Source organism: Streptomyces rhizosphaerihabitans (genome assembly GCF_025399795.1).
Classification (GTDB): Bacteria; Actinomycetota; Actinomycetes; order Streptomycetales; family Streptomycetaceae; genus Streptomyces; species Streptomyces rhizosphaerihabitans.
On the sequence record NZ_JAODTZ010000031.1, the window covers coordinates 57,672 to 114,951 of the forward strand.

Genomic DNA, 57,280 nt, shown 5'->3' on the forward strand with positions numbered 1-57,280 from the left:
CGAAGCCCAGCGCGGCGGCCTGCTTGACCGCGTCGTCGGCGGCGGCGGTGCCCTGCGGCACCGGACTGGTGATCGCCGAGCAGCCGCCCCCGCAGCTGCCTCCGTCGGAGGACGGCTGCCGGCCGACGTACAGCGGGAAGAACCGCCAGCCGTCCGTGTACTGCCTCCGCACCCAGTCGGCGGTGAGGTGCTGCTGGGCGCAGGCGCGGTTGAGGCCGCCGATGTAGACGCCGATGGCGCCGTACGGGGAGTCGTCGCGCCAGGCGTCCATCGCCGACTGGCTCGGGGCGGTGCAGGCGTCGAAGCCCTCGCCGCGGTAGGAGGTGGCGTCGGTCGGCAGCGGGGCTGCCGCGGGCCGTTCGGCGGGCCCCTCGGGCCGGGCGGCGGCGACGGGCAGTCCGGCGCTGCGCAGGACGTCCTGGATACGGGCGCGGTCGTATCCGTAGGCGGCGGTGACGACGATTCGGTCCGCGGTGGCCCGGTAGGTGCGGGCCGTGGCGTTCTCGGTGACGGCCCGGTCGGCGGCGGAAGCGGGCTGGACGAGAAGCGCCTCGGTGCGTCCGCTGGCTCTGGCCGGGCAGTTCTGGTCGCTGCCGGGCGTGCCGAGGTAGACGGCGTGCCGGTCGAAGCGGACGCAGGTGTCGGGATGTTTCTTCAGGTCCACGATCTGCCAGGAAGCGGGGACGGTGAAGATGTGGCCGCGGTAGGCGACCTGGGTCAGGTCCTCGGAGTCGGCCGGGCGCGGGGTCGAGCTCGCGGGGCCGAGCGGCCCGGCGGCGAGGGCGGCGGCCGCGAGGAGCACGGTCAGGGCGCGGACACCGGTCCGGCGGGTCTGGGGCGAACGGGCAGCGTGCATGGTTCTCGTTTCACAGTGGGTTCAAACTGTCTGGCCATCCATGGCCGGTGACCGGGCGGTCGGAACGCCCTGCGGCAACGGTTCACGCTGTTGCCCGCGCCTCCGCTTCGGGTAATGTGCGGCGCATGTTCGCGCATTCGAACCAGAACTGGTGGTGGACCGCACATCCGGCGGCCCACTGACTGCGCGTAGACACGACTTCGCGAAGGCCGCCCGAGGGGCGGCCTTCGGTGTTTGCGGACCCGGGTCGTTCCTCTCCGAGATGCACGATTCGAGAGAAGGACCGCACCGATGAATCTGCTCGACCTGCTGGACGATCCCCGTCCCTTCGCCCTGCTGCGCCGCCGCACCCCGGGCCGCGACCACGAGGTGGTGGAGCTGCTGCTGGGGCCGGTGCGCGAGGTGGAGCGCCTCGCCGACATCCCCGACGAGGGCCTCGCGCTGATCCCGTTCCGGCAGATCCGGGAGCGCGGCTTCGACGTCCGCGACGACGGCACCCCGCTCTCGGTGCTCGTCCCCGAGGAGCGCCACGAACTGCCGCTCGCACAGGCGCTGGCCGAGCTGCCGGCCCACGACGTCCGGGTCGAAGGCGGCGGCTTCGACGTCGGCGACGAGGAGTACTCCGGGATCGTCGAACGGGTGCTGCGCGAGGAGATCGGGCGCGGCGAGGGCGCCAACTTCGTGATCCGGCGGACGTACGAGGGCCGGATCCCGGGGTTCGGACGGGCCGACGCCCTGGCGCTGTTCCGCCGGTTGCTGGTCGGCGAGCGGGGCGCGTACTGGACGTTCGTCGTGCACACCGGGGCGCGGACGCTGGTCGGGGCGAGTCCGGAGGTGCATGTCCGGATGTCCGCCGGGACGGTCGTGATGAACCCGATCAGCGGGACGTACCGCTATCCGGCCGGGGGTCCGACGCCCGAGGACCTGCTCGCCTTCCTCGCCGACGGCAAGGAGATCGAGGAGCTCTCGATGGTCGTCGACGAGGAGCTCAAGATGATGTGCACGGTCGGTGACATGGGCGGGGTGGTGATCGGGCCGCGGCTCAAGGAGATGGCCCATCTCGCGCACACCGAGTACGAGTTGCGGGGCCGCTCCTCGCTGGACGTGCGGGAGGTGCTGCGGGAGACGATGTTCGCGGCCACCGTCACCGGCTCGCCGGTGCAGAACGCCTGCCGTGTCATCGAGCGCCACGAGGTCGGCGGGCGCGGCTACTACGCGGGAGCGCTGGCGCTGGTCGGGCGGCAGCCGGGGGACGGGCCGGACGGCGGGGCCGGGGCGCAGACCCTCGACTCCCCGATCCTCATCCGGACCGCCGACATCGACGCGGACGGCCGGCTGCGGGTGCCGGTCGGCGCCACCCTCGTACGGGGATCGGATCCGGCGGGCGAGGTCGCCGAGACCCATGCCAAGGCGGCGGGTGTGTTGGCGGCACTGGGGGTGCGGCCCGGCAGGCCGCACCCGGACGGCGCCCGGCCGAGGCTGGGCGACGATCCGCGGGTGCGGGCGTCGCTGGACGGGCGGCGGGCCTCGCTGGCGCCCTTCTGGCTGCGGATGCAGGAGCGGTCCCGGGAACTCACTGGGCACGCCCTGGTCGTGGACGCCGAGGACACCTTCACCGCGATGCTGGCGCATCTGCTGCGGTCGTCCGGGCTCGATGTGACGGTGCGCCGCTACGACGAACCGGGGCTGCGCGAGGCGGTCCTCGCGCACGAGGGGCCGGTGGTCCTCGGCCCCGGTCCCGGGGACCCCTCCGATCCGGCGGACCCCAAGATGCGCTTCCTGCGGGCGCTCACCGCCGAGGTGCTCCGGGGGCACCGGCACGGCGTCCTCGGTGTCTGCCTCGGCCACGAGCTGATCGCGGCCGAGCTGGGGCTGGACATCGTCCGCAAGGACGTGTCGTACCAGGGCGCGCAGACCCGCATCGACCTCTTCGGGCGGGCCGAGACCGTCGGTTTCTACAACAGTTTCGCGGCCCGCTGCGACGACGACGCGCTGGTGGAGCTGTCGGCGCACGGCGTCGAGGTCAGCCGCGCCGCGAACGGCGAGGTGCACGCGCTGCGCGGTCCCGGATTCGCGGGTGTGCAGTTCCACCCGGAGTCGGTGCTGACGCTGAACGGCGCGGCCGTCGTACGGGAGTTGGCGGGTCAGCTGCGGGGCACCAGCACGTTCTCCGAGCGGCGGCCCTCGGTGTAGTCGAGGACGTTCCCGACAGTGGTGTCGACGATCTGGCCGACGGCGTCGGCGGTGTAGTACGCCTGGTGCGAGGTGACCAGGACGTTCGGGAAGGTGACCAGACGGGCCAGGGTGTCGTCCTCGACGGTTTCGAGGGACTTGTCGAGGAAGAACAGCCCGGCCTCCGCCTCGTACACGTCGAGACCGACGCCCGTGAAACGGCCTGCGCGCAACTGGGTGACGAGAGCCTGGCTGTCGATCAGGCCGCCGCGGCTGGAGTTCACCAGGATCGCGTCGTCCTTCATCGCGCGCAGGGCGTCGGCGTCGATGAGGTGCTGGGTCTGGGGCATCAGCGGAACGTGCAGGGTGACCAGGTCGGACTCGGCGAGGAGGCGCTCCTTGGAGACGTACTCCATGCCGAGTTCGACGCAGGCCGGGTTCTCGGCGATGTCCCAGCCGAGCAGCTTCATGCCGAAACCGTGGGCGATCCGGGTGAAGGCCTCGCCGATCTTCCCGGTGCCGAGGACGCCCGCGGTGCGGCCGTGCATGTCACGGCCCATCAGTCCGTCGAGGCGGAAGTCGAAGTCGCGGGTGCGGTTGGCGGCGCGCACGATACGGCGGTTGACGGCCATGCCGAGGGTCCAGGCGAACTCGGCGACCGAGTGGGGCGAGTAGTACGAGACCCGGGCGACCGTCATGCCGAGGCGCTCGGCGACCTCGAGGTCGATGTTGTTGAACCCGGTGGAGCGCTGGGCGACGAGCTGGGTGCCGCCGGCCGCCAGGGTCTGCAGAACACGGTGTCCCAGGCCGCAGTTGACGCTGGTGGAGATGACCTCGTAGCCGGCCGCGATGGGCGCGGTGTCCTCGGTGAGGAAGACGCCGAGGCAGCGGACCTCGTGGCGTCCCTCGAAAGCCTTCTCGATCAGGGGCTTCTCGTCGGACTGGACGCCGAACGCCAGGATCTCCACCGGTTCCTCCCGTTCTGGGGGTATGGGCCGAATATACGACCCATACCCCCAGAGTCGCAGAGGCTCCGCCGTCAGCCGAAGAAGACGCCGACCTCCTCGTAGAGCTTCGGGTCGACCGTCTTCAGCTTGGCGGTCGCCTCGGCGATCGGAACGCGGACGATGTCGGTGCCGCGCAGGGCCACCATCTTGCCGAAGTCGCCGTCGCGGACGGCCTCGATGGCGTGCAGGCCGAAGCGGGTGGCGAGCCAGCGGTCGAAGGCGCTGGGCGTCCCGCCGCGCTGGACGTGCCCGAGGACCGTGGTGCGGGCCTCCTTGCCGGTGCGCCGCTCGATCTCCTTCGCCAGCCACTCGCCGACACCGGAGAGCCGGACATGCCCGAAGGAGTCGAGGGTCCCGTCCTTGAGGACCATGTCGCCGTCCTTGGGCATGGCACCCTCGGCGACGACCACGATCGGCGCGTACGACGCCTTGAAGCGCGAGGTCACCCAGGCGCAGACCTGGTCCACGTCGAAGCGCTGCTCGGGGATGAGGATGACGTTCGCGCCGCCGGCCAGGCCCGAGTGGAGGGCGATCCAGCCCGCGTGGCGGCCCATCACCTCGCAGACGAGGACGCGCATGTGCGATTCGGCGGTGGTGTGCAGGCGGTCGATGGCCTCGGTCGCGATGTTGACCGCCGTGTCGAAGCCGAAGGTGTAGTCGGTGGCGGAGAGGTCGTTGTCGATGGTCTTCGGTACGCCGACGATGTTGATGCCGTACTCGTCGCCGAGCCGCGCGGCGACGCCCAGGGTGTCCTCGCCGCCGATCGCGACGAGGGCCTCGACCTCCTGCTTGGCCAGGTTCTCCTTGATCCGGCGGATGCCGTTCTCGTGCTTGAGGGGGTTGGTGCGCGAGGATCCGAGGATGGTGCCGCCGCGGGGCAGGATCCCGCGCACGGCGGAGATGTCGAGCCGGACGGTGTCGCCTTCGAGCGGCCCCCGCCAGCCGTCGCGGTAACCGACGAAGTCATAGCCGTACTCCTGCACGCCCTTGCGGACGATGCCCCGGATGACGGCGTTGAGCCCGGGGCAGTCGCCGCCTCCGGTCAGTACTCCGACCCGCATGGAAAGTCCCTTCGCCATGGTTGGCTGATGGACTCACGCTAATAGTGATCCAGGTCACTTCGGCATGGTGCGGATGGTCTATTCCGGTGAATTGTCGGCCAGTTGATCAACGCAGATCACCCGAAGGGGGGCCGCTGTCCGGGTCAGGCCTCGTCCAGTCCGCGCTCTATGGCGTAGCGGACCAGCTCGACGCGGTTGTGCAACTGGAGCTTGCCCAGGGTGTTCTGCACATGGTTCTGGACGGTGCGGTGGGAGATGACCAGGCGCTCGGCGATCTGCTTGTAGCTCAGTCCCTTGGCGACCAGGCGGAGGACCTCGGTCTCACGGTCGGTCAGCTGCGGGACCCTCGGCTCGCCGGCGCCCGTGGCGCTGGCGGGCTCCGAGGCCAGCCGGCGGTACTCGCCGAGGACCAGGCCCGCGAGGCCCGGGGTGAACACCGGGTCGCCGACGGCCGTCCGGCGCACCGCGTCGGTCAGCTCCTCCGCGGACGCCGACTTCAGGAGGTAGCCGGTCGCGCCGGACTTCACCGCCTCCAGCACATCGGCGTGCTCTCCGCTGGCCGACAGGACCAGAACCCGCAGAGCCTGATTGGCGCCGACCAGCTCCTTGCAGACCTGCACACCTGGCTTGGCGGGCAGGTTCAGATCGAGGACGAGGACGTCGGGCGCCACCGCCAGGGCCCGGCGCACGGCCTGTTCGCCGTCGCCCGCCGTGGCGACCACGTCGAACCCCGCGGCCGCCAGGTCACGGGCCACCGCGTCGCGCCACATGGGGTGGTCGTCCACCACCATGACCCTGATGGGATCCTCGCCCGCCCGCGGCTCCGCCGCCGTCCCGCCCGTCATCGCCGTACCGTCGCCTTCGTCATCGCGTCTTCGCCTTCCCCCGCGCGTCCTTCGGTACCTTCAGCTCGACCTCGGTGCCCTGCCCCGGGACCGAGATCAGCTCGGCCGTGCCGCCCAGCTCGCGCAGCCTGCCGCGGATCGACAGCGCCACCCCGAGCCGCCCCTCGCCCTCGGCCTGGGCGAGCCGCCCCTCCGGGATGCCGGGACCGTCGTCGCGCACCGTCACGATCACCGCGTCCGGTTCGTCCTCGACCAGGATCCAGGCACGGGCGTCCGCGCCCACGTGCTTGCGGACATTGTCCAGGGCGGCACCGACGGCCGCGGCCACTTCCCGCGCGGCGGGCGGACCGAGGGGTACCGGCGCGCCGGGCTCGGAGAGGGTCACGCGCGCGGTGGTGTACGGGGCGAGCAGGGCGCGCAGGTCGACGGGGCCCGCGGGATCCTCGTCGTCGGGTTCGTCGACGGCTCGTACGACCGCGCCGAGTGCGGCGTCCTCCGACACCCGTGAGACGGGCACCAGACCACCCGACACCAGCGTGCGCAGCGCGGCCTCCTGCTCACCGGCCATCCTGCCGAGCTCCGCGGCCTCGCCGCCGAGCGCGCTGCCACGCCGCTGCACCATGGCGAGGACCTGGAGCACGCCGTCGTGGATGTCCCGGGCGAGGCGCTCGCGTTCGCGGGTGGTGGCCTCGATCTCCAGGGCACGGGCGAGGGTGCGCTCGGAGGCGCGGGCGACCTCGACGACGTAGCCGATGGCGATGGAGGCGACCCAGACGAGAATCACGTTGTGCACGGTGTCCCGGGTCGGGGCGCCGCGCTCGATGATGTTGGCCGCGGCGACGAGCGTGGAGGCGAAGGCCGCCCACCGCCAGCCGCCCTTGATCGCGAAGGCCAGGACGGCGCCCGCCGTCCATATCGACGGCAGCGTCGGGCCGCCCGAGTCGATGCGCGAGGCGGAGTCGGCGACGCGGGTGAGCATGATGCCGGCCAGCGCGACCGTGAGGTCGGCGGCGAGGAACCGCCTGGTGCAGTTGGCCGCGCCGGAGACTCTCGGGAGCGTGGCCAGCGTCCAGACGAGCAGGAACGCGAAGAACGCGACGGCCACCCACGGGCGGGCGAACTTGTCGTACGCGGTGGCGAAGAGCCCGATCGCGTACAGCACGGTCAGCACCCGGTACCCGGTCAGCGCACGCCACAGCGGCTGCTCGACCGACATCCTCATGACTCTCTCGCGTTTGGCCATGCCCCCCACCCCACACTGCCGACGTCCTGACGGACGCTTCTAGGAGCCGGACCGTTGCCTGTCGGTCGGTTCGGCTTCCCCGACGGTCCCCTCACCGGTCGACGGATCGGCCTGTTCCCCGGCCTGCGCTTCGGCAGCCTGCCCCCCGGCCTGCTCCCCGTTCCGCGCCTCGGCCTGCTCCCCGGCCGCCTGCTCCTCGGCCACAAGCTCCCCGGCCGCCTGCTTCTCGGCCTGCTCCTCGGCCGCAAGCTTCTCGGCCTGTTCCTCGGCCGCAAGCTTCTCGGCCTGTTCCTTGGCCGCCTGCTTCTCGGCCTGGGCGAGCGCCGCCCTGGCCGCCTTCTCCGCGTCCTTCTCGGCCTTCGCCGCATCCGCGATCTGCCGCTTGGCGGCCGTCGCGTACATGTCGACGTACTCCTGGCCGGAGAGCTTCATGATCTCGTACATGACCTCGTCGGTCACCGCGCGGAGCACGAACCGGTCGTGCTCCATACCGCTGTAGCGGCTGAAGTCCAGCGGCTTGCCGATGCGGATGCCCGGACGCATCAGCTTGGGCATCACCTTGCCCGGCGGCTGGATCTTCTCGGTGTCGATCATCGCGACGGGGATGACGGGCGCGCCGGTGGCGAGGGCCACGCGCGCGAGGCCACCGGGCTTGCCCCGGTAGAGGCGGCCGTCGGGCGAGCGCGTGCCCTCCGGGTAGATGCCGAACAGCTCACCGCGCTCGATCACGTCGATGCCGCTCTTGATGGCCGCCTCGCCCGCGCCACGCGCGCCGGAACGGTCCACCGGGAGCTGGCCGACGCCCTTGAAGAAGGCGGCGGTCATCCGGCCCTTGATACCCGGGGTCGTGAAGTATTCGGCCTTCGCGATGAAGGTCACCTTGCGGTCGAGGACCGCCGGCAGGAAGAAGGAGTCCGAGAACGACAGGTGATTGCTCGCCAGAATGGCCGGGCCCTCGGCGGGGATGTTCTCGAGGCCTTCCACCCAGGGCCTGAAGGCGAGCTTCAGCGGCCCTCCGATGGAAAACTTCATTGCGCCGTAGATCACCCGAGTGCCTCCTGTGTCGTAGATCAGACCTTAACCCGGAGCACCGTCAAAGGACCCGACGACCCTGGTCGGTGTCAGTACGGTCGCGTACGGTGAAGCACATCTGGAGTCGTTTCCCGCCCAACTCATGAACAGGAGACCGAGGTGCCGGTCCTTCCTGGAGCCGAGCCGTTCCGCCACGAGGGCGGAGAGATCGGCGTCCTTCTCTGCCACGGTTTCACCGGCTCCCCGCAGTCGCTGCGCCCCTGGGCGGAGTATCTCGCCGGGCGCGGTCTCACTGTCGCGCTGCCCCTGCTGCCGGGGCACGGCACCCGCTGGGAGGACATGCAGCTCACCGGCTGGCAGGACTGGTACGCGGAGGTCGACCGCGAGCTGCGCGCCCTGCGCCAGAGCTGCTCGCAGGTCTTCGTCTTCGGGCTCTCGATGGGCGGCGCGCTGGCCCTGCGGCTCGCGGCCAGGCACGGCGACGAGATCAGCGGCGTCGTGGTCGTCAACCCGCTGAACAAGGTGCAGGGCCTCGCCGCGCACGCCCTGCCCGTGCTCCGTCACCTCGTTCCGTCCACCAAGGGCATCGCGAGCGACATCGCGAAGGAGGGCTCCGAAGAGGTCGGTTACGACCGGGTGCCGCTGCACGCCGCGCACTCGATGCGCCGGCTGTGCGGAGTCGTGGACGCGGAGCTGCCCCAGGTCACCCAGCCGCTCCTGCTGCTGCACAGCCTCCAGGACCATGTGGTCTCCCCCGCCGACTCGGCGCGCATCCTCGGCCGGGTGTCGTCCACGGACGTGACGGAGATCGTGCTGGAACAGAGCTACCACGTCGCGACGTTGGACCACGACGCGGACCGGATCTTCGAGGAGAGCTACTCCTTCGTCACCCGGCTCGCGCCCGGTGCCGGCAAGGAGGCCGACGCGGGTCAGGTGGGTCAGCAGGAAGGGACGGCAGCCGGTGGCTGAGCACGACGCGGACCGCGGCGATTCCGAGGAGACGGGCGTACCCGTCGGCGAGCCGCTCGACGGGGCTCTCGGCGAGGGGCTCGGCGACGCGCTCGCAGAGTCCGTGGGGGACCCGCTCGGAGAGTCGCTCGGTGATGCCCGCGGGGAGTCTCCCGGCGATGAGCAGAGCGTGCCCTTCGACGAGGACGCCGCCTGGCAGTCGATCGTCGAGGGATACGGCGAGCAGCCGCCGGACCCGCCCGGCTCACGGCCGTACCGGTCGGTGGAGGACCTCGCGCTCCCCGAGCCCGGTGCGGACGCGGGACCCGACACTGGCGGCAAGAGCGCCGAGGACGGCACGGGCGAGGGCGACGACGCCCCGGCTCCGGGGGCCAAGCCCGAGCCGGAGGCCTCCCCCGGCGACCGGCCCTCCGCCGCCAGGCCCCTCGGCAGCTCGATCGCCTTCGCTCCCGGTGTCGGCGGCCCGCGGGACTACCGTGCGCCCGAGCCGACCGAGGACGACTTCGACGAGGACGACGAGGGCCACTTCGTACCGCCCGAGCCACCTCCGCTGCCGACCGCCGACACGACCGCCAAGTTCGCCTGGCTCGGCGTGCTCGGCGGCCCCACCCTGCTTCTGCTGGCCGTCCTGCTCAGCTGGGACATGACCTGGTGGCTCACCACCCTCGGCATCGGCGGCTTCCTCGGCGGCTTCGCCACCCTGGTGGCGCGCATGAACGACGACGACGACCTCGACGACCCGGGGCGCGGCGCGGTGGTCTGACCCGGCCCCCAGGACGCGTATTCAGGACGCGAGGACTCAGGACGCGGGGATTCTGAGGGCGGCCAGCACGGGCAGGTGGTCCGTGGCCGCCCTCAGGTCTGTCCCCGTGACGCCGGGTAGTCCGAGCGGCACCCCGCAGCCGAGGACCTCGACGCCGGGCGTGGCGAAGATCGCGTCGATGCGCCGGTCGGGTCCCGCGAACGTCCAGGTGTGCTCCCCGCCCCAGGGACGGGTCGCCCAGCCGTCCTGGAGCGTGCCCGCGAGGCGTCGGAACGCCGGTCCTGTCGGGCGTTCATTGAGGTCGCCGCCCGCGACGGCGTGCGGGGTGCCGAGTCCGGCGAGACGGTCCAGGAGCATGCCGCTCTGCTGGTGGCGCTCGTCCTTCTGGAGCGACAGATGGCAGCTCAGTACGCCGAGCCGGGCGCCCCCGAACCGTACGACCGCCGTGGCGAAGCCGCGCCGGTGCAGGCCCGGGGTGAGCGGGAGCAGCACGTCCTCGGTGCGCTCCACGGTGGCCCGCAGGGTGCACAGCAGGGCGGGGCCGGCGGCGGTGGCGCCGCCGGACAGAACGACCAGGCCGGAGGCGGCGGCGAGACGCGCCAGTTTCTTGCGCCAGCGGAAGAACAGCGGCGCCTCCTGGACCAGGACGAGGTCCGGTGCGCAGGCGCTGATCACACGGGCGAGCGCGGCGGTGTCGTCGCGCATCGAGCGGATGTTGTAGCTGAGCACGCGGATGACGGCCGAACCGTCGGATTCGGTACGGGACGCGGGCAGCGGACTGGCGGAAGGGCTGGTCGGCATGGCGATCAACATACGCGCTGAGAGCCCGCCGGAAAGGGCGAAGGACCACACGACTCCGCGGTCTTCGGGTGGCGCACGGCCCCGGGCTCATGGACACGGTCCGCATGGACATGGCCCGCATGGACACAGCCACACAGGGCGCACGGACACGGCCGGACAGCCCCGGGCGCACGGACATGGGTTCACGGCACCGGACTCACGGACACGGCGCACCCGGGGCGCCCCTGGTCGTACGCCCTGGGCTCCGGGGAGGCGGCACCGCACGCCACGTAGGCAAACGGGCGGGTGGAGCGCCGCTCTCGTGGCACCGGATCCCCTCGATCGGGTGAGGGCGGGATACGGCGGCGCCCGCCGTCCCGTGGGGGTGCGGCGGGCGCTGCCGTGCGACAGGATGTGCGGGCGCTACATGATCGGGTCGGGCTCCCGGGCCAGGTCCGCCGCTCCGACGAGACCCGCCTTGTTGCCCAGCTGGGCGGCGATCACCTCGGCGACCGGGCGCCAGTTGCCGCCGACCAGCCAGCGCTTGTACGAGTTGCGGATCGGGTCGAGGACCAGCTCGCCCTCGTCCGAGAGGCCGCCGCCGACGATGAAGGCGGACGGGTCGAAGAGGGAGGCGAGGTCGGCCAGACCCGCACCGGCCCAGCGGGCCAGCTCGCGGTAGGAGTCCACCGCGACGTGGTCGCCCTGGCGGGCGGCCATGGAGATGTGCTTGCCCTCGATGCCGTCGGGGGTGCCGTCACCGAGGCCCAGCAGGACCTCCGCGGCTTCCGGGGTCGCGTTCGCCCGCTGCTTGGCGTAGCGGACGAGGGCGCGCCCGGAGGCGTACTGCTCCCAGCAGCCCTGCGAGCCGCAGCCGCACAGCAGACCGTCCGGCACCATCCGGATGTGGCCGAACTCGGCGGCCACGCCGAAGTGCCCGCGGCGCAGCTTGTTGCCGATGATGATGCCGCCGCCGAGGCCCGTGCCCAGGGTGATGCAGATGACGTTGCGGTGGCCCTTGCCCGCGCCGAACTTGTATTCGCCCCAGGCGGCCGCGTTCGCGTCGTTCTCCACGACGACCGGCAGACCGACACGCTGCTCGACCTCAGCCTTGAGCGGCTCGTTGCGCCAGTCGATGTTCGGCGCGAAATACACCGTCGAGCGCTGGCGGTTCACGTATCCGGCGGCACCGATACCGACACCCACGATGTCGTGACCGGCGCGCGCGCCCTCCACGGCCGAGGCGATGGCGTCAATAATGGCCTGCGGCGTGGTCGGGGTCGGCACCTTGTGCGTCGAGAGAATGTTGCCTTCCTCGTCGACCACACCGGCCGCGATCTTCGTGCCGCCGATATCGACGCCGATGGTGAGTCCCATGAATCCCTCAGTTTCGGTCGAGCCCCGCTACGGCCAACCGTACCCGAGGGGCGATTAGTCCAAGTCGATGTGTTCGCCCGGACCGGACTCGTTTTCGCGGGATCCGGTGCCCTGAGCGGTCCAGCGGCGCTCCTGGTTCTCGACGGCCGAACGGTAGGCGGCGAGCAGCTCGGAGCCCGCGGCCGCGAGGTGGTCGAAGACCTCGGGGTTGCGCTCCAGCACCGGTTCCACGGCGGCCTTGGCCTGCTGCACGACCTGGTTGACCATCTGCTGGGCGGTCCCGGAGGCGACCGCGCCGAACAGCGGCGGCTGGAGCCCGGAGAGCTTGTCGGCGACGGCGTCGACGAGTTTGCGCAGTTCCTCGGCGGCCGAGCCGGGCGGCGGCCCGTGCTGGGCGCGACGACGGGCCTTCTCCGCGGCGAGGTCCTCCGCGCAGGCCGTCGCCCAGGCGTCGGCGTCGGTGGCGGGCGTTTCTTCGACGCGCACCTCGTCGGCCGTCTCCTCCTGAGCGGCGTCGGATGTGGGGCGCTCTTCGCTCATGGCGGGACTCCTGCCTACTTTTTTCTTGCCTTCGACGTTACCCGAACGGGGGTACCACGTTCACCGTGTCCGGCGCCCCGGATCACGGCACGGTCACTTCTCGCGCGGCCACAGCCCGGGATCGGGCGTGAAGCGGACGCGCAGCTCGCCCTCGCGCAGGGCCGCGCCCGCCACCGTGCAGCGGCGCAGCGCGGAGGGGAGCGGGACGATCCGGTGGAACTGGCCGACGGTGACGACGAGTTCGTCGCCGCGCCGGATGAGGTCGAGTTCGTCGCGTATCGCGCCGGGCAGCGGGATGTGCCAGACGAGCACGCCGTCGTCGGCGAGGTGGTCGGTGACGGGCCACTCGACGGGGGTGGGCGCGGTGTTGACGCCGGGCACGGGGAGCGCGGCGAGGTCGTCGGTGCCGCGCGGGTCGTGGCCACGGTGCGGGACCTCGTGGACCTCGTACGTCCCCTGCCACTCGTCCAGGGCCTTGCGCTGCTGGGCCGCGAGGGCCCCCAGCCAGGCGTCGGTGGTGGCGCCGGGCAGCACCCGGTTGGCGACCAGGCCGTCGACGGGCAGGCCGCGCAGGGCGAGGGCGGTGGCTGCGGTGCGGACCGCGTCGGCGCCGGCCGGTCCGGGCTCGGCGACCAGTCGTACGGTCGTGGCGCGGTCCTCGACGACGGCCTGCACGGCGGCCAGCTCGACGTCCCAGCGCCCTGCCGTCTCGTACAGCCACTCGGCGGGCATGGGCACGCCCGCGAGCCGCCCGAGGACGGGGCGCAGGGCGCGGGCCGCCTGGCGCTCCGGCGGGAGCAGGCGGCGCAGATACCGGCGGAGTTCCTCGGGCAGGGCGAGGAGGGCCAGGGCCTGGGGGGCCGGGGGAAGGTCCACGACGAGCAGGCCGTACGCCTCCGACAGCGCCGCGTCGCGCAGGGCGCGCAGCAGGGCGAGTTCCTCGGCGCCGGGGAGCGGGGTGACTTCCTCGGCGTCCAGGCGGGAGGCGCCGAGCAGGTCGAGGGCAGTGGTGGCGCGTCGCTGGAAGGCGGTGAGGTCCTCGCGGAAGCGGGCGGCGGCGTCGGGGCGCCAGACCGTGAGGCCAGGGGCGGCTTCCACGGGGTCCGGGCCGGTGGGGACGCCCAGGACGGCACCGAGGGTGTCGGTCCGGTCGGCGGTGAGCACCAGGGTGCGGGTGCCTTCCCTGGCCGCCTGCAGCGCGGTGGCCGCGGCGACGGTGGTACGGCCGGTGCCGCCTTGGCCGGTGATCAGGATGGTGCGCATGGGGGTGAACGCTACCGGTGCGGCGGCCTCGGCGGTTTCCGGGTTCCGGTCCGGTGGGTGGGTCGGGGTCGTGCCGGTACATCCGCCCGCATCCGAACGGATCCCACCGGCGATTCGAAGCGGGCGTGGCTGATGATCCGTCCGGCCTGCGGGCATTTGATGTACCGGCACGTCCCCTCCCGCGCGCTCCCGACTGCGGGTGGGTGGTGGCCAGGGTGCGTGGGTTTCAGCCCCTCCGGCGTTTGAGGAGCGGGGTCCGGGGCGGAGCCCCGGGTACGGGAAGGGCCGGGACGAAGGGGCGAGGAAGTGCTGTGGGCCCTGGCGGGTGCGGGGTGCGCTCCGGGGACTCGGCAAGCTGACGCCCGGGGTGTGGGTGCGCTCCGGGCACTGGGCGCGACGGCGCCCCGGGGTGTGGGGCGGGCGCCCGTGGGTGACTAGACCGTTTCCTCGACGCGCTTCTTCAGGCCTGCCAGCGCGCGGTCGATGATGACCTTCTCGGCCTTGCGCTTGATCATGCCGAGCATGGGGATCTTGACGTCGACGGTCAGCCGGTAGGTGACCTCGGTGGCGCCGTCGCCCGAGGGCTTGAGGAGGTAGGTGCCGTCCAGGGAACGGAGCATCTGGGACTTGACCAGGGTCCAGGAGACCTCGTGGTCGCCGGTCCAGGTGTAGCCGAGAGTCTGGTCGTCCTTGATGGCGCCGGCGTCCATGACGAGGCGGACCTGTTCGGCGCGGCCCTTCTCGTCCGTCCCGAGGACCTCCGCCTCCTTCACCTCACCCGTCCAGTCCGGATAGCGGGCGAAGTCGGCGATCACCGCCATGACGTCAGCCGGTACCGCCTCGATCGTGATGCTCGAACTGGTGTGTTCCGCCATCGCGGTGGCTCCTCCAGATGCGGTCCGGTGAGGGAGGTCGGTGCGCACGTGTGTGCAGCGTGAAGGCTACCGCGCACGGCCACGGGCACCGTCACCACACCTGGCGTTCACCACGGCCTCCGGCTCACCACTCCAGCGCCCAGGGCCGGCCCGACCCGGCGAAGTGCCCCACATTCACGCATTCCGTCGCCCCGATGCGCATCCGGCGGACGAGGGGCTGATGGACGTGGCCGAAGAGCGCGTAACGGGGGCGTGTACGCCGGATCGCGTCCAGCAGGGCACGGGAGCCGCGCTCGAAGCGGCGCGCCACGGTGTCGTAGACCAGCTCCGGCACCTCCGGCGGAATGTGGGTGCACAGGACGTCGACCTCACCCACCGCCTCGATCTTGGCCGCGTACTCCTCGTCGCTGACCTCGTACGGCGTCCGCATCGGTGTCCGCAGTCCCCCGCCGACGAAACCGAAGACACGGCCGCCGATCTCGACCCGCTCGCCGTCGAGGACGGTGGTGCCGGGTCCGGCGTACTCCGGCCACAGGGTCGGCATGTCGACATTGCCGTAGGTCGCGTACGTCGGTGTCGGGAACGCCGCGAACATCTCGGCGTACTGCTTGCGTACCGCCTTCTCGATCGCGGCGGCCCGGTCGGTGCCGATGCCCGCCCACAGCCGCGCGCCGAACGCGCGCGCCTCCTCGAAGCGGCGGGCCGTGCGCAGCTCGACGATGCGGTCGGCGTTCTCCACGCCGAACAGGTCCGGGAAGATGCCGCGCGCGTGGTCGGCGTAGTCGAGGAAGAGGACCAGGTCACCGAGGCAGATCAGGGCGTCGGCGCCGTCGCCCGCCCGGGCCAGGTCCCGGGCGTTGCCGTGCACATCGCTGACCACATGAATGCGCGTCCTCGGACGGCCGACCGGTGTGAATGCCATGACGATCAAGCGTAGGCCTGTGCGGCAAACGTGAACAGAGGCGGCCGGACCTGCGGTTACTGGCCAGTCAAGAAGGGCGTGGACTACTGTGCGCGAAGGAACGCCAACACGTGTGACGCATAGAACATCTCGCCGGGACCCCCTGTCGAAGAAGCCATACCGGCGGGTAACGTCCGGGCAGTCCAGTCGTACTCAGGATTTCAACAAGCGATCTCCTGAGTACCTGCCCGAGCCTTGGACCGCACCGTCGCATCACACAGAGTCGTGGCGTCGGCGCCCTATGAGGAGCAGCAGTCTTGCGCGAGTTCAGCCTTCCGGCTTTGTACGAGGTCCCTGCGGACGGAAACCTCACCGACATCGTTCGCAGAAACGCCGCGCAGCATCCCGACGTAGCCGTGATCGCCCGCAAGGTGGGCGGCACTTGGACGGACGTCAGCGCCACCACCTTCCTCGCCGAGGTGCGGGCCGCGGCCAAGGGCCTGATCGCCTCGGGCGTGCGGCCCGGCGACCGGGTCGCTCTGATGTCCCGCACCCGCTACGAGTGGACGCTGCTCGACTTCGCGATCTGGAGCGCCGGCGCCATCACCGTGCCGGTGTACGAGACCAGCTCCGCCGAGCAGGTGCAGTGGATCCTCGGTGACTCGGGCGCGACCGCCTGCATCGTGGAGCTGGCCACGCACGCGGCCTCCGTGGAGTCGGTGCGCGACCGGCTGCCCGCCCTCGAGCACGTCTGGCAGATCGAGGCCGGCGGCGTCGAGGAGCTGGAGCGCCTCGGCAAGGACGTCAGCGACGCCACCGTCGAGGAGCGCGGCTCGCTCGCCAAGGCGGACGACCCGGCGACCATCGTCTACACCTCCGGAACCACCGGCCGGCCCAAGGGCTGTGTCCTCACGCACCGCGCCTTCTTCGCGGAGTGCGGCAACATCGTGGAGCGGCTGCGCCCGCTGTTCCGCACGGGCGAGTGTTCCGTCCTGCTCTTCCTCCCGCTCGCGCACGTCTTCGGGCGGCTCGTGCAGGTCGCGCCGATGATGGCGCCGATCAAGCTGGGCTGCGTCCCGGACATCAAGAACCTCACCGACGAGCTGGCCGCGTTCCGGCCGACACTGATCCTCGGTGTGCCGCGCGTCTTCGAGAAGGTCTACAACTCGGCGCGCGCCAAGGCCCAGGCGGACGGCAAGGGCAAGATCTTCGACAAGGCGGCGGACACGGCGATCGCGTACAGCCGCGCGCTGGACACCCCTTCCGGCCCGTCGCTCGGTCTGAAGATCAAGTACAAGACGTTCGACAAGCTCGTCTACAGCAAGCTGCGCGCGGTCCTCGGCGGGCGCGGCGAGTACGCGATCTCGGGCGGTGCCCCGCTGGGTGAGCGGCTCGGCCACTTCTTCCGCGGCATCGGGTTCACGGTCCTGGAGGGCTACGGCCTCACCGAGTCCTGCGCGGCCACGGCCTTCAACCCATGGGACCGTACGAAGATCGGCACGGTCGGCCAGCCGCTGCCCGGCTCCGTGATCCGCATCGCCGACGACGGCGAGGTGCTGCTGCACGGCGAGCACCTGTTCCAGGGGTACTGGAACAACGAGGCCGCCACCGCCGAGGCCCTCGCCGACGGCTGGTTCCACACCGGTGACATCGGCACCCTCGACGAGGACGGCTACCTCCGCATCACCGGCCGCAAGAAGGAGATCATCGTCACCGCGGGCGGCAAGAACGTCGCCCCGGCCGTGATCGAGGACCGCATCCGCGCCCACGCGCTGGTCGCGGAGTGCATGGTGGTCGGCGACGGGCGCCCGTTCGTCGGCGCGCTGGTCACGGTCGACGAGGAGTTCCTGGCCCGCTGGGCCGAGGAGCACGGGAAGCCGGCCGGCTCGACCGCGGCGTCGCTGAGCGAGGACGCGGACCTGATCGCCGCCATCCAGGACGCGATCGACGACGGCAACGCGGCGGTGTCCAAGGCGGAGTCGGTGCGCAAGTTCCGCATCCTCGCCCACCAGTTCACCGAGGAGTCGGGGCACCTCACGCCGTCTCTGAAGCTGAAGCGCAACGTGGTCGCCAAGGACTACGCGAACGAGATCGAGGCAATTTATCGGGGCTGACGCCCGAGCGACCGGGTTCCGCCCCGGCCGGGAACAACACGGCTCGGCCCCCTTCGTTGGAGGGGGCCGAGCCGTTTTTCCGTACCGGCCGAGGTGTTTTCGGGGACCGCCGGGAACCGCCGTAGGCGGTGCGGGTCCTTCCCGGGCGGAAGGTGCATCGTGCTTGCTCGCGCAGTTCCCCGCGCCCCTGACGGGGCGCCCGTCAGGGGCGCGGGGAACTGCGCGGCCAGGCGAAGGCGGCCCGCAGGCGCCTGCGGACGGCAAGTGACACCCCGTAGGCGCACCCGGTCGGCTAGAGCAGCTCCCGCAGCCGCTCCGCCAAGAGGTCCCAGCGCCATTTCTCCTCGACCCAGGCGCGTCCCCGCTCGCCCATCCGGCGGCGTAGTTCGGGGTCGCCGAGGAGGGTGACGATGCGGTCGGCGGCCTCCTCGGAGGAGCCGCCGCGTACGACCCAGCCCGTCTCCCCGTCGAGCACGGCGTCCGGCGCGCCGCCCGAGTCGCCGGCGACCACCGGAAGGCCCGTCGCGGACGCCTCCAGGTACACGATGCCGAGCCCCTCGACGTCGAGCCCGCCCCTGCGGGTCCGGCACGGCATCGCGAAGACGTCCCCGGCTCCGTAGTGCGCGGGCAGCTCCGACCAGGGCACCGCCCCGGTGAACCGGACCGAGCCGGCGACACCGGTGTCGTGCGCGAGCTTGCGCAGCTCCTTCTCGTACGGCCCGCCGCCGACGATCAGCAGCACCGCGTCCGGCTCCTTGGCCAGGATCCGCGGCATCGCGAGCACGAGGGTGTCCTGGCCCTTCCGCGCGACCAGGCGGGAGACGCAGACGACGACCGGCCGGTCGGTGAGGCCGAGCCGGGCCCGGACCTCCGCGCCGCCCGAGCCGGGGTGGAAGGTCCGCTCGTCGACGCCGGGCGGCAGCTGGACCATGCGCGCGGCCGCCTCGGGGGTCAGCGCCGAGGCGATCCGCGAGCGCGTGTACTCCCCGAGGTAGGTGATCGTGTCGGTGGACTCACCGATCCGGCGCAGCAGCGTGCGGGCCGCGGGCAGCTGGGCCCAGCCGGCCTCGTGGCCGTGCGTGGTCGCCACGATCCGTCGCGCGCCCGCTCTGCGCAGCGCCGGAGCCATCAGGCCGAGCGGGGCCGCCGCCCCGAACCACACCGACGTACAGCCGTGTTCGCGCAGCAGGCCGACCGCCCGCCGGGTGGTGCCCGGCGTCGGCAGCAGCATGGTCGTGCGGTCCCGTACGACGGTGAAGGGCTGCTCGGCGTCGAACGCGGCGGTCGCCTCGGCGCCCTCGCGGCCGCGCTTCCACGTCGAGGCGTAGACGACGAGTTGCCCGGGGTCCAGGCGCAGCGCCATGTTGTGCAGAAAGGCCTGGATGCCGCCGGGGCGGGGCGGGAAATCGTTCGTCACGATCAGGGTCTTGTGCATCGTGTTCGACACTATCGAACCTATACTCACAGCTCCGCACGGCCGCGCTCGACGGCTCGCACACAGACCGGCGCGTCACCCTGGGTCCGCGAAGAGCACGGCGGCGACACACACCGTTTCCGGACGAAGAGGTCAGGTGGGCATGACGGGGGCACGGAGCACGAGGTTCCCGTTCGGCGTGGCCGCACTGCTGGGAACCTGGGGCCTGACCAGGCTGATCCTGCTCCTCTTCGTGGCCAAGGTGTACGTCTTCCCCGGTCCGGACGTCACCAGCGACGTCGCCGTGATCTACCACGGCTGGTACGACGTCCTGCGGCACGGCACCTTCCCGCAGAACGACGTGACCTGGCAGTATCCGCCGGCCGCCGCCCTCGCGATCCTCTCCCCCGGCCTACTGCCGTTCCTCGACTACCCGCACGCCTTCTTCGTGCTGGCCTTCGTCGCCGACCTGGTGGTGTTCGGGCTGCTCCTGTACGCGGGCTCACGCTCCGGCAGGACGCTGCGCGGCGCCTGGGTGTGGATGATCGGGGTTCCGCTGCTCGGGCCGACCGTGTACGCCCGCTACGACGTGATGGTGACGGCCGTCGCGGTCGCCGCGCTGCTCGCCGGAGCCCGCCATCCCCGGGTGATGGGGGTGCTCACGGGCTTCGGCGCGATGGTGAAGGTGTGGCCGGTGCTGCTGCTGCTCGGCGCCGTGCGCCGCCGGGCCTGGGTCTCGGCCGCGGCGACGGTGGCCGGGACCGCGGCGCTGTTCTGGGCGACGATGCCGGGTGCGTTCGCCTTCCTGACCGCCCAGCGCGACCGCGGCACCGAGGTGGAGTCGCTCGGCTCCCTCGTCTTCCACGTGGCCCGGCACCACGGCTGGAACGGGCGGGTGCTGCTCAACTACGGCTCGGTGGAGTTCGTCGGCCCCTACGTCGACCTGGTGAGCACGGCGGCCCTGTTCCTGACCGGGCTCGCCTTCGGCTGGCTGCTGCTGTGGCGGCTGTGCGCCAAGCGGTTCCTGCCGCACACCCTCGCCGACGCCGCGTTCGTCGCCGTCCTGATGTTCACCGCCACCAGCCGGGTCATCAGCCCGCAATACCTGGTGTGGCTGGTCGGTATCGCGGCGGTCTGTCTGTGCTTTCGCGCGAGCCGGATGACGGTGCCCGCCTGTCTGGTGCTGGTCGCGTGCCTCGTGACGGTGCTGGAGTTCCCCACCTGGTTCGCGGATGTCGTGGGCAGCACCCCGCTCGGCGTCACTCTGCTCGTCATCCGCAACGGCCTGCTGGTGATCGCCGCGCTGCTCGCCGCCCGGCAACTGTGGCGGAGCTCGGTCTCCGAGCCGGCTCCGGCACTCCCCGCTCAGGCGGCCCGCACCAAGGAGACCCTGGCGTCCTCCTGACGCCGGGTCCGACGGGTCCAGAGCCACAGGACGGCGCACTGCACCGTCATGGACAGCGCGAGCGCCAGGCAGACGCCCGGCAGCCCCAGTCCGGACAGGGCGTACGCGAGCGGGAGCTGGACCGCCGTACCGGCCAGCGTCACCCGGAGCAGCACCGGCGCTCCCCCACTGCCTTCGAACACCCCGCCGAGGGCGATGAAGCAGGCCATCAGCAGCAGGTAGGGGCCGACGCAGCGCAGGAACAGCACGCCGTCGTGGGCGACCGCGGGGCCGGCGCCGAAGGCCCGCATGATCCAGGGCGCCAGGGCGCACAGGAGCCCCGCGGCGAGCAGGCCGACGGTCCCCGAGACGAGGACGGCCTGCCGTCCGATGGCGCCCCGCTCGTCGCGGCCCGCGCCCCGGGTGTGCGCGGTGTGGATCGAGGCGGCCTGCCGGACCGCGTAGAACGCCATGGTGGCGACGTACATGACCTTGTACGCGATCGCGTACGCCGCCACCGCCGTCGTCCCGAGGCGGGCCACGATCGCGACCAGCACCAGGGCGCCGCCCTGCCGCACCGTGAAGTCGGCGGACATGGGCAGACCGGTGGTGAGGGTGCGGCGCAGCGCGGCGCCGGTGGTCTCGGCGGGCGTCGCGGTCGCGGCCTCGGACAGCAGCGCGTTCCGGCGCAGGGCGCGCAGGCCCGTGACAAGGGCCACCGAGCGGCACAGCACGGTCGAGACGGCGGCCCCCCGGACGCCGTACGCGTGGATGAGGAGCGGGTCGAGGCCGAGGATCAGGCCGTTGGCCAGCAGGGCTAGGCGCATCGGGGTGCGGGTGTCGCCGGTGCCCTTCAGGATGCCGTCGACGAGGTTCTGCGCGAAGAAGACGGCGATGCCGGGCAGCGAGACGGCGAAGTACTGGACCGCCAGGGTCAGCGCGCGTCCGTCGCCGCCGAGCACCAGCCGGGCCGGCGGCTCGCGCAGCAGATAGCCGCCGAGGGCGATCACCGGCGTGAGCGCGGCGCACAGCGCCCAGCCTCCGCGTACGGCCGCCCGGAGCGCGCCCGGGTCACGGGCGCCCCGGGCGTGCGCGACCAGGACGGTGGTGCCGGAGGCGAAGACCAGGGCCACGCCGAGCAGCACGTTCTCGGTGTTCGTGGCGACGGCGACGGCGGCCACCGCGTCACCCCCGAGCCGGGAGACCCAGACGGTGTTGATGATTCCGGCGGCGACGGAGGCCAGCAGCGAGAGGTAGACGGGGTGGGCGAGCGCTATGAGCTGCTTGCGATGGGCGTTCACAAGGCCTCCCTCGATACGAGCTACCTCGTTTCGAGGTAGCTCGGTAAGAGGTACCATGGCCGCTCGAAACCCCGCAAGCACCGGGAGCACGGGACACGAGTGAGGAGCCGACCGGATGCTGGAGCTGTCGATCCTGGGCTTTCTGTACGGGGAGCCCCTGCACGGCTACGAGCTGAAGGAGCGCATCAAGGCCCTCAGCGGCCATGTCCGCCCGGTCAGCGACGGTGCCCTCTACCCGGCGATCACCCGCCTGGTCGCCGCGGGCATGCTCGACCAGCACACCGAGCCCGGCAGCAGCGCGGCCCCGCGGCGCATCCTGTCGCTCACCGGCAAGGGCCGCGAGGACCTCCTGGAGCGGCTGCGCCACCCCAAGCAGGCCGAGATCACCGACCACGTCCGCTTCAACACCCTGCTGGCGTTCCTGCGCCACCTGGACGACCCGCGCGAGCAGGCCGCCGTGCTCCGCCGCCGCCAGGAGTTCCTCCAGACCCCGGCGAGCTTCTTCTACCGGGACGGCCGGCCCGTGCGCGCGGAGGAGGCCGACGACCTGTTCCGGCAGGGCATGCTCCGGGTGGCTCGGGCGACCGGCGAGGCCGAGCGGGCCTGGCTCGCGGAGGCCATCCAGCGGCTCGAGGACTGAGAGGACCGAACAGTCCTGCGTCAGCCGAGTTGGTCCTTGAGGTACTGCCGCCACAGCCGGGTGAACCGCTCCGCCGTCGTGTGCAGCACGTCCCGCAGCGCGCCCTCGACCGCCCCCGCCCGCTCCCGGTGGTCGCCCACCGCCCGGTAGAAGTCGTTCAGCCGGACCTCACCCCAGTGGTCGGCGATCAGCCGGCAGGCCATCCAGCCGCCCTCGTAGGCCCGCGCCAGCCGGCCCGCGTCCGAGGCGAACCCGAAGTCCCCGTCCTCGGGCAGCGCGCCCGGAACCTGCCCCTCGGCCACGGCGCGCTCCAGTTCCGGCGCCACCTGCCCCGGCGCCCGCCCGCTGCCGCGGTAGCCGACCCAGTCCGCGTACCCCTCGGAGAGCCACAGCGGGGTGGCGGCGGTGGTGTGGGCGCGAGTGGCGACATGCGTGGTCTCGTGGGTGAGCACGACCTGCTTGCCGAAATCGCCGAGAACGCCGTACGCGTCCGGGTTGACGATGATCCGGTCCGCGGGCGCCTTCGCCGAACCTCCCCCGGCCTCCGGCCGGGGGGACCCCCCTTTCGCCTCACTCACCTCCCCGGTGGTGACCGCCGCGATCCCCCGGTACCCGGACGCCGGAGCCCCGAGCAGTCCCGCCATCCCCTCCAGCGACTTCGGTACGAGGACGACGACGTGCCGCGTCCAGTCCGTGCCCCAGGCCTCCGACACCGCGGGCACGGCATGGTCCGCGAGATCCGCGAAGGAACGCAGCCGCTCGCCGGACTGCCCGACCCCGAGGACGAGGCTGCGCTCACCCCGTACGGCCGTCACGGCTCCCTGGTCCCACAGCTGGTCGCCGCCGCTGCCCGCGGGCTCGTCGGAGGTGACGCGCCAGGCTCCGGCGGCGTGGGTCAGCCGCAGGGTGCGGTCCACCGTGACCGGTGCGGCGTCGTAGCCCTCTATGCGGTAGCGGAGCTGGGCGTCGGCGGTGGCACGGTCACCGGTGCGGCGCAGATCGTTCAGACGGTAGGACCAGCCCGCGAGCGGCACGTCGCGCAGGTTCGCGAAGCCGGTGCCGGCGCCGGCCGCCGCCCCGGTGGCCCGGAACGCCGCCTCGTCCCGGTCCAGGACCGCGGTCGCCCGCCGGTCGAGGACCCGCTGCACCTCGGCCGCCGCCCCGTCCGAGGGCGCCCGGCCGCCGCAGCCGACGAGCACGGCGAGCAGCAGCACCAGGGAGAGTCCCGCTCGCGACGTACACCTTCGACCAGCCATCCTCCCGATCGTACGGTGCCCGTGCCCGCCCGCCGGACCGCGTGAGGGATCCCTCCCGGCGGAGGCCGTCCGCCCCGTCAGACCCGGGTGACGGACGAGATCGGCATCATCCCGACCGGGTCGTAGCGCACCGGGGCGCCCGGGTAGGGCGCGTGGATCACCTGGCCGTTGCCCACATACATCCCGACATGGCCGGCGTCGGACCGGTAGGTGACCAGATCACCGGGCCGCGCCTGGGAGAGCGGCACCTGCCGTCCGGCGTACCGCTGGGCCTGCGAGGTGCGCGGCAGACCGACCCCGGCATGCGCGTACGACCACTGCATGAGGCCCGAACAGTCGAAGCCGCCGGGCCCGTTGGCGCCCCACACGTAGGGGCGGCCGAGCGCCGACCGGGCCGCGGCGACGGCGATGGCCGCGCGCGACGAGGACGCGACGGTGTCACCGAGGCCGGGCAGTCCGGCGCGCTCCGAGCGCGACGCCCGGTCGTAGGCGGCACGGTCGGCGTACGGCAGCAAGCCGAGCAGCTGCCGCGCCTTGGCCAGTTTGCCCTCGATGACCTGCTTGTTCCGGGCGACGACCGTGCGGCTGCGCTCCAGTTCGGCGAGTTTCCCGTCGGCCTCCTCGCGCTCCTGGGCGAGGTCGCGCAGGGCCAGCCGGAGGTCCTTGAGTTCGCCGGCCTGGCGGGTGCCGATCCGGTCGAGCGCGGAGGCCTTCTCGATGTAGTCGTCCGGGCTGTCGGAGAAGAGCAGCGCGAGGGAGGGGTCGAGGCCGCCGGAGCGGTACTGCGCCCCGGCGAGCGAACCCAGCGCGTCCCGCATGGTGTTGACGCGCTCCTGCTGCCGGGCGATCTCGTCCTGTGCCGTGCCGATCTGCTCGCGCAGCGCGTCACCGCGCTCGTCGGCCCTGTTGTACGCCTCGGTGGCCTTCTCCGCCTGGGCGTAGAGGCGGTCCACCTCGGCGCGGGTGTCGTCCTGCGGTGCCGCGGAGGCGGGCAGGGCGCCGAGTGCGGCGGCCGCCGCGGACATCACGCAGGCGGCGACGCCGAAGGCGCCGGCGCCCCGGTCGAAGCCGGTCGGTGCAAGGCGGCGATGGAACCCCACGGGTGGCCGCTCTCCCTTCCGCTGACGGTCCCCCGCCGTCGGGGGATCGCGCCAGACAGTAGCCGCGCGACTACGCGCCGGCCAAAGGCTCCCGCGGGCACACAAAGTGACGCCCCGCCGGAGACGCAGGTCACCGACGGGGCGTGAGGTCAGAGGGAGTTGTCGTAATTCGCCCGTTTGGGCGGAGCGACAGGAGGTCCCTGGGGGCGGCGGACGTCCGTACCGGACCGCCCGTCCGGATCAGATCCGGACGCCGAACTGGAAGGGCATGTTGGCGATCGACTCGTAGCGGACGACCGCGCCGGTGTGCGGGGCGTGCAGGACCTGGCCGTTGCCCGCGTAGAGACCGACGTGGTGCTGGTCGCCGTAGAAGATGACCAGGTCGCCGACCTGCAGAGCGCTCTGCGAGTAGATGCGGGTGCCCGCGTTGGCCTGGGCCTCCGAGGTGCGCGGTATGGTCACGCCGGCCTGGGCGTACGCCCAGGAGGTGAGGCCCGAGCAGTCGAAGGAGCTGGGGCCGGAGGCGCCGTAGACGTACGGCGAGCCGATCGCGCTCTTGGCGGCGGCGAACGCGGCACCGGCGCGGCCCGAGGCGGCCGGGGTGTCGCCGAGGTCGACGCGCTCGCTGGCGCGGGTCGCCCTGTCCTGCTCCTGGGAGGCCAGCGCCGCCTTCTCCTGCGCCGTCAGCGAGTTCAGGAGCTTCTGGGCGGCGCCCAGCTTGGTCTGGACTTCCTTCTTCTTCTTGGCGAGCTCGGCCCGGGTGTCGGCGAGGTCCTTGAGCTTCGCGGAGGCCTCGGAGCGCTGCTGGGCGAGCGAACGCTGCTTCTCCTGGACCTTCTTGAGCGACCCGACCTGCTGGGCGCTCAGCTGGTCCATGGCCGAGGCCTTGTCCAGGAAGTCGTCCGGGTTCGAGGAGAGGAAGAGCGCCACGGAGGGGTCGATGCCTCCGGTGCGGTACTGGGCGCTGGCCATCGAACCGAGGCCGTCACGCAGGTCGTTGAGCTCCTGCTGGCCGCGGGCGACGTTGTCCTGGAGCGTGCTGATCTGCTTCTGCAGCTTCTGCTGCTTCTCCTTGGCGCCGTCAAGCTTCTCAGTGGCCTGCTCGGCCTCTTCGTAGAGCTTGTCGACCTTGGTCTTGACCTCGTCCTTGTTGGGCTTCTCGGACGGCGCGGCATTGGCAGCGTTGGCGCTGAGGACAACGGCGGCAGCGGCGGCTGTGGTGAGCACGGTCACACGGGTGCGGCTCGGCTGCTTGGGTCGACGGTGGGACGCCACGAAGGCGAGCTCCTTCTTCCTCCAGCCGCCTGCCGAGAACGCCGACGGGCGGTGCCCCTCCACCGTCACTCCTCATGAGTGATCACCCTAGTTGGAGGTTCGAGGCATGACCCTAGTGACCTACTTGTGATCAGTTCAAATCCAAACCTGAAAATTCTTTGTCACCGAGCGCATTCTTTGCAATCAACTCACCTGCAGTGATGTCCGCTTGACACTACGTCGCGTGAAGGTCCGACTAATTCGGGCATCAGGCCCAGAGGTTACGCATGGTACGTAGGTGGCTGATGCGACTTACGCCACGGAACGCCGTCCACGCGAACCCCGTGTCCAGGAGCGGGAAATGGTGCTCCCGAAGCACGCCGGAAGCACCACGGGGAAACGTCACGGAAGCGGACGAACGGGAGGAAGCACACGGAAGGAAACGCGCGAAAGGAGCACGAAGGAGGAAAGGAACGAAAGGGATTGCTCAGCCGCGCGAGAAGCGCTTGAGGAGCACCACGGACGCCACCGGCCGGGCGCCCGCCTTGGCGATCCCGTCGGCCACCTCACGGTCGGTCGAGACGACGATGACCGGCCGGCCGGGCGGTTCGGCCCGCACCAGCTGACGGATCAGCTCGTCCGCCGTGACACCGGGCTTGGAGAACAGCACCCGCACCCCGCGCGGCGGCGCGAGCAGCACCGGCGCGGCCAGCTCGGCCCCGTCGAAGACACAGGTGACCTCGGCGCCGGTCTGCGCGGCCAGCTGCGAGAGCTGCCCGAGCAGCCTCAACCGCTGCTTCTCCAGCGGCATCTGGGGATAGCCGGTCTTGGTGACGTTGTAGCCGTCGACGACCAGATGCGCCTGGGGCAGCGCGAGCAACTGGTCCAGGATCGCGGGGTCGTTCTCGGACAGCGCGCGGGCGGCGATGTCCTTCGGCGTCATCCGTCCCGGCTCGACCGCCTCCACGGTCTCCGCGGGCCGGACGGAGACGGGGGGCAGCGCCAGTTCCCGGCGCAGGCCCTGGGCCGCGTCCAGCACGGTGTCGAGCAGCAGCCGCACGCGCATGTCCTCGACGCTGCGCCCCTCCCGGGCCGCCTTGCGGGTGGCCTCCAGGGCGGCCTCGGCCTCCGAGAGGCGTGCCTTGAGCCGCCGGGTCTCGCTTTCGGTGGCGGACACCTGGGTCTGGCTCTCCGCCTTCGCCGCGTCCGTCTCGGTCTGGAGCTTGCGCAGGGCCGCCTCGCCGCGCTTGACGTCGCTGAGGGCACTGCGCAGCTTGCGGTGAAGCGATTCCGCTTCTTTCCTGGCCGACTCAAGCTCCGTGCGCAGCCGCTCGGTCTCGGCCCGCGTCTGCCCGCGGGCCTCCGCGAGTTCCGTGCGCAGCCGCTCCAGCTCGGCGCGGCTCTCCTCGTCTGCGCGCTCGGCGTCCGCCCGCAGGGCCTCCTCGCCCGCGGCGGTCACCAGTTTCACCCAGCCCGCGGGGCGCAGCACATAGGCCGCGGCCGCCACGTCCAGCGGATCCGCGGCCGGGGGCGGCGCGCCGGAGTCCAGAACCCCTACGAGCTCCGGCCGGGCCTCTCTCAGCTTCTCGGCGATGCGCTGTCTGAACAGCGGGTCCGTCTCCAGTGCCGCCGCCATGGCGTTGCCGGCGAACTTGGCCCGCCGGCTCGGGGTGAACCGGGCGTACTGCCTCAGCTGGACGGGCAGTTCGGCCATCGTCAGCGCGCCGAAGCCGTCCGAGACGATCTGCACGACGCGCCGGCGCACGCCGTCGGGCAGCGGACGGTCGAGCACCTCGGCGGTGCCGTCGTCCGGCTCCCCGCCTGTGGTCTCCACCATCCGTTCACCCCAATATCCGTGCGGGGCCCGCTCCGTCAGGAGCCGGCGCCCGGCCTGTCCACGAGTTCGACCTGATCCACCGCGTTGCACCAGCGGCACCGCACCGACTCGATGGTCTCACTGACCACCTCGCGCTCCTCGACCTTCGGCTCACCGGCCAGGTCGAGGTGTACGTACTCGACGACCTTCGAGGAGCGGGTGACGTCGAAACGCGTGAGGTTGCCGCAGAGGGCGCAGCGCCAGCGGGTCTTGGCGTCGGGCAGGGGAACTGTCATAGGGCGGTCGCTTTCCTTCTAGTGTCCGTCCGGCACCGGTCTCCCGGTGCATGTGGCTCGTAACCCTACGGCCTGGCGGGTACTCGACGCTCGGCTGTCCGCGGCGGCGAGGCGGTCTGTGTGCATCGGTGCGGTTACGTCATGCTCTGCACCATGATCGGCAATTGGAGTGCGGCGGTCGGCAGGGCGCTGCGGGGTCAGTCGGCGCCGGTGACGTACGGGCTGATCGTCCTGTGCTGTCTGATCTTCGTGATCGGTCCCGCCTCGGGCCTCGATCCCGCGTACGGCACCGGGGACGAACTGCTGGTCGCCCAGCGGGCGTACTTCCGCCGCTGGGGCGTGGTCCCGGCCGACCTGTTCGGCGGGGCCCCGCGCGAGGCGCTCACCCCCGCCACCGCCCTGTTCATCCACGGCAGCTGGCTCCATCTCCTGGGCAACATGCTCTTCTTCTACGTCTTCGGGCTGATGACCGAGGAACGCATGGGCCATCTGGAGTTCGCCCTCTTCTACCTGGGCTGCGGATATCTGGCTCTGCTCGGCTACGCCGCCGCGAACGCCACCTCGCAGCAGTCCCTGGTCGGGGCCTCCGGGGCGATCTCCGCGGTACTCGGGGCGTTCCTGTATCTGTTCCCCAAGGCCCGGGTGACCAGTCTGTTCCCGTTCCTGTTCTTCCTGCCGCTGCGGTTCCCGGCCTGGGTGGTGCTGCCGTTCTGGTTCGCCCTGCAGTGGCTGGCGGCGGGCCGCAGCGCCTCGGGTCCGGGGGTCGCCTATCTGGCCCACCTCGTGGGCTTCTCCCTGGGTTTCGTCTACGCGTGGGCGCGGTTCCGCCGCCGTACGGCCGCCGTGCCCGCTCCGGGGGTGCTGCGGGAGGCCCCGGTGGATCAGCCGGGCCAGGTGGACCGCGAGTAGGGTGAGATCCCCAGCAGCGGCCCCTAGGGAGAGAACCAGCCGTGATCACCGCGATCGTCCTCATCAAGACCAGCGTGGACCGGATCCCCGAGATCGCCGAGTCGATCGCGTCGCTGGAGAGCGTCAGCGAGGTCTTCTCCGTCACCGGCACCTACGACCTGATCGCGATGGTCCGGGTCAAGGCCCACGACGACCTCGCGGACGTCATTCCCGGCAGGATCAGCAAGATCCCGGGCGTCGAGGCGACGGACACGCACGTGGCGTTCCGTACGTACTCCCAGCACGACCTGGAGGCGGCGTTCGCGATCGGCCTGGACTCCTGACCGACGGAACACCGCCTCGGGGCTGAACCGCTTCGGGCGTCAGACCGCCGGGACGCAGCGGCCGCCCTCGGTGCGGTACTGCCAGCGCGCGCCGTCCCTGACGAGCTCGCGCACCGCGCGGACGAACCGCTCGACGTGCTCATCGGGGGTGCCGGCGCCGAAGCTGACGCGGATGGCGTTGAGGGACTTCTCGCCGGGGGCCGCCTCGGGGGCGCCGCACTCCCCCTGGGTCCCCGGGTCGCTGCCGAGCAGCGTGCGGACCAGCGGGTGGGCGCAGAAGAGGCCGTCGCGGACACCGATGCCGTACTCGGCGGAGAGCGCGGCCGCGAAGTGCGAGCTGTTCCAGCCCTCGACGACGAAGGAGATGACGCCGACCCGCGGGGCGTCGTCGCCGAAGAGGGACAGGACCCGGACCTCCGGGACCTCGGCGAGGCCCGCGCGGACGGTACGGATCAGGTGCTGCTCACGGGCGACGAGGGTGTCGAAGCCCTCCTCGGTGAGCGCCTTGCAGGCCGACGCGATCGAGTAGGCGCCGATGACGTTCGGCGAACCGGCCTCGTGCCGGGCGGCGCTGTCGTGCCACTCCACGTCCACGCCGCCGTCCGTGCGCCGGGTGACCTTGCGGCTGGCGCCGCCGCCCGCGAGGTAGGGCTCGGCGGCGAGCAGCCAGTCGGAGCGGCCCGCGAGGACACCGGAGCCGAAGGGCGCGTACAGCTTGTGCCCGGAGAAGGCGACCCAGTCGACGTCGAGGTCCTGGACCGACACCGGGTGGTGCGGGGCGAGCTGCGCGGCGTCGAGGACGATGCGGGCGCCGTGGGCGTGCGCGGCGGCGGCCAGCTCCCGCACCGGCCACAGCTCCCCGGTGACGTTCGAGGCGCCGGTGACGCAGACCAGGGCCGGTCCGTACGGGTCGCGGCCGGCGAGGGCGTGCTCCAGGGTGGCGACGGCCTCGCCCGGGGTGCGCGGGGCGTTCAGGTACGTCACCCGGGCGTCGCGCCAGGGCAGCAGCGAGGCGTGGTGCTCGGTCTCGAAGACGAAGACCTGGCAGTCGGCCGGGAGCGCGGCGGCGAGCAGGTTGAGCGAGTCGGTGGTGGAGCGGGTGAAGACCACCTGGTCACCGGCGCGGCAGTCGAGGAACTCCTCGACGGTCCTGCGGGCGTTCTCGAAGAGGTCGGTGGACAGCTGCGAGAGGTAGCCGGCGCCCCGGTGGACGCTGCCGTAGTACGGGGCGTACGCGGCCACGTCGTCCCACACCCGCTGGAGGGCGGGCGCGCTGGCGGCGTAGTCGAGGGCCGCGTAGGTGACCTCGCCGCCGGTGACGAGCGGGACGGTGACATCCCGGCCCAGAACGGCCAAGGGGGCACAAACGGTCTGGTCGGCGGCAACGGTGGAGACAGACATGGCGAGCTCCTGTGAGAGGCAGGCGGGATCACCGCGCGAGCCGGCCACCCGGAGGCAGGGCTCAGCGCGGGAAAGGTGAAAAGGGTGTGCGGAGGCGGGGCTCGGCGCCCTATCGCATTCGCTTGCTCACAGAAGGCTCCCTCGAACGACCAGGACCCCTGGTTGCATCCGCCCGGAGGGCGGGAGGGGTCCGCGCTTGCCGTAGGCCTCGCTGCCTACGACCTGGTCTTCACCCGGGGCACCCCGCCACGGACGGAGGGTTGCCGGACAGCCGGCCGGGGCCTGATGGCTGTCACTCATGACCTGGTACAGCATCTTGCCAGAGGATCTTCCACACGCAAGGCGCAGTCCGGATCCTGGACTGCGCCTTGCTCCGTGCCGGGTGTGGATCAGGCGTTGCTGGCGGCCACCCAACGGTCGAGGGTGCGCTTCGCGGCGCCCGAGTCGATCGCCTCGGCCGCCTTCTCCATTCCGTCGCGGAGCTGGTCGGCGAGCGACGCGCCGGTCGGCGACAGGGCCACCAGGGCCGCCGCCGAGTTCAGCAGGACCGCGTCCCGTACGGGCCCCCGCTCGCCGTCCAGCACGCGCCGGGCGACCTCCGCGTTGTACGAGGCGTCGGCGCCGCGCAGGGCCTCCACCGGGACGATGTCGAGCCCGACGTCGCGGGGGTCGAAGCGCTCCTCGGTGACCGAGCCGTCGCGGACCACCCAGACGTGGGAGCCCGCGGTGGTGGTCAGTTCGTCGAGGCCGTCGTCGCCGCGGAAGACCAGCGAGGAGTTGCCGCGCTCGGCGAACACGCCCGCCACGATCGGCGCCATACGGGGGTCGGCGACCCCGACCGCCTGGGCCTTCACCCGTGCCGGGTTCGTCAGCGGACCGAGCACGTTGAAGGTCGTCCGGATGCCCAACTGCCCGCGTGCCGCCGCCACATGACGCAGTGCCGGGTGGAACTTCACCGCGAAGCAGAAGGTGATCCCGGCCTCCTCGGCCACCTCGGCGACCCGCTTCACCGTCAGCTGGAGATTGACGCCGAGTTTCTCCAGGACGTCCGAGGAGCCGGACGCGGAGGACGCGGCCCGGTTGCCGTGCTTGACGACCTTGGCGCCGGTGCCGGCCACCACGATCGAGGACATCGTGGAGATGTTCACGGTCTTCGCGCCGTCGCCGCCCGTACCGACGATGTCGACGGTGTGTCCGGGCACCTCGATCACATTGGCGTGCTCGTACATCGCCCGGACGAGTCCGGTGATCTCCTGGACGGTCTCGCCCTTGGCCCGCAGGGCCACCACGAACCCGGCGATCTGCGCGTCGGTCGCCTCGCCGCGCATGATGCGGTCCATCGCCCAGGCCGTGTCGTCCGCGCTCTGGTCGCGGCCTTCGAGCAGGCCGTTCAGTACCGCGGGCCAGGAACGGCCCGCCGCGGTGTCGCCTCCAGCGGGGTTCACAGCGCTCATGGTCGCTCCTGGGTTCGTAGGTCACGCGGTCTCGGGTGACGCGGTGGCAGGTGACGCGGGGTGGATCACCCCGCACCACGGGGTGAGTCCACCCTATCCAGCCCGGCAGACGGCAAAGAGCCCCGTCCATGCAATGGACGGGGCTCCTGCCGTGGCGAACTGCAGGGGATCAGTGGTGGCCGTGGCCGCTCGTGATCTCCTTGTACTCCTCGACGGTGGGCTTGGGGATCTGGCCTTCCTCCCCGTAGAAGCCCTCGCTCATCCTGGCGCGCAGCTTCTGCGCGCCCGAGACCTTGCGCTCGACACCGTTCTCGTCGACCGTCGGGCCGATCTCGGCCGGCTTGTACTGGTCGTGCGCGGTGAGCGTGTGCAGCGCGTCCTGGCTGAGCGGCTCGTGGACCTCGATGAACTCACCGTGCGGCAGGCGCTTGATGATGCCCGACTCGCGGCCGTGCAGCACCTTGTCCCGGTCCCGGCGCTGGAGGCCGAGGCAGATCCGCTTGGTGGCCATGAAGGTGAGCACCGGCACGACGAAGAACGCGATCCGCACGAACCAGGTGATCGAGTTGATCGCCAGGTGGAAGTGCGTGGCCCAGATGTCGTTGCCACCGCCGACGAGCAGCACGAAGTACCAGCTGATCCAGGCGGCACCGAACGCGGTCCGGGTCGGGACGTTGCGCGGGCGGTCCAGGATGTGGTGCTCGCGCTTGTCGCCGGTGACCCAGGACTCGATGAACGGGTAGACCGCGATCGCGACCAGGACCAGCGGGAAGATCACCAGCGGGATGAACACGCCCAGGACGAGCGTGTGACCCCAGAGGTTGATCTCCCAGCCCGGCATGACACGGATCAGGCCTTCGGAGAAGCCCATGTACCAGTCGGGCTGGGCGCCCGTGGACACCATGTCCGGACGGTAGGGACCCATCGCCCAGATCGGGTTGATCGAGGCGATCGCCGCGATGGCCGCGATGACACCGAAGACCAGGAAGAAGAAGCCTCCGGCCTTGGCCATGTAGACCGGCAGCAGCGGCATGCCGACGACGTTGTTGTTCGTCTTGCCGGGGCCCGCGAACTGCGTGTGCTTGTGGTAGAAGACCAGGATCAGGTGGCCCACCACCAGGCCGAGCATGATGCCCGGCAGCAGCAGCACGTGCACCGAGTAGAAGCGGGCCACGAAGTCGCCGCCCGGGAACTCGCCGCCGAACAGGAAGAACGACAGGTACGTGCCCACGATCGGCACGGACAGGACCGCGCCTTCCATGAAGCGGACACCGGTGCCGGAGAGCAGGTCGTCCGGGAGCGAGTAACCGGTGAAGCCGGTGAACATGCCGAGGACGAACAGCAGGAATCCGAAGACCCAGTTGACCTCACGCGGCTTGCGGAACGCACCCGTGAAGAACACGCGCATCATGTGCACGAACATGCCGGCGAGGAAGATCAGCGCCGCCCAGTGGTGGATCTGCCGGATCAGCAGACCACCGCGCACATCGAAGGAGATGTGCATGGTCGAGTTGAACGCCTCGGACATCAGCTGGCCCTGCAGCGGGATGTAGCTGCCGTGGTACTCCACCTCGTTCATCGACGGGTGGAAGAACAGCGTCAGGTACACACCCGTGAGGATGATGATGATGAAGCTGTACAGGCAGATCTCACCCAGCATGAACGACCAGTGGTCGGGGAAGATCTTGCGCATGTTGGACTTGGCCAGGGAGTAGATCCCCAGACGGCCGTCGGCCCAGTCGGCCACCCGCTCACCGGCGGGCGCCTTCTCGCGCGAGGAGCGCGAGTCGGAGGTGGTGGTAGTGCTCATCCGCGCTCCCAGAATGCAGGACCGACGGGCTGCGTGAAGTCGCTGAGCGCCTCGAGGTAGCCCTCAGCGTTCACACCGATCTGCAGCTGCGGCAGGGCGTGACCCGCCGGGCCGAAGATGACCCGGGCGCCGTCGGAGAGGTCGAAGGTGGACTGGTGACACGGGCACAGCGCGTGGTGCGTCTGCTGCTCGTACAGGGAGATCGGGCAGCCGACGTGGGTGCAGATCTTCGAGAAGGCCACGATGCCGTCGTAGGACCACTCGACTTCCTGCTTGTCCTTGATGTTGTCCGGCTGGAGCCGGATGATCATCAGGGCCGCCTTGGCGATCTCCTTCTGGAAGTCCTCGTCGTCCGTCTCCAGGCCCTCGGGCTTGGCGAAGGTGAGCGAACCGACTGCCACGTCCGAGGGACGCAGCGGCTCGTTCGTGTTCATGTTGACGAGGAGCTTGCCCTTGGACCACAGCGTGTGGCGCAGCTTCGTCCCGGGCAGCGGGCCGAGGTCGCGCAGCAGCATGACGCCGGAGAGCGGGAACAGGGCCAGCGCGCCGAACATCGTGTTGCGGATCAGCTTGCGGCGGCCGAGCGCGGACTCCTTGGCACCAGCCTTGAAGTCGGCCATGACCTTGGCCTTGACCTCGGGCTCCGCCTCGATCGGGTGACGCTCGTCGGCGATCTCCACGTCGGACATCAGGGTGCGGGCCCAGTGGACCGCGCCCGCGCCGATCGCGAACAGCGCCACACCGAGCGACATGCCCAGCGCGAAGTTCAGCGCGCTGATGTGCCCGAGCGGGAAGATGAAGACCGACTTGTCGTTCGGGATCGCCACGTACGAGGCGATGAAGCCGACGGTGGCCAGCATCGACAGCACGAACAGCAGGGCGACAAGGCGCTCGGACCGCTTGGCGGCCCGCTCGTCGATGTCCTGGATGCGGTGCTCGTGGGGCGGGAGCCCCGGGTCCGCGAACGGGTTCTGCTCGTCCGCGACGGCTACCGCGCCATGACCGTGTTCGGCGTGGTCGTCGGTGGCCCGCTCGGCGGGCACGTTCTCTTCTGGAATGTCTTGGCTACTCATGACTTCTTGGCCTTTGCGGTCCGAGCGGCGACCCAGACGGCGACGGCGACCAGGGTTCCGAGACCGAAGACCCAGCCGAACAGGCCCTCGCTGACCGGCCCGAGGCCGCCCAGTTCAAGACCGCCCGGGCTCTCGGTGTCGTCACCGTTGACCGCGTCGAGGTACGCGATGATGTCCTTCTTGTTCTTCTCCGTCAGCGTGGTGTCGGGGAAGGACGGCATGTTCTGCGGGCCCGTCTGCATGGCCTCGTAGATGTGCTTCGGGTCGACACCCTCCAGGCTCGGCGCGAACTTGCCGTGCGTCAGCGCGCCGCCCTTGCCGGTGAAGTTGTGGCACTGGGCGCAGTTGGTACGGAACAGTTCACCGCCGTTGGCGATGTCCGCGCCCTCGGGGCTGACCTGGCTCTTGGTCGGAATCGTGGGACCGGCGCCGAGCGAGGCGATGTAGGCCGCCATCTGGTCGATCTCGGCCTGCGAGTAGATGACCTTCTTCTTCGGGATCTGAGCGCCCGGCTGCTGGGCCGGCATACGGCCGGTGCCGACCTGGAAGTCGACCGCCGCGGCGCCCACACCCACCAGGCTCGGCCCGTCGGAGCTGCCCTGACCGCCGGTTCCGTGGCAGCTTGCGCAGCCCACGGAGTACAGCTTCTGGCCCTCGGTGATACCGAGGGACTGGGCGGTTTCATCGGCCTGCGCCTTGCCCGCGGGTGCGAACGCGGCGTACAGCCCCCCGGTGGCCGCCAGCGCGAGGAGTAGGACGACGACCGCCGCCAGCGGATGGCGTCGTCGTGCGGAGAGCTTTTTCACGGATTACCCCGGTGTCAGGATCTTCTGCGTCGGTGCTTCTGGATGTTTCGGGCGTGGGCCCGATTACTTGATCAGGTAGATCGTGGCGAAAAGGCCGATCCAGACGACATCGACGAAGTGCCAGTAGTAGGACACGACGATGGCGGCGGTTGCCTGCTCGTGAGTGAACCTCCGAGCCGCGTAGGTGCGACCGAGGACCAGCAGGAAGGCGATGAGGCCGCCCGTCACATGCAGTCCGTGGAAGCCGGTGGTCAGGTAGAACACCGAGCCGTACGGGTCGGAGGAGAGCGAGAGCCCGTCCTTCGTGACCAGTTCGGTGTACTCGAAGACCTGACCGCCGATGAAGATCGCACCCATGATGAAGGTGACGATGAACCACATCCGGAGCTTCTTCACGTCCCCGCGCTCGGCGGCGAACACGCCGAGCTGACAGGTCAGGGAGGAGAGCACCAGGATCGTGGTGTTCGTCGCCGAGAACGGAAGGTTCAGGCTGGACGCCATTTCCTTCCAGTGATCCGGCCCGGTCACCGATCGCAGGGTGAAGTACATCGCGAAGAGGGCCGCGAAGAACATCAGCTCGGAACTCAGCCAGATGATGGTTCCGACGCTGGTGAGGTTCGGCCGATTGACCGACGGGTGCGCGTGCCCGGTTTCTACTGTCGTTGCTGTCGCCACGACCGACATTATGTCGGTCGCTTATCCCGCCCTCACCCCGGGGGGTGCCGTTCGGGGTGTTGACGGGGTGTGTCCAGCCCGTATGGCCCATCGAAGCCGTGTCCGAACCGGTGTTGACGAGGTGTTCAAGGGAGTAGCATCCGCGCATCGGGCCGGGGACGATCAGCCCGATGGCTTGATGTCCGTACGACGCTGACGTCTCGGAGGAAGAATGCAGCCGACCGCCACGGTGCTGGTCTACAGCGACGACTCCAACACCCGCGCACAGGTGCGGCTCGCCACCGGGCGCAGGCCCGCCCCGGACGTTCCCCTCGTCGAGTTCATCGAGTGCGCGACGCCGGCCGCCGTCATCAAGGAGCTGGACAAGGGCGGCATCGACGTCTGCGTGCTGGACGGCGAGGCGGTGCCGATGGGCGGCATGGGGGTGTGCCGGCAGATCAAGGACGAAATCTTCAACTGCCCGCCCGCGCTGGTGCTCATCGGGCGCCCGCAGGACGCCTGGCTGGCCACCTGGAGCCGTGCCGACGCCGCGGTGACCCTGCCGGTCGACCCGGTGGAGTTCGCCGCCTCACTGGCCTCCCTGCTGCGTCGCAGGAACCTTCTGAGCGCCTGAGGAACCCCGCGCCCCGCGAGGGGCGCGGCCTCACACGCTCTCGGGGCGCAGCCTCGCGCGCTGGGCCGGGCTCGGGGCGTCCGGGGAGCCGCCCACCAGGGCGCTGCCCGCGCGCCAGGTCTTCCAGCCGAGATTCCAGTCGCCGAAGCCGTTGCCGAACGCGTCCATCGTCTTGCCTTCGGAGTTGACGACCTTGACGATGTCGCCCTCGTTGAACGTGTTGAAGAACCACTCGGCGTTCCCGGTGCTCATTCCGGTGCAGCCGTGGCTGACGTTGGCGTACCCCTGGGAGCCGGTCGACCAGGGCGCGGCGTGCACGTACTCGCCGCTCCAGGTGACCCGCGTCGCGTAGTACACGGGCAGGTCGTAGGAGTCCGAACTGCCTTCCGCGATACCGATGCTGGTCCCGCGCATCCGTACGAAGTACTCCTTGCCGAGCACGACCTTGACGCCGTTGCGGGTGTCGAAGCCGGGCTTGCCGGTGGTGACGGGGATCTCCTTGATCACCGCGTCGTTGCGGTAGACCTTCATGGAGTGCGTGGCGGCGTCGGTCAGGGCGATCAGGCGGTCGCCCGTGGTGATCTTCACAGTCTTGGCGTCGCCGCCCCAGAGGCGTTCGCCGATCCTGACGCCGGCGAGGTTGCTGTGCGCCGTGACGGTGGCGTGGACGGGCCAGTATTCCTTGGGTCGGTAGTGCAGCGTCTTGTCGTCCACCCAGTGCCAGGCGCCGTCCACCGCGGGGGTGGAGTCGACCCTGAGGGCGCGCTCGACGACGGTGCGGGCCGCCTTGTCCTTGACGGGGGCGCTGAGTTCGGCCGTTATGGGCTGACCGACGCCGTACTTGCCCGCCTTGGGCCCGAATTCGACGTTGAGCAGCTTCTTGCTCTTGGGCGTGCTGGTGTCGAAGCCGATGACCTTGCGGCCGGGCGCGCCGTCCTCGTCCTCGGTGCTCACGCGCACCGTGTAGTGGGCTCCTGCGGCGAGGGGCGAGGTGCTGTGCCAGCGGCTGCCGTCGGCGGCCAGTTCGCCCGCGACATAGCGTCCTGACGCGTCCGTGGCGGTCACGTCGGTGATGCGCCCGGCGTCACTCTCGGAGGTGATTTCCAGGGGCTTGTCGGGGTCGACCTTGGTCGACTTCTTGCTGTCTCCGGAGAGACCCTTGAACGAGATCTGTCCCGCCGCGTCGTACGGCTTCGCCGAGAGCGGGTGGTCGTCGGAGCCGCAGGCGGTGGCGCCCGCTCCCAGGGCGACCACCAGCGCGGTGCAGCTGACGACCGTGCGGATTCGCGGTGAGTGGTTCATGAGCTCACGCTATGAACGCTCGTCAAGCACGGCGCGCCGAGTGAGCCGACCGAGGGACAGAAGTCGCGGCAAACGAGGGAGCCCGGACTCTCCTGACGGAGTGTCCGGGCTCCCGGGCGTTCAGCGCGTGCTACTGGGTGCGGTTCTCACCGTGGTAGTACTCGAAGACCCAGCCCCACAGGCCGAGCCCGATGAGCGGGGCCGAGAAGTAGAGCAGCCACCAGCCGAAGACGACGGACGTGAAGGCGAGCGCGCCACCGACGCCGAGCGAGAGCGGCTGCCAGCTGTGCGGGCTGAAGAAGCCCACCTCGCCGGCCTCGTCCGCGACGTCGGCCTCCTTGTTGTCCTGCGCCAGCTGGTCGACCCGCCGGGCCGTGAAGGCCAGGTAGTAGCCGATCATGATGCTGAGGCCGAAGCCCATGAAGAGGGCCGTGGTACCGGCCGGCTCCTTGGACCACACGCCGTAGACGATCCCCATGATGAGGATGAACACGGCCAGCCAGAGGAACATCTTGCCTTGGACCTTCACTTGCCGGCCTCCTTTCCGCCAGGAAGGGCCGACGAACCGTGACCGGCGTTCTCGAGCTGGTCGAGAGCGGCGATCTCCGGGTGGTGCAGGTCGAACGCCGGGGATTCACTGCGGATCCGCGGCAGGGTGAGGAAGTTGTGCCGCGGCGGCGGGCACGAGGTCGCCCACTCCAGCGAACGGCCGTAGCCCCACGGGTCGTCGACCTCGACCTTCTTGCCGTACTTGGCCGTCTTCCACACGTTGTAGAGGAACGGCAGGATCGACAGGCCGAGCAGGAACGAGCTGATCGTCGAGATCGTGTTCAGCGCGGTGAAGCCGTCGGCGGCGAGGTAGTCCGCGTAACGACGCGGCATGCCCTCGGCACCGAGCCAGTGCTGCACCAGGAACGTGCCGTGGAAGCCCACGAACAGCGTCCAGAAGGTGATCTTGCCGAGACGCTCGTCGAGCATCTTGCCGGTCATCTTCGGCCACCAGAAGTGGAAGCCGGAGAACATCGCGAACACCACGGTGCCGAAGACGACGTAGTGGAAGTGCGCCACCACGAAGTACGAGTCGGACACGTGGAAGTCCATCGGCGGCGAGGCCAGGATGACGCCGGTCAGACCACCGAAGGTGAACGTGATGAGGAAGCCGACGGCCCAGAGCATCGGTGTCTCGAAGGACAGCGAGCCCTTCCACATCGTTCCGATCCAGTTGAAGAACTTCACGCCGGTCGGTACGGCGATGAGGAACGTCATGAAGGAGAAGAACGGGAGCAGAACGCCACCGGTGACGTACATGTGGTGCGCCCACACGGTCACGGAGAGACCGGCGATCGCGATGGTCGCGCCGATCAGGCCCATGTAACCGAACATCGGCTTGCGCGAGAACACCGGGATGACTTCGGAGATGATGCCGAAGAACGGCAGGGCGATGATGTACACCTCTGGATGGCCGAAGAACCAGAAGAGGTGTTGCCATAGCAAGGCTCCGCCGTTTGCCGCGTCGAAGACATGCGCCCCGAATTTTCGGTCCGCCTCCAGGGCGAACAGCGCCGCCGCGAGGACGGGGAAGGCCAGCAGCACCAGGACCGCGGTGAGCAGCACGTTCCACACGAAGATCGGCATACGGAACATCGTCATGCCGGGAGCGCGCATGCAGATGATCGTGGTGATGAAGTTGACCGCGCCGAGGATGGTGCCGAAGCCGGAGAAGGCCAGACCCATGATCCACATGTCGGCGCCGATGCCCGGCGAGCGGACCGCGTCCGAGAGCGGGCTGTAGGCGAACCAGCCGAAGTCGGCCGCACCCTGCGGGGTGAGGAAGCCGCCGACCGCGAGCGTCGAGCCGAAGAGGTACAGCCAGTAGGCGAACATGTTCAGCCGCGGGAACGCCACGTCGGGCGCGCCGATCTGCAGCGGCATGATCCAGTTCGTGAAACCGGCGAACAGCGGCGTCGCGAACATCAGCAGCATGATCGTGCCGTGCATCGTGAACGCCTGGTTGAACTGCTCGTTCGACAGGATCTGCAGTCCGGGACGCGCCAGTTCGGCACGCATCAGCAGCGCCATGACGCCACCGACGATGAAGAACGCGAACGACGTGACCAGATACAGCGTGCCGATCGTCTTGTGGTCAGTGGTGGTGAGCCACTTGATCACGACGCTGCCGGGCTGCTTGCGCCGTACCGGCAGCTCGTTCTCGTACGAGTCTTCGGCTGCGTCGGCACCCTGGGGTTCGTTGAGGATGCTCACAGGTTGTTCGTCTCCCGGTTCTTCTCGTGGCCCGTCTGCTCAATGCCGGCCGGGACGTAACCGGTCTGTCCCTTGGCCGCGAGCTGCTTGAGGTGGGCCTCGTAGCGCTCGGGGGAGACGACCTTCACGTTGAAGAGCATCCGGGAGTGGTCGACGCCGCACAGTTCGGCGCACTTGCCCAGGAAGGTGCCCTCGTGGTTCGGGGTCACCTGGAAGGCGTTGGTGTGCCCCGGGATGACGTCCTGCTTCATGAGGAACGGCACCACCCAGAAGGAGTGGATGACGTCACGCGAAGTGAGGACGAAGCGGACCGTCTTGCCCTCGGGAAGCCAGAGGGTCGGACCGGGGTTGCCCGTCTGCGGGTTCTTCGTGGCGGGCGTGCCGACGTCGTAGACACCGCCGGCGTTCGCCGGGAAGTCCTTCTTGAACCGGTCCGGAATGGCGGCCAGGTTCGGGTCGGTCTTGGCGTTCCCGGAAGAACCGGGCACGTTCTCGATGTAGTTGAAGCCCCAGCTCCACTGGAAGCCGACCACGTTGACCGTGACGTCGGGCTTCGGGCTGAGGCTGAGGAGCTTCGTCTCGTCACGGGCGGTGAAGTAGAACAGCACCGAGACGATGATGAGCGGGACCACCGTGTACAGCGCCTCGATGGGCATGTTGTACCGGGTCTGCGGAGGAACTTCGACCTTGGTCCGGCTGCGCCGGTGGAAGATGACGCTCCACAGGATCAGGCCCCAGACCAGCACGCCCGTGGCGAGCGCGGCCGCCCACGAGCCCTGCCAGAGGGAGAGGATCCGCGGAGCCTGCTCCGTGACCGGGGTGGGCATACCAAGGCGGGGGAAGTCTTCCCAGTTGTACGAGCAACCAGTGGCTGTCGCCAGGACCAGGCCCGCAGTCATTGCCTGCAGCAGCTTCCGCCGCATCGGGCGCCGCGGCGAGCGGTCGGAGCCGTTGGGACTCACGTAGCGCCTTCCCGAGAGTCTCGCCCGCGCTGTTGGCTGCGGCCTTCTCGCTGGTCCGGTCGCCGCCCTGCGTCGGGCAGGGGTTTGGATGTTTATGCGGACCAAACCCTACTGGACGCTATTTGGGGTCGCGCGGGGAGGGTGCCCAACGCGCCGCCCGACTCCCCGAAGGAGTGCTGTTTCGCCGACAAGGCGATGTCAGAGCACCTGGAATGCCCCAGTCCGGATGGCTTCTGACGCCCCCTTGGGAGCACGGGCTAGCGTGGTGGCGTGTCCTACTTCGACGCCGCGTCCGCGGCTCCGCTGCACCCCGTCGCCCGACAGGCCCTGCAGGCCTCCCTCGACGAGGGCTGGGCCGATCCGGCCCGTCTCTACCGTGAGGGCAGACGGGCCCGGCTGCTCCTCGACGCGGCACGCGAGGCGGCGGCCGACGCGGTGGGCTGCCGCCCCGACGAACTGGCCTTCACCGCCTCCGGCACCCGAGCGGTGCACTCCGGGATCGAGGGCGCCCTCGCGGGCCGGCGGCGCGTTGGACACCACCTGATCGTGTCAGCCGTCGAACACTCGTCGGTACTCCATTCGGCAGACGCCCACGAGGCGTCGGGCGGTGCGGTGACCCGGGTTCAGGTCGACCGCGCGGGCAGGGTGTCCCCTTCTTCCTACGCCGCCGCTCTGCGCCCCGACACCGCGCTCGCCTGCCTCCAGTCCGCCAACCACGAGGTGGGCACGGAGCAACCCGTGGCCGAGGTGGCACAGATGTGCCGGGAGGCGGGGGTGCCCCTTCTGGTGGACGCGGCGCAGTCACTGGGCTGGGAGCGGGTGGCGGGCGACTGGTCCCTGCTGACGGCAAGTGCCCACAAATGGGGCGGCCCTTCGGGCGTCGGACTGCTCGTCGTACGCAAAGGGGTGCGGTTCGCGCCCCAAGGGCCCGCGGACGAGCGGGAGTCGGGGCGGGCGGCGGGGTTCGAGAACATCCCGGCGATCGTCGCCGCGGCGGCCTCGCTGCGCGCCGTCCGCGCGGAGGCGGCCGGGGAGGCGGTACGGCTGCGTGAACTGACGGACCGGATCCGCGCGCGGGTGCCCGCCCTGGTGCCGGATGTCGAGGTGGTCGGCGACGCGGTCCGCCGGCTCCCGGGGATCGTCACCTTCTCCTGTCTCTATGTCGACGGAGAGACCCTGCTCCACGAACTGGACCGCTCGGGCTTCTCGGTCTCCTCGGGCTCGTCCTGCACGAGCAGTACCCTCACCCCCAGCCATGTCCTGAAGGCCATGGGTGTCCTGAGCGAGGGCAATGTGCGGGTGTCGCTGCCGCCCGGCACCCCGGAGGAGGACGTCGACCGCTTCCTGTCGGTCCTCCCGGCCGTGGTCTCGGGGGTCCGCGAGAAGCTGGGGGCGCCGGCGACGGTGACGAAGGTCCCCGCCCTGGTCGACTCGCTGGTGGTCGACGCGCTGGGCAGGCGCTGCCCGATCCCCGTCATCGAGCTGGCCAAGGTCATCGGGGACGTGCCGGTCGGCGGCACGGTCCGGGTCCTGTCCGACGACGAGGCGGCCCGCCTCGACATCCCCGCGTGGTGCGAGATGCGGGGCCAGGAGTACGTCGGGGAGGAGTCGGCGGAGCACGGCTCGGCGTATGTCGTCCGCCGGCTGTCCTAAGGGCTGTCCGACCATTTCCGCCGGGCCCGCGAGCCCGGCCGGGACATCCGCCGGGGCGGGGCGGGCTCCTGCCTCCGCCCGGGCGAGCCGGGCCCGGACCTCCGTCCGACGGAGGCGGGCCCGGACCTTTGCCTAGGAGAGGTGTGCCCGTACCTCGGTGGCGGCCTCGTGGCCGTACGCCTTGGTGAAGCGGTCCATGAAGTGGGCGCGGCTCAGCTGGTACTCCTGGGTGCCGACCGTCTCGATGACCAGGGTGGCGAGCATGCAGCCGACCTGGGCGGCGCGCTCCAGGGAGACGCCCCAGGCGAGACCGGAGAGGAAACCGGCGCGGAACGCGTCACCGACGCCGGTCGGGTCCGCCTTGAGCTCCTCCTCGGGGCAGCCGACCTCGATCGGGTCGTCGCCGACGCGCTCGACACGGACACCGCGCGAGCCGAGGGTGGTCACCCGGTGGCCGACCTTGGAGAGGATCTCCTCGTCGGTCCAGCCCGTCTTGGACTCGATGAGCCCCTTCTCGTACTCGTTCGAGAAGAGGAACGTCGCGCCGTCCAGCAGGACCCGGATCTCGTCGCCGTTCATGCGCGCGATCTGCTGTGAGAAGTCGGCGGCGAACGGGATCGCGCGCGAGCGGCACTCCTCGGTGTGGCGGAGCATCCCCTCGGGGTCGTCCGCGCCGATCAGGACGAGGTCGAGACCGCCGACCCGGTCCGCGACGGCCTTGAGCTCGATGAGGCGGGCCTCGCTCATCGCGCCCGTGTAGAAGGAGCCGATCTGGTTGTGGTCGGCGTCCGTGGTGCACACGAAGCGCGCGGTGTGCAGCACCTCGGAGATGCGCACGGAGGCGGTGTCGACGCCGTGCCGGTCCAGCCAGGCGCGGTACTCGTCGAAGTCGGAGCCCGCCGCCCCGACAAGGATCGGACGGGTGCCGAGCTGGCCCATGCCGAATGCGATGTTCGCACCGACCCCGCCCCGGCGGACATCGAGGTTGTCGACCAGGAAGGAGAGGGAGACCGTGTGCAGCTGATCGGCGACCAGCTGATCGGCGAAACGGCCGGGAAAGGTCATGAGGTGGTCGGTGGCGATGGAGCCGGTGACTGCGATACGCACGGCTAGGACACGCTCCTGCGAGGGGAGGGGGATTGACAGTTAACGCTACCGGGTCCGCACACGACCCCTGAAGGGCCAAAACTACCCGATAGTAGATCTTTCTTCGTGACGGCAACGGTGCATACGGTTCCGGTATGACGAACCTCAAGGTCCATGACACCGCTCCGCTCGGCCCGGTCAGTGACCTGGAAGGCGATCTGGCCTCGCTGCGCGGCGACTGTGCCCGGATGGCCGGCCACTGGGCGGCTCCCGCACCGGTCCCTCCCCTCCACGTCTCCCTCTCCCTCATCCACGGGGTGACCGTTCCGCCCACCTCGGCACGGCTGCTGGACGCGATGTCCGAATACGGCGACTGACCGGCGGCGGCCCGAGCGGTGCCGCCGTACGGGTGAGAGCCCCGGCGGCGCCGAACGGGTGAAGACGGAGCGCGCCCGCAGGGAACCGTGCGCTCCCCCGCTGCGTCCCATCGCTGTCCCCCGTAAAGGGGATGCACCATACGACCCTGGAGAGCCCGTCATTGACAGGGCCGGGTCATGGGACAGCAGTGGAGCCGAAGGAGCGATGCGGTGAGCACCGAGCGACCCGACAACGACGCGACCGATCCCGTCGAGGGTCACGCCGAGGGTCCCGTCGAGGGCGCCGTCGCGGGTCCCGCCGGAGATGCCGTCACGGGTCCCGCCGGGGACGCGGCCGACGGGTCTGTCGGCAGTCCCGCCGAGGGCACCACCGACGGGACCACCGCGGGTTCCCGCGAGGGGTCCGGCGAGGGTTCCGGCGAGCGTTCCCCCGAGGGGACGATCGAGGGGACGGTCGAGGGGCCCGGCGAAGCACCCGCGGAGGGGACGGCCGACGGTCCTGCAGGGGACGAAGCCGAAGGCCGTGCAGAGGGTCCGGGTCCCGACTCGGGTTCCGGCACAGACGCCGACGGGGGTTCCGCCGAAGGCCCCGGCGAAGACGCCGACGCGGGTTCCTCCACGGGTACGGGCGAAGGCGTCGCCCAGGGCGTCGGCGCGGGTTCCGGCGAGGGCGATGTCGAAAGTCGTGTGTCGGGTCCCGGCGAGGCTTCCGGCGAGGACCCTGGCGAGAGTGACGCCACGAGTCCCGCCGCGGGTCCGGGCCAAGCGGCCGCCGCCGGGAGTCCCCTCGAAGACGGCGTCGCCGGGAGTCCCGCCGCGGACGCCACCGAAGGCACTGCCGAAGGGCACGCCAAGGGTTCCGTCGTGGGCAGCCCCTCGGAGGGCTCCCTCGACGAGCACGCCGACGGCTCCCTCGGAGGCCCCCTCTCGGGGATCGTCGGAGGTCCCGTCGAGGGTGCCGGAGCGGGTGGGGTGCGCCGGCGGCACACCCCGGCGGTCGTCGCCTCGGTCGTCGCCGCCGTGCTGCTCGTGGGAGGCGGCGGCGCGTACTTCGCCGCGACCGCGTCCGGGGGCGGCCATTCCGGTACGCCCGGTGCCGACGGCACTCCCCCGCGGCTCGCCCTCGACGGCTTCGCCGCGAGCACCGGGGCCACGGGCGGTACCGCCGGCATCGCGCCCGGCGAGCCCAACCCCTACGGCGCGACCTACCGCGCGGACGGCGCACTCCCCACGGGACCGGGCTCGGCGCACGTCCAGTGGGCCGAGGGCACGGTGACCCGGGCCGAGGTGGCCCGGCTCGCGAAAGCCCTGGACCTGGCGGGCACACCCCGGCTCGTCGGGGACGCCTGGACGGTCGGCACCGCCGGGGACGGCGCGGAACCGAACCTGCGGGTGAACGCGAACGCCCCGGGTACCTGGACCTTCAGCTCCGCCATCCCGGGGACCGACAACTGCGCCAAGGGCAAGATGTGCCGGCCCGTCGGCTCCGGCTCCCCCGCCGGGACGGGGCCGGGCCCGGTGAGCAAGGCCGCGGCCGAGAAGGCGGCGGTGCCCGTGCTGAAGGCGGCGGGCCAGGACGACGCGAAGCTGGACGCGAGCCAACTCATGGGCGGCGTACGGGTGGTGAACGCCGACCCGGTGCTGGGCGGACTGCCCACGTACGGGTGGACGACCGGCCTCCAGATCAACGGGGAGGGTCATGTCATCGGCGGCAGCGGCCAGTTGAAGACGCCGGTGGAGGGAGACGCGTACCCGGTCGTCGGCGCGCGGAAGACGCTGGACCTGATGAACGGGTCGGCGTCGGCAACGGGCGACCGGCGCATGGGCATCGGCGGCTGCGCCAGCCCCGTACCGCTCAAGGACCGGGACGAGATGCCGTGCGAGCACTCGTCCGCGGCACTGAAGCCGGCGTCGGTGACCGTCGAGAAGGCCACCTTCGGACTGGCGGCGTACCGCGCGAACGGGCGCCAGGCACTGGTGCCGTCCTGGCTGTTCGAGGTGCGGTCACCGGGCGCGGACGACACCTACACCGTGACGCATCCGGCGGTCGACCCCGAGTTCCTGGGCTCAACGGCCTCGCCGACATCGTCGGCGCAGCCGACCACGGCTCCGACCGCGCCGCCGGACGAGCCCTCCTCGCCGGCTGCCACCCGTGACGTCGACGTCCAGGGCTACACGGCGCACGGCAAGGACCTGACGGTCGTCTTCACCGGCGGGGTGTGCGCCGACTACACGGCGTCGGCGAGCGAGAGCTCCGGCAAGGTCACCGTCACCGTGACGGAGAAGCCCTGGAAGAACAGGATCTGCATCATGATCGCCAAGATCTACGAGAAGACGGTGCGCCTGGACGAGCCGCTCGGCGACCGCACGGTCGTGGGGACGGACGGCAAGGCGGTCCACCACGGGAGTTCCGGCATCCCCGAGACGTCCGGAGCGATGTCGCCGGGCGCCGGTAGGTAGCGGCCGCCCGGTCCCGGACACGCGAAGGCGGCGTCCCCCTCGGAGGGGGACGCCGCCTTCGTCCGTACTCGGCGTGTACGCGCGCGCTCGACCGGAGCCGTGAGCCGCGGGCTCGGCTCAGTGGCAGTCGGGGCCGGCTGAACACGGGCCCGGAATGATCTCGGGCCCCGCCGGTCCGGGACTAGCTGAAGGAGTCGCCGCAGGCGCAGGAGCCCGTCGCGTTCGGGTTGTCGATCGTGAAGCCCTGCTTCTCGATGGTGTCCACGAAGTCGATCGAGGCGCCGCCCAGGTACGGGGCGCTCATGCGGTCGGTGACGACCTTCACACCGTCGAAGTCCTTGAGGACATCGCCGTCGAGCGAGCGCTCGTCGAAGAAGAGCTGATACCGCAGGCCGGAGCAGCCGCCGGGCTGAACGGCGACGCGCAGTGCCAGATCCTCGCGGCCTTCCTGGTCGAGCAGGGCCTTGACCTTGGCCGCGGCGGCGTCGGACAGGATGATGCCGTCGCTCACGGTGGTGGTCTCGTCCGATACGGACATCTGCTTCTCTCCCGGGTTGTACGGAGACTGCTTGCCGCTGGTTGCAACCGGCGGGGCCGCGGATTCATTCCGGGGCCGAGCTCATGTCTTGTGCCTTCTCTCTTCATGCTCGCACATACGCCCGCGCACGAACACCGACCTGTGGACAACCCCACGGACACCTGAGTGTCACCCGCCGGAGCGGCGACCGGGATTCACGTCACATGGACGCTATGGCCATCGTCAACGTGACGTGAAGCGGTTATGATAGATAGCGTCAATTCGACGAAAAGGCATCGTTCCGCCGGGCCCGCTCCCTTACGAGCCCGGCGAGCCGCAGAAACAGAAAGGGTGCGTGTCGTGACCACCGCCCAGACCCAGGACCTCGACGTACAGCCGACGCCCCTCGCCCTGCTGCTGCTCGGCCGCCAGGCCGACCCGAAGAGCGAGCGGGGCGTCGAGTGCCCCGGCGACCTGCCCTCGCCGTCCGACCCGGACCTGGTCGAGCGCGCACGCGTGGCCAAGGAGAAGCTCGGCGACAAGGTCTTCGTGCTCGGCCACCACTACCAGCGCGACGAGGTCATCCAGTTCGCGGACGTCACGGGTGACTCCTTCAAGCTGGCCCGCGACGCGGCGGCCCGTCCGGAGGCCGAGTACATCGTCTTCTGCGGTGTGCACTTCATGGCGGAGTCCGCCGATATCCTCACGGGCGACGCCCAGAAGGTCGTCCTGCCGGACCTCGCAGCCGGCTGCTCGATGGCCGACATGGCCACCGCCGAGCAGGTCGCCGAGTGCTGGGACGTGCTGACCGAGGCCGGCATAGCCGAGCAGGTCGTGCCCGTCTCGTACATGAACTCGTCCGCGGACATCAAGGCGTTCACCGGCATGCACGGCGGCACGATCTGTACGTCGTCGAACGCCCAGCGGGCCCTTGAGTGGGCCTTCGAACAGGGTTCGCAGGTGCTGTTCCTGCCCGACCAGCACCTCGGTCGCAACACCGCCGTCCGCGACATGGGCATGTCCCTGGACGACTGCGTGCTCTACAACCCGCACAAGCCGAACGGCGGGCTGACCACGGAGCAGCTCCGCTCCGCGAAGATGATCCTGTGGCGCGGCCACTGCTCGGTGCACGGCCGCTTCAGCGTGGACTCGGTGAACGACGTGCGCGAGCGCATCCCCGGCGTCAACGTCCTCGTGCACCCCGAGTGCAAGCACGAGGTCGTCGCGGCGGCGGACTACGTCGGCTCCACGGAGTACATCATCAAGGCCCTGGAGGCCGCCCCGGCCGGCTCCAAGTGGGCGATCGGCACGGAGCTGAACCTCGTACGGCGTCTGGCGAACCGTTTCGCGCCCGAGGGCAAGGAGATCGTCTTCCTCGACAAGACGGTCTGTTTCTGCTCGACGATGAACCGCATCGACCTGCCGCACCTGGTATGGACCCTGGAGTCCCTCGCCGAGGGCAACCTCGTCAACCGCATCGAGGTCGACAAGGAGACCGAGGCGTTCGCGAAGCTGGCGCTGGAGCGGATGCTGGCGCTGCCGTAGACCCGACGACACGACGAAACGACACAGGGGCGCCCCTCATGACCGAGGGGCGCCCCTTGGCGTTGCCGTCGGGCCGTCAGCAGTAGAGGTTGGCTCCCGGCGTGACGCCGAGGATCGACGTGAAGCGCTGGTAGGCGTCCACGCGGCTCTGCACCTGCGCCGGGTTCCTGCCGTCGCACTCCAGCGAGCCGTTGATGCTGCGGATGGTCTGACCGAAGCCCGCGCTGTTGACCATCGCGTTGTGCGGGGTCATGGAGCCGGGGCCGGACTGGGTGTTCCAGTACCACAGGCCGGTCTTCCAGGCCACGGCCGAGTCGTTCTGGACGAGCCAGGGGTTGCCGAGCAGGTCGATGCCGAGCGCGTCACCCGCGGCCTTGTAGTTGAAGTTCCAGCTGAGCTGGATCGGACCGCGCCCGTAGTACGCCGCCTGGCCGGCCGGGCAGCCGTAGGACTGGCTCCAGTCGCAGTAGGTGGGGTAGTTGGCGGTGTTCTGCTCCACCACGTAGACGAGTCCGCCGGTCTCGTGGTTGACGTTGGCGAGGAACGCGGCGGCCTCCTGCTTCCTGACCGTGTCGCTGCCGGTCGTGGTGAAGGCGGGGTAGGCGCCGAGCGCGGCGGTCAGGCCGCTGTACGTGTAGAAGGAGTTCCTGTTCGGGAACATCTGGTTGAACTGGGCCTCGGAGACGACGAATCCGCTCGGGGTACCGCCGCCGGCGGCCGGGGCCGTCCACTTCTGGTTGGCGCCGCCGGTGCAGGTCCAGATCTGCAGCCGGGTGGCGTTGGCCGAGTTGTTCCCGGTGACGTCGGCGCACTTGTCGGCCTGGGGGTTCACGATGTCCCGGGCGGCGGTGACGACCCACTTCTGGTTGGGGCCGCCGTTGCAGTCCCACAGCTGGAGCTGGGCACCGGAGGCGGTCGAGTTGCCGGTGACGTCCAGACACTTGCCCAGCGCCCGGATCGTGCCGTCCGCACCGACGTTCCACTGCTGCGCGGCGGTGCCGTTGCAGTCGTAGAGCTGGACCGCGGTGCCGTTGGCGGTGCCCGCGCCGGCCACGTCGACGCACTTGCCCGCGAGACCGCTGATCTGCCCCGTGGCGGCCGCGGCGGGCGAGGCCGGGAGCACGCTCAGCAGTCCGAGGACAAGGGTGCCGGCCGCGGCGTACGCCGCACGCCTCCATCGAATTTGCATGCCCATGTCATACCTTTCGCCGATGTGCGCTCTGGACGTTCTGGTGGGGGGCCGAAAGAGAGGTGTTCATCAGTTGTTTTAAGGCGCAAGCAAAGCCGCGTCAAGACTTTGGTATGGACCAATTCCGGGTGGCCCTGGTGTGGCCGAAACTCTGGCGCCCCGGGTGTGGCCGAAAAGCGGCGGGCCCCCGCCCCGGCGCGTGAACGCCGGGGCGGGGGCCCTTTCCTGGAACCGGATCAGACTCCGGCCGGCTCCGGGGACTTGTCCTCGTCGCCGACGGCACTCTCGCCGGACTCGCCGGACTCGGCCTCCGGCTTCGCCGAATCCCGCTTCGCCGCCCGCTTCTTCGCCCGGCGCTCCTTGCGCAGTTCGAGCATCGCGTAGAGCGTCGGAACGAGCAGCAGCGTCAGCAGCGTCGACGTGATGAGACCGCCGATCACGACCACCGCGAGCGGCTGCGCGATGAAGCCGCCCTCGCCGGTCACGCCCAGCGCCATCGGCAGCAGCGCGAAGATCGTCGCCAGCGCCGTCATCAGGATCGGGCGGAGCCGGTGCCGGCCGCCCTCGATCACGGCCTCGACCACGCCGTGACCCTGCGCTCGGTACTGGTTGATGAGATCGATCAGCACGATCGCGTTCGTCACCACGATGCCGATGAGCATCAGCATGCCGATCATCGCGGGAACACCCATCGGGGTACCCGTGACGACGAGCAGGCCGATCGCGCCGGTCGCCGCGAACGGGATCGACACCAGCAGGATCAGCGGCTGGACCAGCGAGCGGAACGTCGCCACCAGCAGCATGAAGACGATCGCGATCGCCGCGAGCATCGCCAGGCCGAGGTTCTTGAACGCGTCGCTCTGGTCCGAGGAGACACCGCCGATCGACGCCGTGGCACCGGCGGGCAGCTTCAGCGTCTTGAGCTTGGCCGTGAGATCCGCGCTGACCGCGCCGGTGTTGTCACCGGTCGGCTTGGCCGTGATCGTGGCGGCCCGCTGGCCGTCGATCCGGGTCATCGCGACCGGCCCGTCGACCAGCTTCACGTCCGCGATGTCACCGAGCTTCACCGCGCCGAGCCGCAGCCCGCGCAGCTCCTGGAGCGTGCCGACGGGCTCGGCCGTCTTGATGACGACGTCCCGCTCGGTGTTGTCCAGGATCGCCTTGCCGCTGATCGTGCCGCGCACCGCCTGGGTGACGGCCGCGCCGAGGGTCGCCTCGTTGAAACCGGCCGCCGCCGCCTTGGAGTTGGCCGTGGCCGAGATACGGGGCACGCTCTGGGAGAGGTCGCTCATGACGTCGGTGACGTCGTCGAGCTTGGCGACCTCGTCGCGGACCTGGTCGGCCGCCTTGCGCAGCACGTCCCCGTCCGCCGCCTTCACGACGACCTTGAGGTCCTGGCTGCCGAACCCGTCACCGGCCGCGACCGTGATGGTGCCGGCACCGGAGAGCTCGCCGAGCCCCTTCTCGATGCGGGCCTGGACGTCCTTGGCGGACGCGGAGTCCTTCAGCATGACCTGGTACGACGCCTGGTTGGTGTCCGTACCGCCGCCGAAGGCCGCCATGAAGCCGGACGAACCGATGGTGACCTGGTAGTCCTTGACGCCCTTGACGCCGGCGAGGAGCTTCTCGACCCTCTTCGCCTGCGCGTCGGTCGCGGCCAGGCTGGTGCCCGGCTTCAACGCCTGCTTGACGGTGAGGACTTCCTGCTCGCCCTGGTCGAAGAAGTTCGTCTTCAGCAGGGGTGCCATGCCGAACGTGCCGACGAGGACCGCGGCCGCGATCAGCACGCTGGTCAGCCGGCGGCGGGTGGCGAAGCGCAGCACGGGAACGTAGAAGCGCTGGAGACGGCTGCGCTCCTCCTTCGCCTCGGCCTGGCGCCGGGCCTCCTCGGCGTCCGCCGGGGTGCCCTTGGGGGCGCGCAGGAACCAGTACGAGAGCACCGGGACGACCGTCAGCGAGACGAGCAGGGACGCGAGGAGCGCCGCCGTGACCGTCAGGCTGAAGGAGCCGAACAGTTCGCCGACCATGCCGCCGGTCAGACCGATCGGCAGGAAGACGGCGACCGTGGTGAGCGTCGAGGAGGTGACCGCGCCGGCCACCTCGCGCACCGCGGTGAGGATCGCCTCCTGGCGCTCCTCGCCGTATCCGAGGTGCCGCTTGATGTTCTCCAGGACGACGATCGAGTCGTCGACGACCCGGCCGATCGCGATGGTGAGCGCGCCCAGCGTCAGCATGTTGAGCGACAGGTCACGGGTCCACAGCACGACCAGGGCCAGCACCACGGACAGCGGGATGGACACCGCGGTGACCAGCGTCGAGCGGAGCGACCCGAGGAAGAGCAGGATGACCAGGACCGCGAAGAGCAGGCCGAGGGCGCCCTCGGTGGTCAGCCCGTGGATGGACTTGGAGACCGCCGGGCCCTGGTCGCTGACGACGGTGATCGCCGACCCGGCGCCCAGGTCCGCCCGCAGACCGGACAACTTGTCCTTGACCGCGTCGGAGATGGCGACGGCGCTGCCGTCGTGGTCCATGGTGACCATCACGGCGAGACTCGGACGGCCGTCGGTACGCGTGATGGAGTCGGCCTTGGCCTGCTCCTGCGCGACGGTGGCGACGCTGCCGAGGCGCACCGGCTTCTTGCCGGGCTGCCCCGTGACCATCAGGTCCTGGATCTGCCGCAGCGAGGTGAAGCCGCCGCCGACCCGCACGGTGCGGTTGCTGCCGTCCTCGTCGAACGAGCCGGCCGGAACGGTCGCCCCGCCCGCCTGGAGCGCCTGGCCGAGGGCGGCCGGGGTGAGGCCGGCCTTCGCCAGCTTCTTGTCGTCGGGCGTGACGGTGACCTGGAGGTCCCGCACACCGGTGACCGTGACCCGGCCGACGCCGTCGATGCCCTCGAGGGTGGGGACGACGGTGCGGTCGAGCCGGTCGGCCAGTGCCTGCTGGTCCTGGGTGGAGGTGACAGCGAGGACGACGGTCGGCATGTCGTCCGTCGAACCGGCGATGACCTGCGGGTCGACGCCGTCCGGGAGCTGGGCGCGGGCACGGTTGACGGCCTGCTGGACGTCGGCGACGAGCTGCTTGGTGTCATTGCCGTAGTCGAAGGACGCCATGATCACGGCGTTGCCCTCGCTCGCGGTGGAGGTGACACCCGTGATGCCGTCGACGGCCTGGAGGCTGTTCTCGACGGGCTCGACGACCTGCTTCTCGACCACATCCGGAGACGCACCCTGGTACGGCGCGAGCACGGACACCACAGGCAGTTCGATGGTGGGCAGCAGCTGCTGCTTGAGCTGGGGGATCGCTATCGCCCCGAAGACGAGCGCGATGATCGACATCAGCCCTATGAGGGCCCGCTGCGCGAGGCTGAATCTGGACAGCCAGGACATGGGTGGTGGGTCTCTCTTCTGTGGTTCGAGCGGAAGGCGAGGGACGGGGGAAGTCCCCACGTCACACCCTGGGCCATGAACGGGCGACGATCCGTAGCCCCCTGGGTCCATTTCTCCACCGGGAACCTACTCCAGGCGCAGTACGCGCAGGTAACGCTCAGTCCACCCTCGGGCGTACCAGACCGGACTCGTAGGCGATGACGACCAGTTGTGCCCGGTCACGGGCGCCGAGCTTGGCCATGGCCCGGTTGACATGTGTCTTCACCGTGAGCGGACTCACGTCGAGGCGCTCGGCGATCTCGTCGTTGGAGTGGCCCGCGGCGACCTGGACGAGCACCTCGCGCTCGCGCCCGGTGAGCGCGTCGAGCCGCTCGGAACGGGCGCCGCCGTGCCCGTCGTCCGCGCCGTCGCCCTGCGCGAGGAACCTGGCGATCAGCCCCTTGGTCGCCGCCGGGGACAGCAGCGCCTCGCCGCCGGCCGCGATCCGGATGGCGTTGAGCAGTTCCTCGGGCTCGGCTCCCTTGCCGAGGAACCCGGACGCGCCGGCCCGCAGCGACTGCACGACGTACTCGTCGACCTCGAAGGTCGTCAGCATCACGACCCGCACATGAGCGAGGCCCGGGTCGGCGGTGATCAGCCGGGTGGCGGTGAGGCCGTCGGTCCCGGGCATCCGGATGTCCATCAGCACCACGTCGGCCCGCTCGTCCCGGGTCACCGCCACGGCCTCCGCGCCGTTGGCCGCCTCTCCCACGACCTCCATGTCCGGCTCCGAGTCGACCAGCACGCGAAACGCGCTGCGCAGCAACGCCTGGTCGTCGGCGAGTACGACACGGATCGTCATACGGGGTCCCCCAGGGCAGGCGCGTGGCTCTTGACCGGAAGGATCGCATGGACGCGGAAGCCGCCTCCGTAGCGGGGACCGGCCGTGCAGCTCCCGCCGATCGCGGTGACCCGCTCCCGCATGCCGAGCAGCCCGTGGCCGCCGCCCTTCTGCGGGGCGCTGTCCTGTCCGGGGTTGTTGTCGGGTCCGGGACCGTTGTCGAGGACGGTCACTTCCACCATCGGCCCGACGCGGACCACGCTGACCTCGGCTTTCGCTTCCGGGCCCGCGTGCTTCTGCACATTGGTCAGGGCTTCCTGGATCACCCGGTACGCGGCGAGGTCGGCGGCCGCGGGCAGAGCGGTTCCGTGGTCGGAACGGGCCACCTCGACGGGGAGCCCCGCGTTGCGGAAGGTGTCGGCGAGCTCGTCGAGCCTGGCGAGTCCGGGGGCGGGTTCGGTCGGGGCCGCGGGGTCGCCGGACTGGCGCAGCAGGCCCACGGTGGCGCGCAGTTCGTTCAGCGCGGACCGGCTCGCCTCGCGTACGTGGGCGAGTGCCTCCTTGGCCTGGTCGGGGCGCTTGTCCATCACATGGGCGGCGACTCCGGCCTGCACGTTGACGAGCGCGATGTGGTGGGCGACGACGTCGTGCAGATCGCGGGCGATGCGCAGCCGCTCCTCGGCGACACGGCGGCGTGCCTCCTCCTCACGGGTGCGCTCGGCTCGTTCGGCGCGCTCCCTGATCGCGTGGACGAAGGCGCGGCGGCTGCGGACGGCGTCGCCCGCCGCGGCGGCCATGCCGGTCCAGGCGAAGACGCCGAGGTTCTCCTGGGCGTACCAGGGCAGCGGCCCGGCGAGCATCGCGACCGCCGTGAGGACGGTCATGGTGGCCAGGCCGACGCGCCAGGTCGTGGGACGGTCGGTGGCCGAGGCCACGGTGTACAGGGCGACGACGGCGGACATCGCGACCGGGGTGCGGGGGTCGGCGGTCACCAGCTCCACCAGGGAGACGGCGACGGTGGCCGCGAGGACCTTCATCGGGGCGCGGCGGCGGAAGACCAGGGCCGCGGAGCCGAGAACCATGAGGCCGAGGCTGAGGGCGTCCGGGGTGCGGGCGCCCCAGGCCGTACCGTCGGCGCCGTGCGGGTCGACGAAGGAGCCGGCCACCATGCTGACGAGTACGCCTGCGGCGAGGGCGGCGTCCAGGGCGAGGGGGTGGGCCCGCAGCCAGTCCCTCGTACGCTCCAGGGTGCTCACCCGGTCCACGGTACGGGGCCCTGCCGGGCTTGAGACCGGACGGTACGACGCCCGCTCCCCACCCGCCCGGGAGGCGGGCCGCGCGGCTCCCGGACTCGGCACCGGGGTGCCGCCCGCCGGCCCGCGGTGTGTGAGCGCGCCGCTCACGGATTCGGGACGGAGGGCCTGGGCTCACCCGATTCGTCACGGCCGGATCGGCCCCACAGGACCCGGGAAGTGAGCGCGCCGCCCACCGGCCTCGCGACGGGCGGCGCCGTGCCGCCCGCGGACTCGGCTCGGACAGTCCGATGTACCCGCCGGACCGGACGCCGGGCGGGCCGCCCATCGGTCTCGCGGCGGGCGGCGCGGCGCCGACCACCGAACAGGGGCGAACGACGACAGGTGTGCCCGCCGGCCCAGGCGCCGGGCGTGCCGCCCACCGAGCTCCGGACGGGCTGTCCCGTGCCGTGCCGCCCGCGGACTGGGCTCGGACAGTCCGGTGTACCCGCCGGACCGGGCGCCGAGCGGGCCGCTCGGCGGGCTCGGGACGGGTGGTGTCGTGGCGCCCGTCGGGGCTTGGGGCCGGGTCTGCGGCCCGTCGGGCGGGGGCTTCACGGTGCTGGCTCGGGTGGCCGACGGACGTGCCTCGGGCCACTCCCCCGAGGGCGGAAGAGCGGTCGGGGTGCTGGGGGGGGTCAGCCGGGGATCAGGCCGTCGTCGCTCAGCATCTCGCGGACCTCTTCGAGGGTGGCGTCCGGAGACGGGAGGATGAGCTCCGACGGCTCCAGCGAGTCGTCGGGGAGCGGGGTCCCGGCGCGGCGCACCGCGTCCAGGAGGGCTCCCAGGGTGCGGCGGAAGCCGGACTCGTCGCCCCTCTCCATTTCGGTGAGCAGCTCGTTGTCCAGCTTGTTCAGGGTGGTGAGGTGGCCGTCGTCCACCTTCACCTGCCCCTCCCCCATGATCCGTACGATCATGTCGCCCTCCTCAGGCATGGGCCCGCTCAGGTCACTGCTTGTCGAAGCGCGGAGTGTCCTGGGGCTGCGAGGACGACTGGGACTTGCCCGTGCCGCCCTCGATCGCCTGCTGCTGCGACGAGGAGCCACCGGCCAGCTCAGCCTTCATGCGCTGCAGCTCCAGCTCTACATCCGTACCACCGGAGATCC

At 70.8% G+C, this 57,280-nt stretch carries 50 protein-coding genes, 1 pseudogene and 1 riboswitch (2 of these 52 only partly in view); of the genes and pseudogenes, 14 read left to right on the forward strand and 37 right to left on the reverse strand.

What is annotated here, in order from left to right; translation table 11 throughout:
* A protein-coding gene (locus N4G66_RS27565) for a glycoside hydrolase domain-containing protein (protein ID WP_261706920.1) crosses the window boundary here: on the reverse strand, window positions 1-856 show its 5' portion. Its footprint begins 362 nt before the window's first position; the window shows 856 of its 1,218 coding nt (coding positions 1-856); its start codon is at window positions 854-856; its stop codon lies beyond the left edge, outside the window.
* A gap of 125 nt (window positions 857-981) precedes the next feature.
* On the opposite strand from N4G66_RS27565, the gene N4G66_RS45980 reads away from it, so the two are divergent.
* Together N4G66_RS45980 and N4G66_RS27570 are read left to right on the forward strand one after the other, a co-directional pair.
* Entirely contained in the window at window positions 982-1,038 is a 57-nt protein-coding gene (locus tag N4G66_RS45980; protein ID WP_101392327.1) for a trp operon leader peptide, read from the forward strand.
* 109 nt (window positions 1,039-1,147) lie between these two features.
* Entirely contained in the window at window positions 1,148-3,049 is a 1,902-nt protein-coding gene (locus tag N4G66_RS27570) for an anthranilate synthase family protein (protein ID WP_261706921.1), read from the forward strand.
* Here the strand turns inward: N4G66_RS27570 and N4G66_RS27575 are convergent.
* The 5 genes and pseudogenes from N4G66_RS27575 to N4G66_RS27595 form a co-directional block, all read right to left on the reverse strand.
* Window positions 3,001-3,996 (reverse strand): 2-hydroxyacid dehydrogenase, encoded by a 996-nt coding sequence (locus N4G66_RS27575; RefSeq protein ID WP_261706922.1) that lies wholly within the window; start codon window positions 3,994-3,996, stop codon window positions 3,001-3,003. The genes N4G66_RS27570 and N4G66_RS27575 overlap by 49 nt on opposite strands.
* Before the next feature lie 71 nt (window positions 3,997-4,067).
* Complete coding sequence (locus N4G66_RS27580) at window positions 4,068-5,096, reverse strand: 6-phosphofructokinase (RefSeq protein ID WP_261706972.1); 1,029 nt, start codon at window positions 5,094-5,096, stop codon at window positions 4,068-4,070.
* A gap of 143 nt (window positions 5,097-5,239) precedes the next feature.
* The gene (locus tag N4G66_RS27585; protein WP_315903698.1) at window positions 5,240-5,887 is read right to left on the reverse strand and encodes a response regulator transcription factor; all 648 of its coding nucleotides are present in this window, start codon (window positions 5,885-5,887) and stop codon (window positions 5,240-5,242) included.
* Window positions 5,888-5,960: 73 nt separating this feature from the next.
* Window positions 5,961-7,184: a MacS family sensor histidine kinase gene (macS, locus tag N4G66_RS27590; protein ID WP_261706924.1), complete on the reverse strand. Its 1,224-nt coding sequence runs from the start codon at window positions 7,182-7,184 to the stop codon at window positions 5,961-5,963.
* A gap of 246 nt (window positions 7,185-7,430) precedes the next feature.
* Window positions 7,431-8,216, reverse strand: a pseudogene (locus N4G66_RS27595) (lysophospholipid acyltransferase family protein); the annotation flags it as partial.
* Between the two features lie 159 nt (window positions 8,217-8,375).
* Here N4G66_RS27595 and N4G66_RS27600 point away from each other — a divergent pair.
* Together N4G66_RS27600 and N4G66_RS27605 are read left to right on the forward strand one after the other, a co-directional pair.
* Window positions 8,376-9,185: an alpha/beta hydrolase gene (locus N4G66_RS27600; RefSeq protein ID WP_261706925.1), complete on the forward strand. Its 810-nt coding sequence runs from the start codon at window positions 8,376-8,378 to the stop codon at window positions 9,183-9,185.
* On the forward strand, window positions 9,178-9,948 hold the full coding sequence (locus N4G66_RS27605; protein WP_391858889.1) for a hypothetical protein: 771 nt from the start codon (window positions 9,178-9,180) through the stop codon (window positions 9,946-9,948). Before N4G66_RS27600 ends, N4G66_RS27605 begins: the two co-directional genes overlap by 8 nt.
* A 36-nt stretch (window positions 9,949-9,984) precedes the next feature.
* On the opposite strand, the gene N4G66_RS27610 is transcribed toward N4G66_RS27605, so the two are convergent.
* From N4G66_RS27610 to N4G66_RS27635, 6 genes are all read right to left on the reverse strand, one after another.
* Window positions 9,985-10,749 (reverse strand): endonuclease/exonuclease/phosphatase family protein, encoded by a 765-nt coding sequence (locus tag N4G66_RS27610; protein WP_261706926.1) that lies wholly within the window; start codon window positions 10,747-10,749, stop codon window positions 9,985-9,987.
* A gap of 402 nt (window positions 10,750-11,151) precedes the next feature.
* On the reverse strand, window positions 11,152-12,105 hold the full coding sequence (locus N4G66_RS27615) for an ROK family glucokinase (protein ID WP_261706927.1): 954 nt from the start codon (window positions 12,103-12,105) through the stop codon (window positions 11,152-11,154).
* A 54-nt stretch (window positions 12,106-12,159) separates the two neighbouring features.
* Entirely contained in the window at window positions 12,160-12,645 is a 486-nt protein-coding gene (locus N4G66_RS27620) for a DUF5304 domain-containing protein (RefSeq protein ID WP_261706928.1), read from the reverse strand.
* A gap of 93 nt (window positions 12,646-12,738) precedes the next feature.
* Window positions 12,739-13,908, reverse strand: coding sequence for an ArsA family ATPase (locus tag N4G66_RS27625; RefSeq protein WP_261706929.1), 1,170 nt, complete (start codon window positions 13,906-13,908; stop codon window positions 12,739-12,741).
* A 434-nt stretch (window positions 13,909-14,342) separates the two neighbouring features.
* Entirely contained in the window at window positions 14,343-14,783 is a 441-nt protein-coding gene (locus tag N4G66_RS27630) for an SRPBCC family protein (protein WP_261706930.1), read from the reverse strand.
* A 124-nt stretch (window positions 14,784-14,907) separates the two neighbouring features.
* Complete coding sequence (locus tag N4G66_RS27635) at window positions 14,908-15,663, reverse strand: metallophosphoesterase family protein (RefSeq protein ID WP_261706974.1); 756 nt, start codon at window positions 15,661-15,663, stop codon at window positions 14,908-14,910.
* 338 nt (window positions 15,664-16,001) lie between these two features.
* Between N4G66_RS27635 and N4G66_RS27640 the strand changes: the two genes are divergently transcribed.
* A complete protein-coding gene (locus tag N4G66_RS27640; protein WP_261706931.1) occupies window positions 16,002-17,798 on the forward strand; it encodes an AMP-dependent synthetase/ligase in 1,797 nt (598 codons plus the stop codon).
* 292 nt (window positions 17,799-18,090) lie between these two features.
* On the opposite strand, the gene N4G66_RS27645 is transcribed toward N4G66_RS27640, so the two are convergent.
* Window positions 18,091-19,233: a glycosyltransferase family 4 protein gene (locus tag N4G66_RS27645; RefSeq protein ID WP_261706932.1), complete on the reverse strand. Its 1,143-nt coding sequence runs from the start codon at window positions 19,231-19,233 to the stop codon at window positions 18,091-18,093.
* Window positions 19,234-19,375: 142 nt separating this feature from the next.
* On the opposite strand from N4G66_RS27645, the gene N4G66_RS27650 reads away from it, so the two are divergent.
* A complete protein-coding gene (locus N4G66_RS27650) occupies window positions 19,376-20,617 on the forward strand; it encodes a DUF2029 domain-containing protein (protein WP_261706933.1) in 1,242 nt (413 codons plus the stop codon).
* Here the strand turns inward: N4G66_RS27650 and N4G66_RS27655 are convergent.
* Entirely contained in the window at window positions 20,578-21,897 is a 1,320-nt protein-coding gene (locus N4G66_RS27655; RefSeq protein ID WP_261706934.1) for an MATE family efflux transporter, read from the reverse strand. The genes N4G66_RS27650 and N4G66_RS27655 overlap by 40 nt on opposite strands.
* 115 nt (window positions 21,898-22,012) lie before the next feature.
* Here N4G66_RS27655 and N4G66_RS27660 point away from each other — a divergent pair, with 115 nt between their 5' ends.
* A complete protein-coding gene (locus N4G66_RS27660) occupies window positions 22,013-22,537 on the forward strand; it encodes a PadR family transcriptional regulator (protein ID WP_261706935.1) in 525 nt (174 codons plus the stop codon).
* Window positions 22,538-22,557: 20 nt separating this feature from the next.
* On the opposite strand, the gene N4G66_RS27665 is transcribed toward N4G66_RS27660, so the two are convergent.
* From N4G66_RS27665 to N4G66_RS27685, 5 genes are all read right to left on the reverse strand, one after another.
* Complete coding sequence (locus N4G66_RS27665) at window positions 22,558-23,793, reverse strand: hypothetical protein (protein WP_261706936.1); 1,236 nt, start codon at window positions 23,791-23,793, stop codon at window positions 22,558-22,560.
* A gap of 77 nt (window positions 23,794-23,870) precedes the next feature.
* On the reverse strand, window positions 23,871-24,893 hold the full coding sequence (locus N4G66_RS27670) for a C40 family peptidase (RefSeq protein ID WP_261706937.1): 1,023 nt from the start codon (window positions 24,891-24,893) through the stop codon (window positions 23,871-23,873).
* 240 nt (window positions 24,894-25,133) lie between these two features.
* A complete protein-coding gene (locus N4G66_RS27675) occupies window positions 25,134-26,168 on the reverse strand; it encodes a C40 family peptidase (RefSeq protein WP_261706975.1) in 1,035 nt (344 codons plus the stop codon).
* Between the two features lie 466 nt (window positions 26,169-26,634).
* Window positions 26,635-27,984 (reverse strand): NYN domain-containing protein, encoded by a 1,350-nt coding sequence (locus N4G66_RS27680; RefSeq protein ID WP_261706938.1) that lies wholly within the window; start codon window positions 27,982-27,984, stop codon window positions 26,635-26,637.
* Window positions 27,985-28,019: 35 nt separating this feature from the next.
* Window positions 28,020-28,259 carry a hypothetical protein gene (locus N4G66_RS27685; RefSeq protein WP_261706939.1) on the reverse strand — a complete coding sequence of 80 codons (240 nt, stop codon included), beginning with the start codon at window positions 28,257-28,259 and terminating at the stop codon, window positions 28,020-28,022.
* Window positions 28,260-28,412: 153 nt separating this feature from the next.
* Between N4G66_RS27685 and N4G66_RS27690 the strand changes: the two genes are divergently transcribed.
* Window positions 28,413-29,168 (forward strand): rhomboid family intramembrane serine protease, encoded by a 756-nt coding sequence (locus N4G66_RS27690; protein ID WP_261706940.1) that lies wholly within the window; start codon window positions 28,413-28,415, stop codon window positions 29,166-29,168.
* Window positions 29,169-29,209: 41 nt separating this feature from the next.
* Window positions 29,210-29,491, forward strand: a complete 282-nt coding sequence (locus tag N4G66_RS27695) for an Lrp/AsnC family transcriptional regulator (RefSeq protein WP_261706941.1) — start codon at window positions 29,210-29,212, stop codon at window positions 29,489-29,491.
* 39 nt (window positions 29,492-29,530) lie between these two features.
* On the opposite strand, the gene N4G66_RS27700 is transcribed toward N4G66_RS27695, so the two are convergent.
* The 6 genes from N4G66_RS27700 to ctaE form a co-directional block, all read right to left on the reverse strand.
* On the reverse strand, window positions 29,531-30,892 hold the full coding sequence (locus N4G66_RS27700; protein ID WP_261706942.1) for an aminotransferase class V-fold PLP-dependent enzyme: 1,362 nt from the start codon (window positions 30,890-30,892) through the stop codon (window positions 29,531-29,533).
* Between the two features lie 187 nt (window positions 30,893-31,079).
* A riboswitch (SAM riboswitch) is annotated at window positions 31,080-31,196 on the reverse strand.
* Window positions 31,197-31,281: 85 nt separating this feature from the next.
* Entirely contained in the window at window positions 31,282-32,346 is a 1,065-nt protein-coding gene (gene trpD, locus N4G66_RS27705; RefSeq protein WP_261706943.1) for an anthranilate phosphoribosyltransferase, read from the reverse strand.
* Window positions 32,347-32,515: 169 nt separating this feature from the next.
* Entirely contained in the window at window positions 32,516-34,156 is a 1,641-nt protein-coding gene (qcrB, locus tag N4G66_RS27710; protein WP_261706944.1) for a cytochrome bc1 complex cytochrome b subunit, read from the reverse strand.
* Window positions 34,153-35,229, reverse strand: coding sequence for a cytochrome bc1 complex Rieske iron-sulfur subunit (qcrA, locus tag N4G66_RS27715; protein WP_261706945.1), 1,077 nt, complete (start codon window positions 35,227-35,229; stop codon window positions 34,153-34,155). The genes qcrB and qcrA overlap by 4 nt, the downstream gene beginning before the upstream one ends.
* The gene (gene qcrC / locus N4G66_RS27720) at window positions 35,226-36,035 is read right to left on the reverse strand and encodes a cytochrome bc1 complex diheme cytochrome c subunit (RefSeq protein WP_261706946.1); all 810 of its coding nucleotides are present in this window, start codon (window positions 36,033-36,035) and stop codon (window positions 35,226-35,228) included. Before qcrC ends, qcrA begins: the two co-directional genes overlap by 4 nt.
* 63 nt (window positions 36,036-36,098) lie before the next feature.
* Window positions 36,099-36,719, reverse strand: a complete 621-nt coding sequence (gene ctaE, locus N4G66_RS27725) for an aa3-type cytochrome oxidase subunit III (RefSeq protein WP_261706947.1) — start codon at window positions 36,717-36,719, stop codon at window positions 36,099-36,101.
* A gap of 202 nt (window positions 36,720-36,921) precedes the next feature.
* Here ctaE and N4G66_RS27730 point away from each other — a divergent pair, with 202 nt between their 5' ends.
* A complete protein-coding gene (locus N4G66_RS27730) occupies window positions 36,922-37,323 on the forward strand; it encodes a hypothetical protein (protein ID WP_261706948.1) in 402 nt (133 codons plus the stop codon).
* Window positions 37,324-37,353: 30 nt separating this feature from the next.
* On the opposite strand, the gene N4G66_RS27735 is transcribed toward N4G66_RS27730, so the two are convergent.
* From N4G66_RS27735 to ctaC, 4 genes are all read right to left on the reverse strand, one after another.
* Window positions 37,354-38,625: a L,D-transpeptidase gene (locus N4G66_RS27735; protein WP_261706949.1), complete on the reverse strand. Its 1,272-nt coding sequence runs from the start codon at window positions 38,623-38,625 to the stop codon at window positions 37,354-37,356.
* A 130-nt stretch (window positions 38,626-38,755) separates the two neighbouring features.
* Window positions 38,756-39,154 (reverse strand): cytochrome c oxidase subunit 4, encoded by a 399-nt coding sequence (locus N4G66_RS27740; protein WP_261706950.1) that lies wholly within the window; start codon window positions 39,152-39,154, stop codon window positions 38,756-38,758.
* Window positions 39,151-40,887 (reverse strand): aa3-type cytochrome oxidase subunit I, encoded by a 1,737-nt coding sequence (gene ctaD, locus N4G66_RS27745; protein ID WP_261706951.1) that lies wholly within the window; start codon window positions 40,885-40,887, stop codon window positions 39,151-39,153. Before ctaD ends, N4G66_RS27740 begins: the two co-directional genes overlap by 4 nt.
* Entirely contained in the window at window positions 40,884-41,849 is a 966-nt protein-coding gene (ctaC, locus tag N4G66_RS27750; RefSeq protein ID WP_261706952.1) for an aa3-type cytochrome oxidase subunit II, read from the reverse strand. Before ctaC ends, ctaD begins: the two co-directional genes overlap by 4 nt.
* 270 nt (window positions 41,850-42,119) lie before the next feature.
* Between ctaC and N4G66_RS27755 the strand changes: the two genes are divergently transcribed.
* Window positions 42,120-43,502 (forward strand): cysteine desulfurase/sulfurtransferase TusA family protein, encoded by a 1,383-nt coding sequence (locus N4G66_RS27755; RefSeq protein ID WP_261706953.1) that lies wholly within the window; start codon window positions 42,120-42,122, stop codon window positions 43,500-43,502.
* Between the two features lie 132 nt (window positions 43,503-43,634).
* Here the strand turns inward: N4G66_RS27755 and N4G66_RS27760 are convergent, their stop codons facing one another.
* Window positions 43,635-44,609, reverse strand: a complete 975-nt coding sequence (locus N4G66_RS27760; protein WP_261706954.1) for a carbohydrate kinase family protein — start codon at window positions 44,607-44,609, stop codon at window positions 43,635-43,637.
* A gap of 134 nt (window positions 44,610-44,743) precedes the next feature.
* Here N4G66_RS27760 and N4G66_RS27765 point away from each other — a divergent pair, with 134 nt between their 5' ends.
* The gene (locus N4G66_RS27765) at window positions 44,744-44,965 is read left to right on the forward strand and encodes a hypothetical protein (RefSeq protein WP_261706955.1); all 222 of its coding nucleotides are present in this window, start codon (window positions 44,744-44,746) and stop codon (window positions 44,963-44,965) included.
* A 210-nt stretch (window positions 44,966-45,175) separates the two neighbouring features.
* Window positions 45,176-47,425: a hypothetical protein gene (locus N4G66_RS27770; RefSeq protein WP_261706956.1), complete on the forward strand. Its 2,250-nt coding sequence runs from the start codon at window positions 45,176-45,178 to the stop codon at window positions 47,423-47,425.
* A gap of 181 nt (window positions 47,426-47,606) precedes the next feature.
* On the opposite strand, the gene N4G66_RS27775 is transcribed toward N4G66_RS27770, so the two are convergent.
* The gene (locus N4G66_RS27775) at window positions 47,607-47,963 is read right to left on the reverse strand and encodes an iron-sulfur cluster assembly accessory protein (protein WP_261706957.1); all 357 of its coding nucleotides are present in this window, start codon (window positions 47,961-47,963) and stop codon (window positions 47,607-47,609) included.
* Window positions 47,964-48,302: 339 nt separating this feature from the next.
* Between N4G66_RS27775 and nadA the strand changes: the two genes are divergently transcribed.
* Complete coding sequence (nadA, locus tag N4G66_RS27780) at window positions 48,303-49,487, forward strand: quinolinate synthase NadA (protein ID WP_261706958.1); 1,185 nt, start codon at window positions 48,303-48,305, stop codon at window positions 49,485-49,487.
* A gap of 76 nt (window positions 49,488-49,563) precedes the next feature.
* On the opposite strand, the gene N4G66_RS27785 is transcribed toward nadA, so the two are convergent.
* The 6 genes from N4G66_RS27785 to N4G66_RS27810 form a co-directional block, all read right to left on the reverse strand.
* Window positions 49,564-50,676: a glycoside hydrolase family 19 protein gene (locus N4G66_RS27785; RefSeq protein WP_261706959.1), complete on the reverse strand. Its 1,113-nt coding sequence runs from the start codon at window positions 50,674-50,676 to the stop codon at window positions 49,564-49,566.
* Window positions 50,677-50,912: 236 nt separating this feature from the next.
* Window positions 50,913-54,062, reverse strand: coding sequence for an efflux RND transporter permease subunit (locus tag N4G66_RS27790; RefSeq protein ID WP_261706960.1), 3,150 nt, complete (start codon window positions 54,060-54,062; stop codon window positions 50,913-50,915).
* A gap of 157 nt (window positions 54,063-54,219) precedes the next feature.
* Window positions 54,220-54,903: a response regulator transcription factor gene (locus tag N4G66_RS27795; RefSeq protein WP_261706961.1), complete on the reverse strand. Its 684-nt coding sequence runs from the start codon at window positions 54,901-54,903 to the stop codon at window positions 54,220-54,222.
* Entirely contained in the window at window positions 54,900-56,138 is a 1,239-nt protein-coding gene (locus N4G66_RS27800) for a sensor histidine kinase (RefSeq protein WP_261706962.1), read from the reverse strand. Before N4G66_RS27800 ends, N4G66_RS27795 begins: the two co-directional genes overlap by 4 nt.
* A gap of 674 nt (window positions 56,139-56,812) precedes the next feature.
* Window positions 56,813-57,091, reverse strand: a complete 279-nt coding sequence (gene pspAA / locus N4G66_RS27805; RefSeq protein WP_261706963.1) for a PspA-associated protein PspAA — start codon at window positions 57,089-57,091, stop codon at window positions 56,813-56,815.
* A 31-nt stretch (window positions 57,092-57,122) separates the two neighbouring features.
* Window positions 57,123-57,280, reverse strand: the 3' portion of a protein-coding gene (locus N4G66_RS27810; RefSeq protein WP_261706976.1) for a PspA/IM30 family protein. The gene runs 640 nt beyond the window's last position; the window shows 158 of its 798 coding nt (coding positions 641-798); the start codon falls outside the window, past its right edge; its stop codon occupies window positions 57,123-57,125.

Excerpts from the sequence above, each read along its gene's own strand:
- N4G66_RS27570 (WP_261706921.1), top strand. The coding sequence starts at position 1,148 with ATGAATCTGCTCGACCTGCTGGACGATCCCCGTCCCTTCGCCCTGCTG.
- N4G66_RS27580 (WP_261706972.1), bottom strand. The coding sequence starts at position 5,096 with ATGCGGGTCGGAGTACTGACCGGAGGCGGCGACTGCCCCGGGCTCAAC.
- N4G66_RS27585 (WP_315903698.1), bottom strand. The coding sequence starts at position 5,887 with ATGGTGGTGGACGACCACCCCATGTGGCGCGACGCGGTGGCCCGTGAC.
- macS (WP_261706924.1), bottom strand. The coding sequence starts at position 7,184 with ATGGCCAAACGCGAGAGAGTCATGAGGATGTCGGTCGAGCAGCCGCTG.
- N4G66_RS27610 (WP_261706926.1), bottom strand. The coding sequence starts at position 10,749 with ATGCCGACCAGCCCTTCCGCCAGTCCGCTGCCCGCGTCCCGTACCGAA.
- N4G66_RS27615 (WP_261706927.1), bottom strand. The coding sequence starts at position 12,105 with ATGGGACTCACCATCGGCGTCGATATCGGCGGCACGAAGATCGCGGCC.
- N4G66_RS27620 (WP_261706928.1), bottom strand. The coding sequence starts at position 12,645 with ATGAGCGAAGAGCGCCCCACATCCGACGCCGCTCAGGAGGAGACGGCC.
- N4G66_RS27625 (WP_261706929.1), bottom strand. The coding sequence starts at position 13,908 with ATGCGCACCATCCTGATCACCGGCCAAGGCGGCACCGGCCGTACCACC.
- N4G66_RS27630 (WP_261706930.1), bottom strand. The coding sequence starts at position 14,783 with ATGGCGGAACACACCAGTTCGAGCATCACGATCGAGGCGGTACCGGCT.
- N4G66_RS27645 (WP_261706932.1), bottom strand. The coding sequence starts at position 19,233 with ATGCACAAGACCCTGATCGTGACGAACGATTTCCCGCCCCGCCCCGGC.
- N4G66_RS27650 (WP_261706933.1), top strand. The coding sequence starts at position 19,376 with ATGACGGGGGCACGGAGCACGAGGTTCCCGTTCGGCGTGGCCGCACTG.
- N4G66_RS27660 (WP_261706935.1), top strand. The coding sequence starts at position 22,013 with ATGCTGGAGCTGTCGATCCTGGGCTTTCTGTACGGGGAGCCCCTGCAC.
- N4G66_RS27665 (WP_261706936.1), bottom strand. The coding sequence starts at position 23,793 with ATGGCTGGTCGAAGGTGTACGTCGCGAGCGGGACTCTCCCTGGTGCTG.
- N4G66_RS27680 (WP_261706938.1), bottom strand. The coding sequence starts at position 27,984 with ATGGTGGAGACCACAGGCGGGGAGCCGGACGACGGCACCGCCGAGGTG.
- N4G66_RS27685 (WP_261706939.1), bottom strand. The coding sequence starts at position 28,259 with ATGACAGTTCCCCTGCCCGACGCCAAGACCCGCTGGCGCTGCGCCCTC.
- N4G66_RS27690 (WP_261706940.1), top strand. The coding sequence starts at position 28,413 with ATGATCGGCAATTGGAGTGCGGCGGTCGGCAGGGCGCTGCGGGGTCAG.
- N4G66_RS27700 (WP_261706942.1), bottom strand. The coding sequence starts at position 30,892 with ATGTCTGTCTCCACCGTTGCCGCCGACCAGACCGTTTGTGCCCCCTTG.
- trpD (WP_261706943.1), bottom strand. The coding sequence starts at position 32,346 with ATGAGCGCTGTGAACCCCGCTGGAGGCGACACCGCGGCGGGCCGTTCC.
- qcrB (WP_261706944.1), bottom strand. The coding sequence starts at position 34,156 with ATGAGCACTACCACCACCTCCGACTCGCGCTCCTCGCGCGAGAAGGCG.
- qcrA (WP_261706945.1), bottom strand. The coding sequence starts at position 35,229 with ATGAGTAGCCAAGACATTCCAGAAGAGAACGTGCCCGCCGAGCGGGCC.
- ctaE (WP_261706947.1), bottom strand. The coding sequence starts at position 36,719 with ATGTCGGTCGTGGCGACAGCAACGACAGTAGAAACCGGGCACGCGCAC.
- N4G66_RS27730 (WP_261706948.1), top strand. The coding sequence starts at position 36,922 with ATGCAGCCGACCGCCACGGTGCTGGTCTACAGCGACGACTCCAACACC.
- N4G66_RS27735 (WP_261706949.1), bottom strand. The coding sequence starts at position 38,625 with ATGAACCACTCACCGCGAATCCGCACGGTCGTCAGCTGCACCGCGCTG.
- N4G66_RS27765 (WP_261706955.1), top strand. The coding sequence starts at position 44,744 with ATGACGAACCTCAAGGTCCATGACACCGCTCCGCTCGGCCCGGTCAGT.
- N4G66_RS27775 (WP_261706957.1), bottom strand. The coding sequence starts at position 47,963 with ATGTCCGTATCGGACGAGACCACCACCGTGAGCGACGGCATCATCCTG.
- N4G66_RS27785 (WP_261706959.1), bottom strand. The coding sequence starts at position 50,676 with ATGCAAATTCGATGGAGGCGTGCGGCGTACGCCGCGGCCGGCACCCTT.
- N4G66_RS27790 (WP_261706960.1), bottom strand. The coding sequence starts at position 54,062 with ATGTCCTGGCTGTCCAGATTCAGCCTCGCGCAGCGGGCCCTCATAGGG.
- N4G66_RS27795 (WP_261706961.1), bottom strand. The coding sequence starts at position 54,903 with ATGACGATCCGTGTCGTACTCGCCGACGACCAGGCGTTGCTGCGCAGC.
- pspAA (WP_261706963.1), bottom strand. The coding sequence starts at position 57,091 with ATGATCGTACGGATCATGGGGGAGGGGCAGGTGAAGGTGGACGACGGC.